Raw genomic sequence first — 57671 nt, forward strand, 5'->3', positions numbered from 1 at the left:
AAGAGTAGCCTTTTTAATTACCATGGGAACAATGGGTATTTGGCACGGTTTTGAACTACATTATATACTTTACGGTCTCTACCAAGGTATATTATTAGTAATAACCGACATTTACCTAAGTTCAAAAATATACAAGAATTTTAAAACAAAAAAATTATATACTCCAATAAGTATAATAGTATGTTTCCAATTTATAGCTTTTGGTATGCTATTATTCTCAGGGTACTTGTTTAAATAATTTAGGAGGAAAATATGGATTACGAAAAAATAGCTTTAGAAATTATGGAAGAAATAGCAGATACTGACGAAATAAAAGAAAATATGGACTTAGATCTCTTTGAAGCCGGTTTAATAGACTCTCTTTCAACTATAAGTATAATATTATTAATAGAAGAAAAAATAGGCTTAGTATTACAACCTACTGACTTTGAAAGAGATGATATTGCAACAGTTAATAATTTTATACAATATTTAAAAAATAAAAATGAAGATGAATAATTATATCATCTACCAACAATAATTTTTATTTAATATAAAATGTTTTTTATAATATTAAATATTCATATTGGAAAGGTTGGTTAAAAATTAATGAAAAAATGGCAAGATATTTTAAATAAATTAAACGAAAACACTTTTTTTATTATATTTAAAAATACCTTAATTATATTATTGATTTTTATAATATTAATAAATTTGAAAAACACAAAAATAGACTTTATATATGAAAACTTTTAAACCCTAAATATTAACCATCAATTGTAAAATATGCTACAATATATAGTTGATGGTTAATCTATATATAAAAACAAATAAAGGGCTTAATAATATGAAAAGAATGATTTATCATATCCCCTATTATGTAGATAAAAATAGGCATAGTGGTTCACATATAAGACCGTTTAAAATGCTAGATGCCTTTAAAAAAATAGGTTATGATGTTGATGTAATTATGGGATATGCTGCACAAAGAGAAGAAGCAATTGATAAAATAAAAGACAATATTTTAAACGGTGTTATTTATGATTTCTGTTACAGTGAAAGTTCAACAATGCCAACTTTGCTAACAGAAAAAAATCATCTACCAACACACCCCTTTTTGGATTTTGGGTTTTTTAAGTTTTTAAAAAATCATGGTGTAAAGATAGGGTTATTCTATAGGGATACTCACTGGCTTTTTGAGCAATATAAAAACACGGTATCAAAACCCAAACAGTTAATATCTACTTTTTTCTATAAATACGATTTAAAAAAATACAAAAAGTATATTGATATTATATATATGCCTGATAAAAAAATGAATGATTATCTACCAATTAGTTTGGGAAGTAATATACAAAATCTTCCTCCAGCCCTAGATGAAGAGAAGATATATAATTATTCTCCTAAAAATGAGTTTTTAAATATATTTTATGTTGGTGGCCTAGGTGATTTATATAATTTGGAGTTATTTTTTAAAGTAATATTCGATTTAGATTTTATACATTTTACATTATGCACAAGAGAAAGTGAATGGAATAATCAAAAGGAAATATATAAAAAATACATGACTGATAGAATTAATGTAATTAACGGTGGTCCTGGAGAATACGACGTTTTTTTAGAGGAATCTGATATAGCATTACTTTTTGCTGAGCCTAAAAAATATTGGAACTTTGCTATTCCTGTAAAACTATTTGAGTATATAAAGTTTAAAAAACCAATAATATCAGTAAAAAAAACTGCTACCTCTAGAATAATTGAAAAATATAAAATAGGCTTTACAGTAGACTATAATGAAGATTTATTAAAAGATAAATTAATTCATATATATAAAAATAAAAATAAATTAACAGATTTAATCCCCAACTTCAACATGGCTCTAGAGGAAAATACTTGGGAAGCTAGAGCTAGAAAAGTTGCTAAAGATTTAAGTTAGGAGAGAATATGAAAATACTATCTATAATTGGTGCTAGACCACAATTTGTAAAAGAAGCTATAATACAAAAGGAAATAAACAAATATGACGATATTGAAGAAATAGTTGTTCACACAGGACAACATTATGATGAAAATATGTCCGATATTTTCTTTCAAGTTTTAAACATGAAGAAACCTGATTACAATTTAGGTATTAACGGTTCCTCCCATGGTCAAATGACTGGTAATATGCTAATTGAAATTGAAAAGATTATGATAAAGGAAAAACCAGATGTAGTTATACTTTATGGTGATACAAATTCTACATTAGCTGGTGCCATAGCTGCATCAAAATTGAAAATAAAAGTTGCCCATATTGAAGCAGGACTTAGACAAGAGCCTAAGGATATGCCTGAAGAAATAAACAGGGTCATAACCGACAGAATCTCCGATTATTTATTTGTTCCTAGTGATTACGGACTAAAGAATTTAGAGGGAGAAGGCATTAAAAACAATGTGTTCTTTACCGGTGATGTAATGTACGATATCTATCTAGAAATGATACCTTATTTTGATAATTCTTTAATTGAAAAGCTAAACCTAGAAGCAAATAACTATATCGTTATGACACTACATAGGGACTTTAATGTAGACGACCCTAAAAAATTACAGACAATTTTAGAGCAAGTTGCTATGGTTAATAGTGAAACACCAGTAGTTTGGCCTATTCATCCAAGAACTGCTGCTAGAATAAAAACAAATAATTTAGAAAAATATATAAGGGATTTGAAAGTTTTAGATCCAATAGATTATTTGAATTTAATGGGACTTGTACAGAACTGTAAAAAAGCTTTAACAGATAGTGGTGGTTTCCAAAAGGAAAGTTACTTTGCAAATAAAGAAGGTGTTGTTGTAATGCCTGACACCTCTTGGAGGGAATTAACCGACAAGGGAATTAACCTACTTGCAGAACCTAATGAAATATACGAAAAAATAATGGAAAACAACAATACAAAATTCGAAAAGGGAATTTATGGTAATGGTGATTCTGCAAAACAAATAATAAAAATATTACATGACAACAATTAAGGAATGAGTTTCTCATTCCTTTTTAAGTCCAAGCTTTTTTCAGCCTTTCAATACAGTTTTCTATATCCTTGTATTTAATATGGGCAAGTCCAAGCAAGATTAATTTACTAGTATTATCTTCCTGATGCCAATTTCCTTTGGAAGTATAGACTTTAACTCCTTGCTTCTCGGCAGAATTCAAAATTTCTTCATAGCTTTTCTCCTTAGGAAATTCCAATAAAATCCATATTCCTGCTCCTGATTTACGTATTTTAATTTCACTGTTAAACTTACTTAATTCCTTTACAAATAAGTCGTGGTTTTTCTTAAAACTAACACATAATTTTCTAATATGTCTTTTATAATCACCGGATTCAATAAATCTTCCAACAATATACTGATCTATTAAAGAAACAGAACAAGTATATTTATTTATCCTATTTTCATATTTCTCAAGAATATATTTAGGTAAAATTATGTATCCCATCCTAATAGCCGGAGAAATGGATTTTGAAAAAGTTCCTAAATATATTACCCTACTATTTTCATCAATGGATTGTAACGATGGAATTGGTTTAGTATAGTAGGTAAATTCACTATCATAATCATCTTCAATAATATATGAATTATTATTTTCAGCCCATTTTAAAAGCTCGTAACGTCTTTTTATAGACATAACTATTCCAGTAGGAAATTGATGGGACGGTGTAGTATAAATTACTTTAATTTTTTAAAAGTAACTTCCCCTGGTATTTTTATCCCCTCTTTATCTATAGAAATTTTTTCTATATTGGAGTTTTCTGCAAAAATTGAATATGCATCATGGTAGCAGGGTTCTTCTACAGCTACAGTACTATTGTTTAGTTCTAGTAAATTAACAATTAACTGTAAAGAATCCTGTAGTCCGTTAGTAATAATAATCTGATTTTCATTACAGTTTACCCCTCTTGATTCATACAAATATTTTCTTAACTCATTTCTTAAAAAAATACTTCCCTTTTCATTTTTTGAATTACACACCTCTTCATAATTATTTAAAGCCTCTAAAGAATACTTTCTCCATTTTGCTTTTGGAAATAAATTATTTGAAAAATGTAAATCGAAAACTATATTATTGTTTTTTACTTTAGTTTTATTTTTATTTTTATCTTCTTTAAAATACTTTTTTGTAGCCTTGTTAATTTTGGGTATATTTAAAACTTCAAAATTAGCTCCTTTCTTAGACTCTATATAACCTTCTGCAGCCAATTGGGCATAGGCAGAATTTACAGTATTTCTACTTACTTCTAGCTTTTCTGAAAGAGTCCTACTGCCCATTAATTTAGTTCCAGATACAATTTTTCCCGATAATATATCATTTAATATATTATTATAAATCTGTAAATAATAGGGTTCTTTTGAATTTTTATCTATATAAATCATAATTACCTCCACTGGTACTATTAATTTTTCTTTTCTGGCTCTTGTTATGGTATCAGTATAACGTTATCATAAATATATTGTTATAACAATATAAATTAATTGGAGGTTAATAATGAATCAAAATTTAAAAACAGAATTTACTAATAGTTTAATTGGTGGAGTAATTATGGATGTTACAAGTCCTGAACAGGCAAAAATCGCTGAAGAAGCCGGTGCTTGTGCTGTAATGGCCTTAGAAAAAATTCCGGCTGATATTAGACTTGAAGGTGGAGTTGCTAGAATGAGTGACCCTAAAATGATAAAGGAAATTGTATCTGCAGTAAATATACCGGTAATGGCAAAGGTAAGAATTGGTCATTTTGTAGAAGCGGAAATTCTTGAAGCATTAAATATTAACTGTATTGACGAAAGTGAAGTACTTTCCCCTGCTGACAACGAAAATCATATAAATAAAAATAAATTTAAAACACCTTTTGTCTGTGGTGCTAAAAATTTAGGAGAAGCCTTAAGAAGAATAACAGAAGGTGCTTCAATGATAAGAACAAAAGGAGAGCCTGGAACTGGTGATATTGTCCAAGCAGTAACCCATATGCGTGAAATTAATAGACAGATAAAAATAGTATCTTTTATGAATGAGGACGAATTATTTACAGAAGCTAAAAATTTGCAAGTTTCTTATGAAGTCTTAAAGTATGTGCACGATAATAAAAAATTACCGGTAGTGAATTTTTCAGCCGGTGGAATAGCAACGCCTGCTGATGCAGTTTTAATGATGAAATTAGGGGCTCAAGGGATTTTTGTAGGTTCCGGTATATTTAAATCCGGAAATGCTGTAAAACGAGCAAAGGCTATTGTTGAAGCTGTGAAAAACTATAAAAACCCTGAGATAATTGCTGAATTGTCCGAAGATTTAGGAGAAGCTATGGTTGGAATTAATTCAAATGAAATTCAAGTAAAAATGTCTGAAAGAGGGATTTAAATAAAGCCATCTAAACTTTTTATAGTCCTAAAATAAAAACAAAACTATTTACAATCCCTAAAAAAATCATCTATAATTCCACAGCTTTCATTTTAGTTTTTTAACTATGCATAATTCTTTTCATACAAAAAGCACCTCTGATTGATTCTATTTTACAATAAAATTCAATACAAGGTGCTTTTTATTTATTCTCACTTATCTAGGTCACTTGGAAAAAGGCTGATTTTTTATTATTTATTATTTTTATTAATAACGCTATAATATGCTATTGATGAAAATTTATATACTACGATATAAAAGACTACATATACTACTACAGTTATTATTTCCGCTTTTATAAAAACTTCCTTATTGGCTACTAAAATAACATTCATTAAATTATATATTAAATTAGTTGCTCCAATTAGGTGAACTATGGAAATTATTAATGGTGTAAAGAAAATAGCTCTTGTTTGTTTTCCAATATTTCTTTTTATTTCCTTCTTACTCATTCCTATTTTATTTAAAATTCCTATATTTTTTGTATCTTCTAATCCTTCTGATATTTGTTTATAGTAAATTATCATAATCATAGCTACTATAAATACCAATGAAAGTAATATGGTCACTAAATATATACCGGTATGCATTCCCTTAAAGCTTTCTTCACCTTTAAATTTATTATCTAGGTTAAATACTCTAAAGCCATCTTCATCTAGGCCATATTTTTCATATAAATCCCTATCAATATTGGCTATAGCTGATTTTATTTCTTCCTTATCTCCTGAGATATTAAAATATATTGTTGATGTTCCCATAACCATTAGTTTTTCTTTTTCGTTATTTAAGTTTAAGTCCTTCCTTGTTTCTTCATAGACTTTTTCCTTATCCTTTACTATTATAGTTGCTATTGAAAAAGTTGACATTTCCCTTTTCTTAAAATGGTCATCAATTTCCCTTATATTTTCCTTTACCTTAAAATTAACATTGTCAATTTTAAAGTTGTCTAAGTCATTTTCCTTATTTTGATATAAAAGTATTTCATTATCCTTTAAATCTATTTTTTCTCCTGTTATTTTATTATAATCCTCTAAATCATATATGCTAAATAATTGTAAATTTCTTATATCACTAAAATTTCCATCATTTGTTTTTTTGAAATTTCCACTTCCTGTTTTTACAGTAGTAATATCATATTGGGAAATATTATAATAATCCTTTATTTCTACTTTTTTGTTTTCCGTATTCTTCTTAACTATTTCTTCTACAATTTTCTCTTTCTCTTCGTCTATTTCATCATATCTAATATCTACATCTGAAGGATAGAATGAATTTATTACATCTTCTCCTCCAATAAAAAGTGCGGTTGTTGTTACCAACATTACTAAAACCATTGTGCTAATTATACAAATATTGGCAAGACTTACTCCATTTTGTTTCATTCTAAACAACATAGACGAAATAAAGGTCATATTCTTAGATTTATAATATGTTTTTTTATTTCTTTTTAAAATTTTAAGTATTGCTATACTTACAGTTGTAAAAAGAAGGTAGGTTCCAATTATTACTAAAATTACAGCTATGAAAAAAAACACTATAGCATCCATTACGTTTTTTGTATTTTGAGCCAATACATAACCTGTTACCATGCAACCTATTCCAATAATTGTTAAAATTATGTTAGCCTTAGGCTCCTTCTCCCCTTTTTCCGATTCTTTTAATAATTCCAAGGGTTTAAGTTTTCTTACTCTGATAATATTTCCAATTAAAACTACTAAAAAAATTACTAGGTATACAAGAATGGTTTTTACAATACTTTCAAAATCAATATAGATATATTCTGTTATCTTCAAGGACATAAATCTTGATATTAACAAAAATATAGCTGTACTAAAAATTAGACTTGAAAATATTCCTATAACTAAGTTTATTATTGTTAAAATTACATTTTCGTATATCATTATTTTAGATATACCTTTTTTGTCCACTCCTAGCATATTTATAAGTCCCAGTTCTCTGTCCCTATTTCTTACAAGGAATTTATTTGTATATATTAGAAAGATTACAGAAAAAATTCCAATTATATAGGTTCCAAGATCCAATACCATTTTTATATAGGCTCCACCACGGGATTGTAAAATATCTTGATTATTTTGAATTGCAAGGAAAATATAGAACATAAATATAGTTATTGAAGAAGTAATTATATATGGAATATATAAGGTTTTATTATTCTTAATATTTTGTATTGCGAACTTCCTATAAATTCTATTCAATACTCTCACCACCTGCTAAAAGCATCATTTGTGTTTTAACTATTTTGTTATACATTTCCTCGTTGTTTAGGCTAGCTTTATAAATATCATAATAAATTACTCCATCTTTAATAAATAAAACCCTACTGGCTCTACTTGCTGCCATTGCTGAGTGAGTAACCATTAAAATAGTCTGACCTGTTTTATTTATTTGTTCAAATAAGTTTAATAACTCCATACTTGAATTAGAGTCTAAGGCTCCTGTTGGTTCATCTGCAAGAAGTAGTTTTGGCTTTGTTATTATAGCCCTGGCTACTGCTACTCTTTGCTTTTGTCCTCCCGATATTTCATAAGGGTATTTGTTTATTATATTTTCAATGTTTAAGGCTTTTGCTATTGGTTTTAATTTTTCTTCCATTACCTTTACTTTTTCATCTGCTAAAACCAATGGTAGTAAAATATTGTCCCTATTGTTTAGGGAATTTAAAAGATTAAACTCCTGGTAAACAAAGCCAAGATTTTCCCTTCTAAATATTGCCATTTCACTTTCTGTACTTAGGGAAATATTTTTTCCATCTAATACAATTTTCCCTGATGTAGGACTGTCTATAGTAGCTATTAAGTTTAATAAGGTAGATTTACCAGAACCGGATTCCCCCATTATTGCAATAAATTCACCTTTTTCTACAGAGAAATTTATGTCCTTCAAGGCTTCTACTGTTGTAGAGCTAAGTTTTGTTTTATATATTTTTCTTAAATTATTAATTTCCAATATTTTCATATTTTTTCCTCTTTTCTTAACTTATTAACTATATTTTAAATTATTTCCTATATCCTTGCCTTAGCTCTAGCTTACAGAATTTACTTTAATCTTACATTTTGTCACTTTGCTTATTAACAAAGAAAAAAACCTCAAATATAATTTGAGATTTTTACTAGTTTTTTATTATTTCCCTTCTCTTTAAATTAATAATGAAATCCGTTCCTTTACCTACTTCTGAATGGATTTTATAACTATACTTAAACTTATTTAATACTTTGTCAACTAAATAAAGTCCAATTCCTGTTGAATTTTTATCTAATCGACCATTTTCCCCTGTATAACCCCACTTAGTTATATTTTGTAAATCATTTTCAGGTATTCCTATACCTGTATCCTTTATATGAAGTATATAGGGATTATTTTCTTCATTATAAATTTTAATTCCACCCTTTTCAGTATATTTTATTCCATTAAAAATTATCTGTTGAATAACATAGGACAACCATTTTTCATCAGTTAAAATATCTACTTCGTCAATATTAACATCTACAAATAATTTCTTTTTAAAAAATAATAATTTATATTTTTTTATTGAATTGTTTATTATCTTTTTTAACGAAACGTTCCTAAATACATAGTCTTGACTTAAATTTTCAAATTTCATATAGTTAATCATCTGGTCAATGTATTCATTTATCCTTAACAACTCCATTTTTACCTCATTATTTTCTTCTCTTTCTGAAATTAAAGATATTGTCGAAATAGGAGTTTTAACTTGATGAACCCACATTGTTAAATATTCATTTTGCTCCTTGTATAATTTATTATTTCTTTCTTTTTCTTCTAATAACTGTTTATTTCTATTTAAATATAGATTATAGTAACTTCTTTCTAGCTGATTATTTTCAAATTTAATATTATTATAATCCTCTTCAAAGCTATTATCTTTTAAATTATTTAAGGTTTTTATAACTAAATTATATTTACTATACCTGTAGACAACTATTGGAAGGGAAATTGCATAATACAAGACAATTCCATAAATGGATATTACTAGGTCCAGCCTATATATAAAAAGTATTAACAAAAATACAAGAGTAAATACAATACTACTTAAAAAATATGATTTATTTGCCTCTATAAATTTTTTCATTGAATTATGTAACCCATTCCCTTTTTAGTTTTTATTAAATCCTTTATTCCTATTAATTCCAATTTTTTTCTAAGTCTATTAATATTCACTGTTAAGGTGTTATCATCTATAAAGCTATCTGTATTCCACAACTTATCCATAATTCTATTTCGTGAAATTACCTTATTTATATTTTCCATTAGAATTTCTAAAATTAAAAATTCATTCTTTGTTAAAGACTCTGTTTTATCCCTGTACTTTATAGTCATATTGTCTGTATCTAATATTACTCCCTTGTATTCTAATAGGGAATTACTTAATTCAAATTCATAAGTACGCCTTAATAATGCCTTAATTTTTGCAATTAAAACCTGTATTTCAAAAGGTTTAGAAATAAAATCGTCCCCTCCATGATTTATTGCAGTTATTAAATTTAAACTATCCGATGCAGATGTTAAAAATATAATTGGTGTTTTTGAAAACTCTCTAATTCTTTCACACCATATAAAACCATTTAAAAACGGTAACTTTATATCCATTAATACTAAGTCAGGATTATATTCTTTAAATTCTTCAATAACCTTTTCAAAATTTTCGACTTTTTTAGCATTATAACCCCAGTTTTTTAACTGTTCTTCAAGTTCAGTAGCTATGGCTAATTCGTCTTCTATTATAAATATTTTTTTCATATTTTCACCTTTTTTATAAATAGTTTTTTTAATGCTATGATAATTATATACTATTATAGGGTATTATCTATTTGAAGTCATTTAAAAGGAGGGAAGTTGATTTGATTTGGAATTATGTTCTAGGTGCATCTATTGCACTAATAATCTTAATTATCCTAGTTCTACTTGTCTATTCTATTTTTAATTACAGATCTGTAAAAAAAAGAAGAAAATATTTTGAAGACCTACATAAAAGTATTTCTGTTGGTTCAGAAGTAATTTTTTCCAATGGTATTTATGGCAAGGTGAAAAGAATACAAGATGATTATTTAGATATAGAAATAAAATCTGGTGCTATTCTTAAAGTCAGTAGATATGCAGTTTCAGAAATTATTAAGTAAAATTTAGATACCAGTTAGCCAATGTAAAAAATTTTAAAAAATCTTGAAAAACTAAAGCTCTAAAAACTCAACTTTTATATTCTAAAAAAAGTTTTTTTGTTACTTTTCGAAAAAGAACCGCTATTTTCCAATGTTTTTGGGGTATAATAGAAGTAAGAGATAAGCAATAATATTATTATAAGTTTATTTTAGGAGGAATTATTATGGCAAATATTGTATTAACTAGAATTGATAACAGACTTATTCATGGTCAAGTAGCAACACAATGGACAAACTCTATAGGAGCAAATTTATTATTAGTTGCAAACGATAAAGTTGCCGGAGATAAAATGAGACAAAGTCTTATGGACATGGCAGCACCAACAGGTGTAGCAACAAGATATTTTACAATCCAAAAGACAATCGATATCATTCACAAAGCAGCTGAAAGACAAAAAATATTTATTATAGCTGAAACACCACAAGATGTTTTAAAACTTGTTGAAGGTGGAGTTCCTATTAAGAAAGTAAATATAGGTAATATGCATATGGCTGAAGGAAAACGTCAAGTTGCTAAAGTTGTTGCTGTTGATGATGATGATGTTGAAGCCTTTAAAAAATTAAAAGATAAGGGAATAGAACTTGAAATAAGAAGAGTTCCTACTGAATCTTCCGAAGATGTGGACAAACTATTTAAATAATAGTTAAGTATAAATTTTTAAAAAGGAGGAAAGTATGATTCAAATTATATTGGTATTTATAGTTACTTTTATAGCAGCTATAGACCAATTCAGTTTCCTAGAATCACTATATCAACCTATTGTTATGGGACCAGTTATAGGTGCTATTTTAGGAGACATGAAGACAGGACTTGTTGTTGGTGGTTTTTACCAACTAATGACAATTGGTAATATGCCTATTGGTGGAGCACAACCACCTAACGCCGTTATTGGTGGTATTATGGCTACAATATTAGCAATTTCAGTTGGATTAGAACCAAAAGCTGCAGTAGCAGCAGCTATACCTTTTGCAATTCTAGGACAGTCAGCAGTTACATTAATATTTACTCTAATGTCACCAATGATGACTAAGGCTGATGAATATGCTCATAATGCAGATACAAAGGGCATTACAAAAATCAATGTTCTAGCAATGGCTCTTTTAGGAACCGCTTTTGGAATTATTGGTATTTTATTCTTAATTGGTGGTAATGCATTAGCTGCACAAATTCAAGCTCTTAGTGATAACGTGTGGTACAATGCAGTTCAAAATGGTTTAACAGCTGCTGGTGGAATGATGAAATTCGTCGGATTTGCAGTATTACTTAAAGTAATGATGTCAAAAGATTTATGGGGATTCTTCCTTGGAGGCTTTGCTTTAGCAATTATAGTAGTATCTATAGAATCTTTAGCTAGCCCTGCATTAATCCTATTAGCATTAATCGGCTTCATGCTTGCGTTTTGGGATTATCAAACTCAAACAAAATTTAAAAATATTACTGTAGATAGCTCAGGAGGTGACGAAGATGGCATATAATATTCCAGATAATTATAAAGATCAAACTCCTGCTGCACAGTTAGACAAAAAAACATTAAATAAAATGGCATGGAGATCACTATTTCTACAAGCTTCTTTCAACTATGAAAGAATGCAGGCCGGTGGATGGTTATGGGGAATACTTCCTGGCTTAGAGAAGATTCATACTAATAAAGATGACTTAGCAGCATCAATGTCACATAACTTGGAGTTCTTTAATACACATCCATTCTTAGTTACGTTAGTTATGGGTATTGTACTATCACTAGAGCAAAACAAAGCAGATATTCCAACTATTCGTGCCGTTAGAGTTGCAGCAATGGGACCTTTAGGAGGTATAGGAGATGCTTTATTCTGGCTAACCCTTGTTCCTATAACTGCAGGAATTACTTCTAACATGGCTATAGAGGGAAGTATTGCAGCACCAATACTCTTCCTGTTGATTTTTAATATTGCCCAATTTGCAATAAGGTATTTCTTAATGCATTGGTCCTATAAAATGGGTACAAGTGCAATTGACATTTTAACCCAAAATGCTAAGGAATTTACAAGAGCAGCTTCAATACTTGGAGTTTTCGTAGTAGGTTCATTAATAGCAGTCTATGGTGGTGCAAACCTTAATATTAAAGTACCTAATGGTACAACAAACGCTGCTATTCCTATAACAACAATTGTTGAAAATGCTGAAATACCTCAATATGAGGATTATCTATATGCAAAAGATGAAGATGGTAATATTACAGAAGATTTAGCAGATGGAGCTACTATAGTAGAACTAGATAATGATAGATCTGAAATTACTTTTAACAGATACGAAGAACAACCTGTTGAAGTTGATATTCAAGGAGTTTTAGATACTGTTTTACCACAACTATTACCATTACTTATAACTTTAGGAATCTACCTATTAATGGTTAAAAAACAATTTACACCTATTAAATCTATAGTATTATTATTAATATTAGGTTTAGCAGGAACTATAATTCCAACAGCTCTTGGCTTACCAATAATTTGGCAAGTATAGGAGATTAATAAACAAAATAAAAAAGGAGCCTTTAGCCACTTTTTTTAAATTACTTTAATTCCTAGTAAACTAATTAATTCTACTGCTTGAAAAGAATTTATTTTACTTCCCTTAAATTCACTTAAATCTTCAGAAATTCTTAACTGCTCAATATTTGAGTCGGAAAAGTCTAAGTTAGTTAACTTTGCCTTAAATATTTCTGCTCTTTTTAAATTGACCTCTTTTATTTTAGATTTTTTAAATTTACAGTTGGAAAAAATAGACTCTGAAAAATCTGTGTTTTCCAGTTTTGAGCCTTCAAATAAACTAGTTGAAAAATTAGAGAATTTGAAAACAGAGTCATCTATATAAAAATTTTTAAATATAGAATCATATAAATTTGTACCAACAGCCTTGGAACTTATGATTTTTACATTTTTAAAGTAAGAGTCCTTAAAGTCACTATTGGAAAGGTCACAATTATAAAATTCTGTTTGATAAAAATAAGCCTTATTAAATTTACAGTTATTAAAAATACAATTTCTAAATTCTATATTTTCAAATTCTATTTTAGAAAAATCATAGTTTCTAATTTCTAAATTATTAAAGTTTTCAAAGGATACTAATCCATCATCTATTAATTTTATTATTTCATTCATAACTACTCCTATAATTATTTGATTTATAATATAGTATACAGTAAATAGAAATTTAAATTTTAAATTAAGCTAGACTAATGACTAGTTTATTAACCCTTAGCTTCTAACCAATCCTCTTTTCTTAGTTCATAATATTTTAAGTCCTTATCTGTTTTTATGTATTTAAAGCCGACTTTTTCCAGTACATGTTGGCTTCTTGTATTTCGTAAAATTGTATCGGCATAGATTATATCTAAGCCTAATTTAGTAAAGCCGTATTCAATAATTAGTTTTTCTGCCTCTGTTCCATAGCCTAATCCTTTAACGGAGTCATTTATTAAGGCAATGGACAAGGTGGCAGATTTTTCTTTTTTATTGATGAATTTTAAAGAGATTTCCCCTATGGTTCTACCATTTAAATCGATGGCAAAATATTTTCTGCTTTTTAGTCCTACATGACTATTAAAAAAATCATCTACTTGGTAGGCTTTATATTCATAGGTTTTAAATTTTTCATCGGAAGTAAATATAGCAGGGTCTTGTATGTAATTTTTATAAAATTCATGGGCCTTTTCTCTTGTATAAGCTAGTAGTTTTATAGTCATATGTATTTCTCCTTATATAGATTATAGCAAATTTCAATTATAAGTATTAACTACTATGTTTGTAAGTATAGTAGTTAATACTTAATAAAATATGATATATATTAGTCCCCTGAATATGGTAATTCACAGCTAGTTAAGGAATTACATTTTCTATTTGACATAAACACAGGTATTGCAACTACTACTGCTCCACCAAGAACATTTCCTAGAAAGACAGCTAGGAAATTAGTTACAAAGTCTAAAACTGTTATTGTTGATTGACCGGAAAATATTGCTGCAGGTATTATAAAGGCATTGGCTACTGCATGTTGTAAGCCAATAACTATAAATATCATTACAGGAAACCATAGTCCAAATATTTTTCCGGCTAATGTTTTAGCTGATGTTGCAATCCAAACAGCAGTACAGACAAAGATATTTCCACCTAGGCCGGATACTAAAGCTGACATTGTAGAGGCTTCTATTTTAGACTTAGCTATATTAAGAGTTGTTTCTAAATAGGCTCCTTCTGTTAAACCAACAATATGACCAAAGAAATAAGCAACTAGTAGGGCTCCTAAAATATTACTTAGGGCTATTACCAACCAGTTATAAAGAACCTGGTATATTTTTACTTTTTTGTCTAAATATCCAAGTGTCATTGTTAATGTATTTCCTGTTGCCAGCTCTGCGTTCATTAAATATATGGCTATTAATCCAATAGGAAATATAGAGGCTCCTAAGAACAAGCCTAAGCCATTTAATTCCTTTGGCATTGCACCTAATATTCTCAAGTAGGCTAAATATCCTAGGGCAATAAAGGCTCCACCAAGTATGCCTAGTAAAAATAATCTAATAAAAGACATTTTATTTTTTTCTTCTGCTTTTTTAGATAATATATCAATTGTTTCATTTCCTTGATAGAAATTCATAACAAATTCTCCTTAATTATTTTCTTATATTTTATATAAAAATCTACTTCTTATAGATATACATATTTTACCCTAATTGAAACATATTATCAGTTAACTTGGTCACATTTGTTTTATTTTGCTGTAAAGGGCAAGTTTTAACATGGGCAACTGAAAGCAACCTATAGTTGCCTAATAGTTGGTAGCTTATTTTGGCTAAATATAATAGACTTATTATAAATAAAAAAGGGAGGTATAAGGTATGCAAAGTTCAATGGGTTTTTTAATTATTTCTATAGGAATTATAGTAGGAATTATTTTTTTAATTAAGAAATCTTTTAAGAAATTCTTTGAGAAATATATTAAACCGAAATATTTTCAAGATAATAGAGCAATAGATAAAAAGCCACTTAATGAGGTAATTAAAGAAAATCGTATTAAAAATAAAATGACTCAGGAATTTATTGCAGAAAAACTGGGAGTAAGTAGACAGGCAGTGTCAAAATGGGAAAATGGAAATTCTGAACCGACTATGAGTAATTTAATACTACTGGCAAATCTTTTTGATTTAACTTTAGAGGAGATGTTAAGGGAAGTAGATACGAGTATAGATGAAGGAGGTAAATAAAAAAGAATGAAATATTAAATTTCATTCTTTTTATAAGTCTATCCACAAGGTCATATAATTATCGTCTATGGAAAAGCCCTTTCTAACATATAAGTCTATTAAGGTACTATTTACAGGCTTTAGCATAGATAAATTTTTACTACCTGCTTTACAGCCTAAATAATTAGCAAAGTCTAGAATTTTATCTATATCTCCTTTTATAAAGGGAATATGAAAAGCTTTTTCAGGCTGAAATCTATATCCACCAATTAGAACATTTTCCTTATTATCGGTATAAACCCAGTTTTTGCTAGCTAAAAATTCTCCTAAACCCTTATCAACTGGATAAAATGTTCTATTTATTACTAGATAGTCATCCATATAATCATAGTATTGAGATAAAAATTCTTCACCATTTTCCTTTGATACCAATTTAAATTGTGTAGGATTTGTATCTATATTTCTAATTGGCTTTAGTATTTCTGTATATTCTGCTTTTACTTCAAATCCATTTTTTTCAGCTAGATGTTTACTGATTTTATTATACATTTCAGTGTACATACCAACAGATTTTAAATTTAATTTTGCTATATGTTCAAAATAGGCGTCATAAATTTTTTGTCCAATACCCATATTTTGAAAATCTGGATGTACTCTTAATGTTTCAAGCCATCCATAATCTTGATAAAGTCTAGTTAATTTTCCCATCCCCTGTAGTTTTCCATCTACAAAGGCACCAATTAAATCACCATCGGTTTCATATAGGAACATATTCCAAACGTCATTTATATAGCGATTATGAGGCATAGCACCTTTTTCAACATATATACATTCTTCTCTGTCTGAATCAGTAATTGTTCTAGTAATTATATCCATGATTTTCTCCTTATTTCAGTTCTATATTTATATTATACTAAAATTAATAAAGTTTTTAGTGTTTTTAAGAAATATCTTTAAATTCTAGTATATTTTGTAGTATGCTATAGGTATATATTTTATTTTACATAAGGGAGTTATAAGATGGAAATTGGATTTGACAACCAAAAATATTTAGACTTACAGTCATCTCATATTAGAGAGAGAATAAACCAATTTGATAATAAATTGTACTTGGAATTTGGTGGGAAATTATTTGACGACTACCATGCTTCAAGGGTTTTACCTGGATTTCAACCGGATAGTAAATTGAAATTGCTAAAGGAATTATCTGAAGAAATAGAAATTATTATTACTATTAATGCTAAGGATATAGAAAAAAATAAGGTTAGGGGGGATTTAGGAATAACATATGATACAGATGTTTTAAGGCTTATTGAAGCTTTTAAAAATAGTGGACTATATGTTGGCTCAGTTGTTATTACCCAATATACCGGTCAACAAAGTGCCGACTTATTTAAAAACCATTTAATTAATTTAGGAATAAAGGTTTACACCCACTATTTAATTGAAGGTTATCCTCAAAATATACCCTATATTGTTAGTGAAGATGGCTTTGGGAAAAATACATATATTGAAACAACTAAACCTTTAGTTGTTTTAACTGCACCAGGACCGGGAAGTGGGAAAATGGCAACTTGTCTTTCCCAACTTTATCATGAAAATAAAAGGGGTATAAGGGCAGGTTATGCTAAGTTTGAAACTTTTCCAATATGGAATATTCCTTTAAAACATCCTATTAATTTAGCCTATGAAGCAGCAACAGCAGATTTAAACGACATTAATATGATAGACCCCTTTCATCTAGAGGCCTATGGTGAAACAGCTGTTTCATACAATAGGGATGTGGAAATATTTCCTGTACTATCGGCTATGTTTGAAATGATTTACGGGGAAAGTATGTATAAATCCCCTACGGATATGGGTGTTAATATGGCCGGCAATTGTATTAGTAATGACAAGGTATGTCAGGAAGCTTCTAAGCAGGAGATTATTAGACGTTATTATAATACCTTAAACGAGCTAGCAAGAGGAAATTGCCTAGAGTCTGTTGTATATAAAATAGAGTTATTAATGAAACCTTTAAATATTAATGTAAATGATAGGCCTGTTGTTCCTGCAGCTTTAGAGAGAGCAGAGGAAACTGGCAAGGCTGCTGCAGCATTAGAACTTCCAGACGGTAGCATTATTACAGGAAAAACTTCGGACTTATTAGGTCCATCAGCAGCTTTAATTTTAAATGCCTTAAAGAAACTTGCGAATATTGATGATGATATTCATTTAATTTCACCGGAAGCAATAGAGCCTATTCAGAAGTTAAAAACTAAATATTTAGGTGGTAAAAATCCAAGACTTCATATAGATGAAACCCTAATTGCCCTGTCTATTTCAGCAGCAGATAACCCGGTAGCCCAACTGGCCTTAGACCAAATTCCAAAACTAAAGGGATGCCAAGCCCATATTTCTGTTATGTTAGCAGAGGTAGATATTAAATTGTTTAAAAAACTATCTATTGAAGCAACTTCTGAAGCTGTTTTTGAAAATAAACCAATTTACTATTAAAAAATAGAAAGCTTTTAAGCTTTCTATTTTTCTATTAGTTCTATTAATTTTTCTTCAATATAGTCGTCAAAATCTACGCCACCAATTGTAATTTTATCTTCGTCAAATATATCTACTATTACTTTAAAGAAGTTTATTATTAATTTATTTTCATCAATATAATATTCGTCAAAATGTCCTGGTAAAAATACTATTTCAATATTTTCATATTTACTACTATTTGGATTTTTATTAATTTTTTCTAAGAATTTATCTGAGTGTAATGTTTTAATTGGTTTTATCATTAAATTTGTAAAAACCAAATCTTCCATCATCCACATATTATTATTCCAATATCTCATTTCAGTTTTACTTCCGTTACTTATTAATTCTCTATTGGATATAGATGAAAGAACTTTTCTTGCAGATTCTTCGTTAAATTCATCGTTATACAAGTATTTCATATCTGGAAATTCCACAATGCTTTTTATATAAGACTCCCCTACTTTTTCTCCTTCACTACTAGCTTGCCAAAAATAGAGTAAGGATTCAATAATCTCTAAATTTGTTGTTATACTTTTTACCATTATGTAGCCTCCTTAAGCTTATGTATATTTATAAGTATAGACTATAGTCAGCAAGATTGTATATGATTTAAAACAAATAGGAGAAAGGAATACTTGAGAAGAGTTATTATTACAATAAAAAGTACTCCAATTTCTTGGAGTACTACTTTAGTTCACAGATCTTGTAGCTATTATATTAACATTTGTACCAGCTACATTTTCTATTATTATGTCACCCATTTTTACCGGTGCAGCTACTTCAACACTATTTATTTCCTTCATAACCTCAAATATTTTAGCTTTAGGTATATCTAATTCTGTTTTAACACTAACTCTTTCAACTTGACCGTTTTTTACTTTTACTGTTGAAGTTACAAATCTTGTAGGATTTGTTATTTCTTTTTCAGCATAAACTGCTCCTCTTTTACAAGTGTTTCCTTCAACTTTAGAAACTGTGTCCTTGTCTAAAGTTACTGTCATATGACAACCAATTGGACAACTTATACAAATTAAATTTTTTTCTTCCATTTTACTTCGCCTCTACTTTAAAGGTAATATTGTCTGTATTTTGATGTTCTAGAATATAATCTTTTTTCAATTTAATTTCTTGCATTTCACCTGGTGCAAGGATGGGTTTCTTTCTATGAATTGCTAATTCATCGTCAAAGTTTACATCTATATAAGCACCTTCATAAACATCAGTTACTCTAAATCTTACTGTTACATCATCAGTTAAGGTTGAAAGGTTTATATGGTCAGGTACTACATAGGAAACGCCTTTTTCTGCTAGTAATTGTATTTTCTTTCCAGATGTATCTACCTTGTCCATTTTTATATATTCAGCAGCTTTTTTACCTGCTATGTTTGACTCCATTGTTACATGGTCAACTAAGTCATGAACATGAAGTACATTACCACAGGCAAAAACACCTTCAATATTTGTCATTAAGTTTTCACCAACAATTGGTCCACTTGTTTTACGATTCATTTCAACGCCTAAATCACGGGATATTTCATTTTCCGGTATTAATCCAACAGATAGTAAAAGGGTGTCACAGGAAACAAATTCTTCTGTTCCAGGTATAGCTTGTTTTTTATCGTCTACTTTAGATAATACTACACCTTCCATTCGGTCCTTTCCAACTACTTTCGATACAGTATGTTGGTATAGTAAAGGAATGTCATAGTCGTCTAAGCATTGTACTATATTTCTTTGTAATCCACTGGAATATGGCTTTCTTTCAACTACGGCCTTAACTTTTGCCCCTTCTAAAGCCATTCTTCTTGCCATTATTAGTCCAATGTCCCCTGAACCGAATATTACTACTTCTTTTCCTGGTATATAGCCTTCCATATTCATAAGACGTTGAACCATTCCGGCAGAAAATACTCCTGATGGTCTGTAACCTGGAATATTAATTGCTCCACGGGTTCTTTCCCTACAGCCCATAGCTAAAATTACAGCCTTAGCTTGAATTTCAAATATACCATCTTCTTCGTTCATTACTGTTACTACTTTATTTTCATCAACTGATAAAACCATAGAATTTAAAATATATTCAATATTTTCTTCTTCTACTAAATCAGCATATTTTTCTGCATATTCTGGGCCTGTTAGTTCTTCCTTAAATACATGTAAGCCAAAACCATTATGGATACATTGGTTTAAGATTCCACCAAGAATATTATCTCTTTCTATTATTAAAATACTATCTATTCCATTTTCTTTTGCTGAGTAAGCCGCAGCTAAACCTGCTGGACCTCCACCAATTACTACAATATCGTATTCTTTCATTTTTATCACCTATTATTCCTTAGTTCTACCTAAAATAATTTTAGAGTTGGAATTATTTTTCATTACTTCTTCTTGTGGAATATTAAGTTCCCTAGATATTATTTCTATTACTTTAGGAGCACAAAAACCACCTTGACATCTACCGGCACCAGCCCTAACTCTTCTTTTTAGTCCATCTAGAGTTTTTCCACCTAGTGGTGAATGAATGGCTGCTACTATTTCCCCTTCAGTTATCATTTCACATCTACAAATGATTTTTGAAAATGATTTGTCCTTTTCTATTAAAGCCTTATGCTCTTCTGGTGTCATTCTATTAGTTAAAGGTAATCCTTCACGGGTTTCTTTGAAATTATCCTTTTTCTGTAAGTTTAATTTTTCCTTTACAAGATCTGCCATCATAAGTCCAATAGCAGGACTACTTGTTAAACCCGGTGATTCTATTCCTAGTGCATCGAAGAAATATTCAGCATCTTCAACTTCTTCTATAACAAAATCATCTTCATCATCATGAGCTCTTAAGCCAGAGAAAGAAGTAATAACAGAGCCATAAGGGAAGGATTTTAAAGTCATTTTAGATTTTTCAATAATTTCATCTAAACCTTCCTTAGTAGTATCTATTCCTTCCTTGTCTTCAATATCTTCTGCAGTTGGTCCAATTAGTAAATTACCGTCTATTGTAGGTGTTACTACTATTCCTTTTCCGTACTTTGTTGGTAATTGGAAGACAGTTCTTCTTACAGTGTCACCAACTTGTTTATCCATTAGGAAGTATTGTCCCCTTCTAGGTGTTATTGAATGTTTCTTATTGGAAACCATATTGTGTAATTCATCAGCATATACTCCAGCAGCGTTAACAACTGCCTTTGCTTCATAATCGCCATTATTAGTATGAACTATCCATCTATCTTCTTTTTTTGTAAATCCTTCTACAGCTGTATTGAAGAAGAATTCAACTCCATTTTCATATGCATTTTCAGCTAAAGCGAAATTTAATGTAAAAGTACATATTATTCCAGCACTTTCGCATAATAAAGCTGCTACAGCATCATCGGTAATATTTGGTTCTAACTTTCTTAACTCTTCCTGATTGATTATACTTAGTCCAGGAACTCCATTTGTTTCCCCTCTTTCCTTTAGTTCTTCTAATTTAGGAATATCTTTTTCATCAAAACAAAGAACTAAGGCTCCGTTTCTTTCAAAAGGAATATTTAAATCTTCTGTTAATTTGTCCATCATTTTATTTCCTTGAACATTTAGTTTTGCCTTTAATGTTCCAGGTTTTGCATCAAAACCACCATGAGCCAAAGCTGTATTAGCCTTTGAAGTTCCTTCACAAATATCTTCTGTTTTTTCCAAAACTGCAATTTTAGCATTATATTTTGATAATTCTCTTGCAATAGCAGAACCGGAAAATCCGCCCCCTATTATTAAAACATCATACATTATTTTTTCTCCTTAAAATTGAAAATATACATTAAATTTTTTTAAAAAATAGCACCATATAGTAAAACTGCTATAATAGCACCTATTATTGGTCCGACTATTGGAATCCAAGCATATCCAAAGTCAGGATCCTTCTTCACCTTAAAAGGTAGAACTGCATAAGCTAGTCTTGGTCCAAAATCCCTTGCAGGATTTATTGCATATCCAGTTAATCCACCTAGCGACATACCTATTGATACTATTATTCCAAATACCAAAAGTTTATCTACTCCTGGAGCAATATTGCTCACTTGTCCAATTCCCTTAATAGCGAATACCAATATAAAAGTTCCAACTATTTCACTTAATAGGTTATATATTGGATTTCTAATTGATGGTGCAGTACAAAAACATCCCTTAATTGTCGCATTGTCATCAGTTAAATCGAAATGAGGTTTATATAGTAGGTAAACTAAACAAGCACCTAAGAAAGCACCTATTAGTTGGCCAATTATATAGTAAGGAATAGTTGATGCAGGAATACTTCCATCTACTGCTAAGGCTAGGGTTAAAGCAGGATTAAAATGAGCTCCTGTTGCTTCACCAAATATAAAGGCAGGTATTAAAACCGCTAAACCCCATGCTATTGTAATTTGAATTGGTCCTGCACCGTTCATGCCGGTTTTTTTCAAATTATTATTTGCAACAACACCATCACCTAATAGAATTAAAAGTAAAGTTCCAATTAGTTCGCATATTAAAATTGTAGTATTATTCATATTAAACTCCTATTTTTCAGCCCAACTTAGAGAATAAGTAACTGCCTTTCTCCAACGCTTGATTTTATTTTGAATTTCTTCTTCTGATAAACTAGGTGTGAATTCTTTTGATAATTCCCAATTTTGTTTTATATCATCTAAATTTTTCCAGTAACCAACAGCTAGTCCTGCTAAATAAGCTGCTCCTAAAGCTGTAGTTTCAACAAACTTTGGTCTTTGAACCTGTACATTTAATAGGTCGGCTTGGAATTGCATTAAGAAGTCATTTTGACTAGCGCCACCATCAACCTTTAAAGTTTTCATTTTTGCGCCGGAATCTTTTTCCATAACTTCTAAAACATCATAGGATAAATAAGCCAAGGATTCTACAGTAGCTCTTATAATATGATATTTGTTAACTCCTCTAGTAATTCCTACAATAGCCCCTCTAGCGTATTGATCCCAGTAAGGAGCTCCTAGTCCTGTAAATGCCGGTACAACGTAACAGTCATTAGTATCTGGAACTCTTGTAGCCATATATTCACTATCTGCTGCAGAGTCTAAAATTCTTAATTCATCTCTTAGCCATTGTATAGCTGAGCCTGCAACGAAAATTGAACCTTCTAAAGCGTAGTTAACTTTACCATCTAATCCCCAAGCTATAGCTGTTACTAGGCCGTGAGTACTGTAAACAGGTTTTTCTCCTGTATTCATTAGTAAGAAGGCACCAGTACCATAAGTATTTTTAGCATCACCTTTTTGGAAACAGGTTTGTCCAAATAAAGAAGCTTGTTGGTCACCAGCTGCTCCAGATATAGGGATAGGTCCGCCTAAGTAGTTAGAGTCACTATAACCATAAATTTCACTTGAAGGTTTAACTTCAGGTAACATATTTGCTGGAATATCCAGTAACTCCAATATTTCCTTATCCCATTCTAAAGTGTTTATATTGTAAAGCATTGTTCTCGAAGCGTTGGAATAGTCAGTAACATGTACTTTTCCGTTAGTTAATCTCCATATTATCCAAGTGTCTATTGTACCGAAAAGTAATTCTCCTTTGTTGGCTTTTTCTCTAGCTCCTTCAACATTATCTAAAATCCATTTTAATTTTGTAGCTGAAAAATAAGCATCTATTAAAAGACCTGTTTTTTCTTTAACCATATCTTCGTAACCTGCTTGTTTTAATTCATCGCAGAATTTAGAAGTTCTTCTACACTGCCAAACGATTGCATTGTAAATTGGCTCTCCAGTGTTTTTGTCCCAAACTACTGTAGTTTCCCTTTGGTTTGTAATTCCTATTCCTGCTACATCGTCAGCTCCTATGTCAAGGTTTGACATTGATTCAACAGCTACCCCCATAATAGTTGACCAAATTTCCTTAGCATTGTGTTCAACCCAACCTGGTTTAGGAAATATTTGAGTAAATTCCTTTTGGGCTACTGAACAAATTTCCCCTTTTTTATTAAATAATATACATCTGTTACTAGTGGTACCAGCATCTAAAGCCATAATATACTTTGTCATGTTTAACTCCCCTCTCTACATTTTCCAAATTTTATGATCACTTGTTGATATTGCAAATGCTCCTGCATTTAATGCACTTATTACGTCGCTTTTTTCGTCTATCAAACCCCCTACAATAATTGGTACATCTACCATATTATTGATCTTCTTTATTATCTTAGGCATTAACCCAGGTAAAATTTCAATCATATCTGGAGTTACATGCTTTAAAGCTTTTGATATATTTTCAAAAGAAATAGTGTCAAAAATAAAGAAACGTAAAATAGCCCAAAGACCTAATTCTTTTGCTCTTTTAATAATCATCGGTTTAGTAGATATAATTCCATCGGCACGAGTGTGTTTTTTAATATAATCTACACTAATATCCTTTGAAGATAAACCGGATATTAAATCTATATGTACAATTGCAATTTTGTTAAATTCTTTTAATTTATTTACTATATCTGTAATATTACAAATGTCGCCATATAGTATAAATACAACATCGTTATCGTTTTCTAGAACGATTTTTAAGTCCTCATCATTTTTTATTGCAGCAACGGTTGGATTCGATTCCAATATATTAATTAGCCTATTCATAGCATTTCCTTTCGCTCTTAAATTTAGTTTGATAAAAAAGACACAAAAAAAGAACAAAGTGGTAGTGCTTACCAACCTTTACTCTCATCTCTTCGGTTATGTGATAGTATTATACCATGAAAAACAATGTGAATCAACATTTATAATGTCTATAAATAATAGAAAAATATGACAAAAATATGCACATTAATATATTAGTTAAAAACATTGCAACTGTTTAGTTTTAGTATATACCTATATATTTATTTTTCACCAGCCATTATTTTTTCTACTTCCTCTTCAGAAAGTTTATAGCCATATATTTCATCATAGAATTTTTTTGTTTCATCTTCTATTGAAAGCTCTTCAAATATTTCAGGATACATGATTTTTCCTAAAAATAGTGGCATTAATGCTCCCTCAGCAGATCTAACAGACCAAGGGTAAGTACCTGAAGGTTCAACAAAAACCTTTCCATTTTTTACAGCTTCTACATTTGCCAGTGCTGGATCATTTTTTATTGTTTCTCCGGACTCAGCACCCATAGTAAATATAACATCTGGATTCCATTCTAAAATTTGTTCTGTATTTACTGTCATTTCTCCGGAAACTCCTTCGTAACTGTCAGAAACGAAAATTCCTCCGGCAGCTTTTGCATATTCTGCTGAAATATCTTTACCATTTACTGTTGTGTAATTTCCACCACTAGTTCTTAAATTTAATACTTTAATTTTTTCTTCTTCTTTAAGATCCTTTGTTTTTTCTTTTACATAGGAAATATTGTTATCATAGTATTCATTAAATTCTTTTGCCTTTTCAGGAGCATCATCTCCTAGTATATCTCCAACTAAAGTTACAATATTCTTCATTTCTTCTACATTAGAGAAAGCATTGACTTTCAATGTAACAATATTGGCAGCTTCTAGTTGTTGCATTTGTTCCTCTGTATAATTTGGACCATAGGTTATTTGTGCACCGGAGGCTATAATATCCTCAATATTCGAAGTGTCATAACCATCTGGGTTTGTTTTTGGCCAAACGGCTTTAAATAAATCACTTAAATTAGGAATTGTAGCAACTAGTTTTTCACTTCCACCTAACATAGCCGTTATATGAGCGAAAGCGCCAATTGTAGGAGCTACACCTGTTATTTCTTCTGGAATTTCATATTCTGTTCCATCTACATTGGTAATTTTTCTGGTTTTTACTGTTGTTTCCTGTTTTTTTTCTACATCGGTGGTAGTTGTTTCTTTTTTTGATGGACTACTACAACTTGTTAGAATTAAAACCAAAGATAAAAATATACCTAATACTTTAAATTTTAAAATACCTTTTTTATTATTCACTTTTAACCCCTTTCTAAATAGTATTAATTATTGGATAGCAATATTTAATTCTTTCATCTTTTACAAAGTTTTCCAATAATTTTACTTCAACTCCATAAGCTTTTGATAATTTATTTTCCGTAATCACCTCCTCTGTTGTACCAAATAAATAATTACCATGTCCGTACAAAAGTACAACTTTTCCACTAAGAAGTATAGCGTGATCAGGTGTATGGGTTGTCATTACTATTCCAATATCATTTTTAGACAGTTTCAAAAGTTGCTCTAAAACCTTAACTTGATTACCGAAATCCAAACTGGAAGTAGGCTCATCTAACATAATAAATTTTGGTTCTTGTACTAAAGCCCTGGCAATCATAACCATTTGTCTTTCTCCACCGGATAATTCTGTAAATATTTTTTCAGATAAAAACGAAATTTGAAGTTGCTCTAATGCATTATATGCTTTTTCAATATCCGTTTTACTTGGATTTCCAAAAGCACCTAAATGAGCAGTACGTCCCATTAAAACCACATCTATAACTTGAAAAGCAAAGGGGGTGTTATGTATTTGGGGAACATAGGCTATTAGTTTTGCTAATTCTTGTTTTGAGATACTGCCTATATTTTTATTATCGTATTTTATTTCACCATCTATAATTGGTAGAATTCCAAGTAAAGACTTAAACAAAGTTGTTTTACCGGCACCATTAGGTCCTAACAAGGAAAGAACTTCTCCGGAATTTATTTCAAGGTTAAAGTTTTCCATTATAGCCTTATTATTATAGCCATAAGCTAAATTTTCTACAGTAATTTTAATTATGACCACGCCTTTCTTCCTTTAAATAACATATAGATAAATACTGGTGCACCAATAATTGATGTAAGTATGCCTAGAGGAATTTCGCCTGCTGTTAAATTTCTTGCTACAGTATCGACTAGAAGCATAAATACTCCACCCATTAGCATAGAGCAAGGTAATAGTTTTAAATAATTTGGGCCAACTAAAAATCTTGAAATATGAGGAACTACTAAACCTACCCAACCAATAACCCCACATGTTGCTACAGATGAAGCAGTTAAGAGGGTTGAACAGGCAATAATTATTATTCTTAATTTTCTTGTGTCTATTCCCATAGTTTGAGCTTCTTCTTCTCCAAAAGCCATAACATTTATTTTCCATCTTAAAAAATATAGGGGTACTGCACCAATTAAAAACATTATAAGTAGGATTATTACATTTTTCCAAGCTCCTGTTTTTGCTAAACTCCCCATAAGCCAAAAAGTTATTTCCGGTAATTTTGTTTCTGTATCTGCAATATATTTAATTAAGGATGTAACAGCTGTACACAAAGAGGAAATAACAGTTCCGGCTAAAACCAAGGTAAGTAGATTATTACTTCCAGTTTGTGAAACGGCAGAACTAATTAACATAACCAATAAAACAGCTAATAAACCGGAAATAAAGGCCAATATTTGAACTTCCACACTATTTAATGATAGTAGTAGTCCAATACAGGCACCAACAGATGCGCCAGCAGCTACTCCTAATAAATCAGGAGAAACCATTGGGTTTTTAAACATTCCCTGGTAGGCTGCACCAGCAACTGATAAAGATGCTCCTACTATTATTGCCATAATTATTCTTGGAATTCTAATTATAAATATTACTGATGCTTCCTTAGAATCTATTGCTAAATTGCCAAATAGGACATCTTTAATAGTTTCATATACAGTTTTAAAGGGAATGCCATATCTTCCAAGGGTAATGGAAAAAAGTGCTAGTATTATGAGCATAACTAGTAAAAATATTAAAATAATATTATCCTTATTAATTTTCTTTATTAAATTGTTAGTATCTTTAGTATTATTACTATTCATTGTCTTGTCCTTTAAATCCATTCAAATTTTATTAAATCTCCTTTTCTTAAATTAGAAGCAGCAGGAATTCTAGTTATAGCATTACAAAGGGACATATTCTCTCCATGGCGGTTTTTGTTAGAAAGAGGTGTTACTAGTAATTTATTTGGTAAAATTTCAATTTTTAAAAGAAGGTAAAGATCTATTTTTTCAGGAGTTTCTAAATCTAGACTAAGTTCCCCATAAGCTATATTATTTGAAGAATTTTCTATTTTTAAATAGTGATTAATTAAGTTTTTCACACACCAATGCATAGCTGCAAAAGTAGCCATAGGTGGACCTGGCAAGTTAATAACAGGCTTATTATTAATAATTCCTATTCCTATGGGAAAACCGGGGGCTACCTTAACCCTATGTTGAAAAAAACTACTTTTATTTTTTATAATTTTAGTGTTAAAGTCTTCACTACCTTTTGAAGATCCTCCATTTATAAGGACAATATCGGAAAAGTGTAAGGCTTCATCTAAAATGGAGTTTAAGTTCGCTTTAATGTCCTTACAAATAGGATATGTAATTAACTTAGCTCCCCATTGTTCAGTTAAGGACTTCACCATAATACCATTACTTTCAATATTTTCCCCTCTATTTGGAGGAACACTTGGATATATTAATTCACTTCCTGTTGGTATGTAGGAAACTATGGGTTTCTTATAAACTGGAAGTATATTATATCCACCACTTGCCAGTAAATTTAAATGAAAAAAAGTTAATTTGCTATCTTTTTTTATTAATAATTCCTGCTTTTTTAAAAGACTTCCACTTTTATTAACACCATTGTATTTATTTAAAATAAAATCCGAAGATATTTTTAAGCCTCCATCTTTTAGAAAAGTAATATTTTCAATAGGAATTACTGTGTCAAATTTTGAGTTAAAGTCATCTCCTGTATCTGCAAAACAATAGTCGATATCCTTTTCCCATATTTTTCTTTTAGGATAATTTTCTTGGAAATCTAAAAAGTTAACGGCAACTCCATCTAATTTTGAACTTCTTACTAGTGGTAAGGTGTTTTTACTTAGAATATCTTCAGCTAGTACACGGTTATAAGCTTGACTTAAGGGGATATACTCAGTTTTTCTTTGTAATTGTAAATTACTGTACAAATTCTTTAAAACCTCATTTATTGTAGGCAGATTATCTGGTTTCATAATATTTTGCTCCTTAAATAATAGTAAATAAGAATATCGGTAATAAAAAGATACTTTACAATCGTTTTACTACTATAGTTAGTAATATATTTAAAAGTATTATTAACTATAAGTAACTATTGTAGTTTATAGTAAAGGCAAATCTTTTTAATCCGATATATTTATATTAATACAACGAGCGACATAAAGCAAACTACTTTTAAAATTTTATATAATTATAAATTATAATTATTTCCCAGTTCCTTTCTTATTTTCCAGTCAGGCATAAGTTTTTCAAGTAAACTATAGAAGTTCCTTCCATGGTTTTGATGTATTAAATGTACCAATTCATGGACCATAACATAGTCAATAAAATCTAAAGGCGTTCTTATTAAATATTTGTTTAAAGTAATAATTCCTGAAGGCATTCTACAATTTCCCCAGGATGCAGTCATTTTTCTGTATTTTAATTTAGGTTTTATATTTGTGTAGGCTGTAATTAAGGGATAATTTCTTTTAAAAGAATCCTTAAAAACATAATCCATTTCATTTAAAAACCAATTATCTATAATTCTTTTTCTAGTAGTTAAACTATTATCTTCCTCTATATATAATAGTAAGTTATTATCTAGTATAAGCTTATTTTCATTTGATTTTATTACCTTAAGGGGATATTTTTCACCTAAATATAAAAATTCTTCCCCTGTAATATACTTGTGCTCTTCATTTTGTAAAAAAATATTCTCTTTTTTTTTAAGAGCTTTTATAATCCAGCTCCATTTAGATATAAGTATATCTTCAATATATTTTTCCGATACTGAATTATTTGCAGAAATATTTACCATATTGTTTCTTATTCTAATATTAATATTCTTAACATTTTTCCTTTTTATACTATATTTAATCTCTTGGTTTTTATATTTTAATATTTTCATCATTAAAGTATTTTATCTCCTATTTTAATATAGTCAGAAAATATAATATTTAATTCTAGAGACTTAATATCATATACTAATTTTGCTGCCTGAAGTTCGTTACCCTTTGGAAGTAGCCCATTAATAATAAGTAAATTATCTGAAAAGTCTAATATTTCATTCCTAAATATTTCGGTTTGGATATAGTCTGTTGGAAAATCTAAATTGAATTTATTTAAAATATTACCTTTTTCATCATAAATAATAAAATTATTATTTTCATTAAAAATATAGTATTCTTTATCTCCGTCGATTTTAAAGAAAACTATATTATTGGGAATTTCTAAAATCTCTTCTTTTGGACTGGATATTGTTCTTTTAATAATACGGGATTTATTATTTTTATTTTCTAATATAAATATCTTGTCATTTAAGACTTTCCAATAGGCATATGTTTTTGTATCCTTATTTTCATATAATTTAGCAGCTCTGATAAAATCTGTCTTTCCTATTAAAATATCGTCTATTTCTGCAAGGTATAAACTTTCGGTAGATAATCCCTCTAAATCCCTATTACTTAAACCAGGTGATGAAAAGGAAGCGGTCTTAGTTTTCTCATAAAGCATATAGTATTTATTGTTTTTTCTTATTATTTTAGGCATTTTAAAACCTTCGACTAAAATTTTCCAATTGGATATTTTTATAGGTTTTTGATTTTTCAAATCGAATATATAAAATTTTTCATCGTAATCCTCGTCTACAAAGGTCCTTACCATTAAATAATCCATATTCATGGAAATATGAGAAATAGATTCTCTACTATCTCTTATTGGAAATTTTGCTATAATTTCTTTTTTTGAATTTCTAATAAGTATATTTCCATCTTTTAGTGTACAAATATATAGATTTAGATTTTCTTTATCTACTACTAGGTTTTCTCCAAATTCTAAGGTATATAATTTTTCTAGTCCATCTTTAGAAAAAAGAAGAATGTCCTTATGGAATATATCTTCGCCAAAGTTTTCAATATAGGCAATATCTTTATTTTGATATATTATATCGGAATTGTTCAACTCCGTTAGCTCTCTTATATTTTTCATAATAACTCCTATTTTTTATTTTTAAATATATTTTAATTTGACTATGAAACTTAATTTATTCTTCCATAAGCTATATTAAATCATTTAAAATGATTTTAATGGAATTATGGATTTTAGTGAAATATTTTCTAGTATATCCTAGAGTATATATTCTATTTTTAAATGATTGTAGTCTAGTATTTTCATCATTATTTTAAATACCTACTTAATAATATTTAATTCTATTATATACATAGTAGAATATAAAATTAAAAATATACACTATTTTCTTATTAAAGGTTTGGAGAAATGTTTTCTAGCCTACTAACATTACTTTATTTATGCTTTACGTTATAGGCTGGCTAGTATAGGCGTATATATTGATATAAGGCATTTTTTATGAGATAATTATAGAGATTAATTCAAATTAATTCATAATGAATATAAATTGAAAACATTTTCAAAAATATGAGTTTTAGGAGGGGTGTTTATGTCTTTTACTTTTGATTATGAAGCTAATGCAGAAAAACTAGAAGAGTTTGAAAGTTTCATTGACAAAGAAAAAACAAAAAAGGGTTCCCTTATGGCAATTTTACACAAGGGACAAAAATTATTTGGCTATTTGCCAATAGAGATACAAGAAATTATATCAAAGAAAACTAAAATTCCAATTGCTGAAATATATGGAGTTGTTACTTTTTATTCCCAGTTTTCTTTAGTTCCAAAGGGAAAACATGAAATAGGGGTATGTTTAGGAACGGCTTGTTATGTTAGAGGAGCTCAGGATGTGTTAGATGAAGTTAAAGACCAACTTGGAATTGATGTTGGTGGAACTACACCTGATTTAAATTTTTCAATACAAGCAACACGTTGTATTGGTGCTTGTGGACTAGCTCCTGTTATGACTATTTCCGGCGATGTTTATGGTAAATTAAAAACGGAAGATATTAAGGGGATTTTAGATTCTTATAGAAACGAAGAGGTGAAAAAATAATGGACTTACAAATGCTTAAGGAAATAAAAAATAAAACTTTACCTCAAATGGCTTTAAGGGACAATCGTTTCGCCAGTATAAATAGCTTATATAACAAGCAGGTTTTAATTTGTGGAGATACAGGATGTAGATCATCTAAGTCTGACGAAATTGAAATGGAAATTAGAGACGCTTTAAAGGAAGCTAAGGCTGAGGAAAAAATAGATGTTGTAAGAGTTGGCTGTTTCGGTTTATGTGAAGCAGGACCTATTGCTGTTGTTTATCCTGGTGGTAAATTCTATGCTTATTTAAAGGAAGGCGATGGTAAGAGAATTGTTGAGGAAGATCTTTTAGGAGATAAAACTATTGATGAATTAATATACCCTGAAAGTCTTTCAGATGATATTTTAAAGTCAATTTATGATGTGTCTTTTTACACTAAGCAAAAGAAAATAGCCCACAAAAACTGTGGAGTTATAAATCCTGATTCTATTGAAGAATACATTGCTTTAGATGGATATTTAGGATTACATAAGGCTTTAAATGAAATGTCACCTCAAGATGTTATAGATGAAATTAAGGAAAGTGGATTAAGAGGCCGTGGTGGTGGAGGATTTCCAACAGGATTAAAATGGCAGTTTACTAAAGATGCAGAAGGCAGTCCTAAATATGTTTTATGTAATGCTGATGAAGGGGACCCTGGTGCCTTTATGGATAGATCCATTTTAGAAGGAGACCCTTATTCTGTTATTGAAGCTATGACTATAGCTGGTTATGCAATTGGTGCTAATTATGGTTTTATATACATTAGGGCAGAATATCCTTCAGCTGTAGAGAAATTAGAGTCCAGTATAGAAAAGGCAAAAGAGCTAGGTCTACTTGGTAACAATATTATGGGAACGGATTTTTCTTTTGATTTAGAGTTAAGATTAGGTGCCGGTGCCTTTGTATGTGGTGAGGAAATGGCCCTTATTGAATCTATAGAAGGAAAAAGAGGTATACCTAGAAACAAACCACCTTTCCCTGCAAATGAAGGATTATGGGGAAAACCTACTTTAATTAATAATGTTGAAACCTATGCAAATATTGCACAGATAATTTATAAAGGCTCAGATTGGTTTGCAAATATTGGTACTGAAAAATCCCATGGAACTAAAGTATTTACCCTTGGAGGAAATATTAAGAGAACCGGAATTATAGAAGTGCCTATGGGAACTACTTTAAGGGATATTATCTATGAAATAGGTGGAGGAATTATTGGAGACAAGGAATTTAAGGCAGTCCAAACAGGTGGTCCATCTGGTGGATGTATTACTAAGGACTACTTAGACACTCCAATTGATTATGATAATTTAACTGCACTAGGATCTATGATGGGTTCCGGTGGAATGATAGTTATGGATGACTCCACCTGTATGGTTGATATTGCAAGATTTTTCTTAGAGTTTACCGTTGATGAATCCTGTGGTAAATGTACACCATGTCGTGAAGGTACTAAGAGAATGCTTGAAATTCTTGAAAAAATTGTTGCAGGAAAAGGTACTTTAGAAGATATTGACACCCTTGAAAATCTAGGTAATATGATTAAAATCAGTTCACTTTGCGGTTTAGGTCAATCAGCACCTAATCCTGTATTATCAACACTTAGATATTTTAGAGATGAATATGAAGCCCATGTAGTAGACAAAAAATGTCCAGCAGGACATTGTAAAGCCTTACTTGAATATTATATAGATGATACTTGTATAGGATGTAGAATGTGTGCTAGAAATTGTCCAGTAAATTGTATTTCAGGAAAGCCTAAGGAAGTACATGTTATTGATACTGATGCTTGTATAAAATGTGGAAACTGTATGGAAGTGTGCCCTACTAATTCTGTTCACTTACGTTAGGAGGTAAAAATGGATTTAATAACCTTAACAATAGACGGAAAGAAAGTTACAGTTCCAAAAGGATTGAATTTAGTTGAAGCTGCTAAAAGAGCAGGTGTTGAAATTCCTACATTCTGCTACGATAAGGACCTACCTGTTGTTTCTTCTTGTAGAATTTGTGTAGTTGAAATAGAGGGTTTTAATAAACCTGTTACAGCTTGTTCAACGCCAGCTCAAGAGGGAATGGTAGTATATACCGAATCAGAAGAAGTTGTTAATATTAGGAAAACAATTTTAAGACTTATGTTAGACAACCATCCAAGTGACTGCTTAACATGTAGTAAAAACGGTAGTTGTAAACTACAGGACTATGCCTACAGATATGATGTACAGTTTAGAGTACATGACGGTGCAAGACGTGGCTCAGAAACAGCAGGTTTTACCGACACTTCCAGTCCTTATATATTAAGGGATGAAAGTAAATGTATACTTTGTGGTAAGTGTGTAAGAACTTGTGCAGTTGTACCTGATAGAAATATTTTAAACTTTGGTGGAAGAGGTTTCGATACAAAGGTTGTAGCAGATTCAGATACTTCCTTGGAAGCTTCAAACTGTGTTTCCTGTAATAGATGTGTTGTTGTTTGTCCAGTTGGTGCTTTAGTAGACAGAAGAGCCTACAGAGCAGGTAGGGTTTGGGAGTTAGAAACTAAACAAGTTAAATGTAAATCCTGTGATTATGGATGTAACATGGAAGTACAGAAAAAAGATGGAAAGGTTGTAGCTGTTAATGCCTTACATCCGGAAAATGGAAGACCTTTATGTTTAAAGGGACGTTTATTAACGGAATTGGAATATGTTGAAGAACCGGCTAAACCATTTAAAAAGGTTTATGAAGAAAATAAAAACGAGTTTGTAGAATCAAGTTGGGGAGAAGTTCTTGGACTTGATGGTGTTTTAGATAAATTAATAAAATTAGATGAATAGGAGAGCTTATGAATAGGTCAGAATTTAATGAGATTATTGATTACGCTATAAATGAAGAAGTAATGTCCTATGAATTTTATACAGATGCTGCTAACAAAATAAAAGATGAAACCTTAAAAGAAACTTTTACAGATTTAGCAAAGGAAGAGTTAGAACATAAGAAATTCTTAGAGGATTTTAAGGAATCTCATTGCGAAACTATAGACTTAGAGGAGTCAATAGACTATAAAATAGCAGACACTATAGATAAACCTGAGTTAACTACAGATATGGATTTTCAAGATGCAATAGCCTTGGCTATTAAAAGAGAGGATGAAGCTATGGATATGTACCAAGCCCTAGCAGATGCAGCAACTGAAAACGATAAAAAATCTGTATTTATAGGTTTAAGAAATATGGAGCAAATGCATAAAACAAGATTAGAGGATATTTATATAAATGTTGGATATAGAGAAGTTTGGTAAAGGTGATAATATGATTAATCTTAATATTGACGGAATAGATGTTTCCGTTAAAGAAGGAACACTTTTAGTAGATGCCTGTAAACAAGTAGGCATAAAAATACCAACACTTTGCCATGATGATAGTTTGAAACCATTTGGTGGTTGTAGGATTTGTGTAGTTGAAGTTGAAGGCTTTAGAAACTTAGTAGCCTCCTGTTCAACTAAAGTTCAAGAGGGAATGGTTGTTAGAACTAACACAGATACTGTAATAAATGCAAGAAAAATGGTTTTAGACCTTTTATTATCGAATCATCCCGTTGAGGATTGTTTAACATGTGATAAAACAGGAAGTTGTGATTTACAAAATCTTGCCTATGAATATGATGTTAGACCTAGCTTTCATGGAGCTAGAAAAGATTATGAAATAGAAGCAAGAAATCCTGTACTTATTAGGGACCAGTCGAAGTGTATACTATGTGGTAAGTGTGTTAGGGTATGTAAGGAAGTTCAAGTAACTACAGCTATAGATTTTGTAGGTAGGGGTTTTGAATCAAAAATAGCTGCAGGTTTTGATTTACCATTATCTGACGAGAATTGCCGTCTATGTGGACAGTGTATTTCCGTTTGTCCAACAGGGGCAATTATGAATAAACAGCTAGTTGGCGTTAGGCCTTGGGAAGTTAAAAAAGTTAGAACAACATGTCCTTTCTGTGGTACAGGTTGTAACTTTGATTTAAATGTTCACAAGGGCAAAGTTATTGGTGTAACTCCGGCAGAAGATGCTGTTGTTAATGGAAAATCATTATGTGTTAAGGGAAGAAGTCATACGGATTTAATTAACAGTCCAAATAGACTTAAGAAACCTTTAAAGAAGGTTGATGGGGAATTTGTTGAAATTTCTTGGGATGAGGCTATTAGCACAATAGCTGAAAAGTTCACGGAAATAAAAGATGAATTTGGACCAGATGCAATTGCAGGACTAAGTTCAGCAAGAACAACAAATGAAGACAACTATACCTTCCAAAAATTTATGAGAGTAGCTATTGGAACTAATAATGTTGACCATTGTGCTAGGACCTGACATGCTCCTACAGTTGCAGGTCTTGCAACTACACTAGGAAGTGGAGCTATGACTAACTCCATTGGAGAAATAGAAGGTGCAGATGTAATCTTCTTAATAGGCTCAAATGCTACAGAGGCTCATCCTATTATTGGAAATAAGATGAAGCGTACAGTTAAATACAATGGTACGAAATTAATTGTAGTAGATCCAAGAAAAACGGAATTAGCAAATATGGCAGATATATGGATGCCATTAAATCCTGGCTCTGATGTGGCTTTAATAAATGGTTTAATGAATATAATCATTGAAGAAGGCCTAACAGATGATGAATATATAGCAAAAAGAGTAGAAGGCTTTGAAGAATTAAAAGAAGTAGTTAAGAAATATACGCCAGATGTAGTTGAAGAAATTACAGGAATTGGAAAAGATATGTTATATGAAGCTGCTAAAATGTATTGTTCTTCTAAAAAAGCCGGCATATTCTATACTTTGGGAATAACAGAACATACAACAGGTACTGAAAATGTAATGTCCTTAGCTAATCTAGCTATGATTACTGGCCACCTAGGTCATGAATCAGCAGGTATTAACCCTATGAGGGGACAGAACAACGTACAAGGGGCTTGTGATATGGCTGCCTTACCAAATAATTTCCCAGGATATCAAAATGCTTATGATGAAAAGACAATTCAAAGATATGAAAAAATATGGAATACTAAATTAACAAGAAATAAGGGTTTAAGAATACCTGAAATGTTAGATGCAGCCCATGAGGGTAAAGTAAAAGCAATGTATGTAATGGGAGAAGACCCAGTTCTTTCAGACCCTAATGCAAATCATGTAAAGGCTTCTTTAGATAATTTAGATTTCTTTGTTGTACAGGATATATTTTTAACAGAAACAGCTAAATTTGCAGATATTATTCTTCCTGCAACCTGTTATGCTGAAAAAGAAGGTACTTTTACAAATACTGAAAGACGAGTTCAAAGGGTTAGAAAGGCAACAAATCCTCCAGGAGAGGCAAGACTTGACTGGGAGATTATCTCTTCAATTGCTAAGGCAATGGGAGTAGAAGGCTTTGACTTTAAAAATTCCAGAGAAGTATTTGAGGATATTAGAAAGTCTACAGCAAGCTATAAGGGTATAACATATGAAAGAATAGACAAAGTTGGAATCCAGTGGCCATGTCCAACAGAAACCCATCCGGGAACTAAATTCCTACATAAGGGAGTATTTGCTCGTGGAAAGGGACTGTTGAAACCGGCAGAATATAAACCACCAGCTGAATTAACTGACCAAGAGTATCCTATGTTACTTTCAACAGGTAGAATGTTATATCATTACAATATAATGACTAGACAATCTGAAGCCTTAAATAATATTAGACCTTGTGAATTAGCGGAAATCAATCCGGCTGATGCTGTAAAATTAGGCTTAAAAGAATACGATGCTATAGAAGTAAAATCTAGAAGAGGTAAAGTTAGTACAAGAGTTACTATAACAGACAGGGTTAAACCAGGTGTTATATTTATGACCTTACATTATTGGGAATCTCCAGTAAATGAATTAACAAATGACGCCCTTGACCCTATAACCTTAACTGCAGAATATAAAGTTTCAGCAGTAAGTATTAAAAAACTAGATGTAATTCCGGAAAATTTAGTTTTACCAACCTATTTAGATGATGTAGAAATGGCTAAATAAAATAAACCAGTAGGTACTTATGTACTTACTGGTTTTGTAATTTTAAAAAAGACTTCTAAATATAAGACTATTAAAAATCGTAAAATAATTTTAATAAAACCATCCAGTCATATAAAAGAAATTTTCCTAGAAACATTGCACCAATATAAATAGCTGGACTAGGTTTAGAGTTTATCATTTCCTTATTACTTCTAGATTTAATCTTACAATACATTTTAAAAATAATAAATCCTATTATACCGCCAAGGGTATTCATTAATAAATCATCTACATCTGTAGCCCTTGCATTTAGAAGTTGGCTTAATTCTATTACAAGAGAGAAGAAAAAACTATATATTGTAACAGACATTAAATTATTGGTATTTTCCCATAGATAAGGTAGAAGAAAACCAAAAGGAATAAACATTACTATATTTAAGCTATGTCCAATAATACTTCCTCCCTTGACTAAGGAGAAAACCACTCCTAAAAATAAAAGAAACAAATAGATAATTCCTAAACTCAAGTTAAATTTTTTCTTATTTGTTTTCATAAAGTGTAGGCATAAAAAACCAATAGGTATAGGTAATATAAGGCCTATAATACCTAAAAGGGAAACATTACTTTGTGAAAATAGAATTAAATTTATTTGGTCTGAAGAAATTTTGAAATTTCTTCGCATTCCTTCGTAAATTGCACCAGATCCAGTTACATTTAAAACCTTATAGATATATATTATAAAAATTAAATAGGGTATAAAGCCCTTTAAACTTTTCTTTCTATCTCTATTAAAAATAAAGTAGATTAATAAAAATGGTAAAGCTACAGTTACTATTTCATAAACCCTAATTACTAAATCAACCATATAACATCCCTCCTAATAAATATGTTAACAAGAAAGAGTTACATATTTATTAAGAAAGAGTTACATGTTTACTAAGATTAATAAGTAGATAATTATATTTTAAATCTTCTTCTTGTTAAATTTTCCATGATGAAGTCTATAGGCTTCTTTTTTGTCTCTTTTGGTAATGTATCTTGTAGCAATTTGTTCCTTACAATTAGGACAAAATAAGGCTCCATGGTATTTTGAAAAATCTATATTACCTTCAATAATTCTTTCATTATACATTTTAATTAAGCCGCTATTTCCTACTTTTTGGTATTTAGCAATAGGGTACTTACAGTAGCCACAAGAAACCAAAAGGGTATGTGCACCTCTAATTTTTTTCATATTGGGATTTTTATATTTCATAATATCACCTATTACTAGTATAGCTTAAATTAATTTATTGCCATAATGAAACTCGTTATGGATTAATTTATGTTAAAGTGTTATAAATTTTAGCTTTAATAGAGTGTATTTAAGATTTTTGTTTTATAAGTTAAATTATAGCAAAATTAATATAAAATATTAAAAAAATGTAAAATAAAATATTTATGTATTTAATTTTTTTATTTCAAATATTCGGTTTTCTAAACATTCAAGAGATTGTGAGAAAACTAAGGTTAAGCCTAGTTTACTTATTAAGAAATTCTATAGGTTTTTATAAAATAAAGGCTAGTTTATAATAAATATTCAGTAAATTAAATACATATAATATTATTATTTGTAAAACTACAATAAATATTTAATTAATTACTCTACTTTATGACTAGATGTTACAATTGACTTGAAAGTTATCTGTTTCTAGATAACAAAATAAAAACAAGGAGTTGACATTATGAAAACGTTGATTAGTCCAGACAATGTTTGGGCACTATGGACAATTTTAATTGTTGCTGCAGCTTTAGCTATAGTGTTAGAGCAAAAGTACAAATGGGCAAACAAAGTAACAGGTTGTATTTTAGCCCTAGTATTTGTCATGATTTTGGCGAATTTAAAGGTGATTCCTACAGACTCATCAGTATATGATAATGTATGGGATTATGTAGTACCACTTGCTGTACCTATGTTATTATTTAGAGCAAATATAAAGAAAATAGGTAAGGAAACAGGAAAATTTTTAATAATGTATCTTTTTAGTGCATTAGGAACAGTTTTAGGATCTTTTGCTGCCTTTGGTGTTTTTAAAAATCTTATACCAGAATTACATAAAATAATACCAATGTTTACAGGTACATACATAGGAGGCTCTGTTAACTTTGCAGCAATGTCCCATGAATATGGTGTTAGTAAGGAAATAAATTCAGCAGCCTTAGTTGCAGATAATTTATTAATGGCCTTATATTTCTTTGTGCTAATTATTATACCAACTATGAATTTCTTCTTAAAAAAATATAGACACCCTTATATTGATAAGTTGGAAAAAGAATCTAATCCTGAAGATGATACAGAAACACTATCTGCAAAGTATTGGGGTGGAAAGGAAATTTCATTAAAGGATATTGCACTAGTAATTGCTTCAGCTTTTGTAATTGTTACAGTCTCCAATTTAATTGCAGATTTCTTTGGTACTGTTATTCCTAAGCCAGCACCAGGAGAACAATTTTTCTTAACTTTAGCAAATGGTTTGTTAAGTAATTCTTATTTAATAATGACAACAATTACTATGATATTAGCTACAGTATTTGAAAATTTCTTTGGGAAATTACCAGGAAGTCAAGAAATAGGAACATTTTTAATTTACATATTCTTTGCTGTTATTGGAGCACCAGCATCTATTTCATTAATTTTAAAAGAAGCTCCATTGTTATTGTTAGTAGCAGCCTTAATTGTTGGAATTAACTTAATAGTTTCATTAATTTTAGGGAAATTATTTAAATTTTCCATAGAGGAAATAATGGTAGCATCAAATGCCAATGTAGGAGGACCAACTACATCTGCAGCTATGGCTATTGCTAAGGGATGGACAGCACTAGTTGGACCTGCTTTACTAGTCGGTACCCTAGGTTATGTATTAGGAAATTATTTCGGTATATTTGTAGGAACTATGTTAGGATAAGAGGTTAATATGAACGATTATAAGAACTTAAGGCCTTTAGAGGTTTTCAAATGGTTTAATGAAATATCTATGATACCAAGATGTTCAGGTGATGAAAAAAGAATATCCGATTTTTTAGTAGACTTTGCTAAGGAAAGAGGTTTAGAGTATTTTCAGGACAAGGAGAACAATGTTATTATAAAAAAATCCGCTACACCAGGTTTTGAAAATGCACCAACTGTTATTATTCAGGGCCATATGGATATGGTTTGCGAAAAGACAGAAAATAGTTTACATGATTTTACCTGTGATCCTATAAAATGGATTGTAGAAGGAGATAAGTTAAAAGCCTTAGATACAACCTTAGGAGGAGATGATGGAATAGCTATTGCATATGCTTTATCTATTTTAGATAGCAATAGTATAGAACACCCTAATGTAGAGGTATTAATTACAACTAATGAAGAAACGGGAATGGATGGTGCAAATGCAGTAGATGGGAAACTACTTTCTGGAAATATACTTTTAAATATTGATGCTGAAGAAGAAGGTGTATTTTTAGCTAGTTGTTCAGGTGGGGCTAATTCCTATGTTGAATTTAAAAAAGAATATGAGAAAATAAAGGACAGAGTTGGAATAGAAATAAGTATTTCAGGATTACTTGGTGGTCATTCAGGTATGGAAATCCACAAACAAAGAGGTAATTCAATTAAGTTAATGGGAAGAATTCTCTATGAATTAAAAAAGAAAATAGATTTTCGAATTGCCGAACTTATAGGAGGGTCTAAACACAATGCAATAGCTAATACTGGAAATGTAATAATAGCTATTAAAGAAGCTGATTTAGAAAAGGCAATGGAAATTATAGATAATTTCTCTGAAGTGTTAAGAAATGAATATAAATTTTCCGATAAGAACCTATTAATTGAAAGAAAATATATAGAAAGTATAGACTTAGCTTTTAGTAAGGATTTGACCAAAAGACTTATTTATTTCATGAATTTAATCTTATACGGAGTAAGGGATATGGATTTGAATATTAAGGATTTGGTTCAAAGTAGTTCTAATATTGGAGTTATAATTAATTCAGAAAAATCCATTACTTTTATGTCCTGTGTAAGGTCCAGTGTAGATAGTATCTTAAAAGACGAATTAAATGAAATAGAAATATTAGCGGACTTAGTAGATGCAAAATCATGGGTTGAAAAAGAATATCCTGCTTGGGAATTTAGTGACCAATCAAGAATTAGGGACTTGGCAATAAAAAGTTATAAAAAGCTATTTAATAAGGAGCCTTTAATTAGTGCCGCCCATTGTGGTTTAGAAACAGGTATAATAAAGGCAAAGAAAAAGGAATTAGATATTTTAAGCTATGGTCCAGATTTAAGAGATGTTCACACTTTTAATGAAAATTTGTCAATTTCATCTGTTGAAAGAACATGGGAATTTACTAAAGAACTTTTAAAAAACTTAAAGGATTATTAATTAATATAGGAGTACAATAAAACTGTACTCCTATATTTTAATTTATAGCCATAATTAAAACTTGGCAAGGATTCCAATTATCCCAAAGAGTTGGAAAAACTTCCAGTTCTTTAAAGCCTAATCTTTTGTAGAAAACATTAGTAGCATCATATTCCTTATAAAATCCTTTAGCTACTGTTTTTACCTGAATAAAATCATAATTCTTATTTTTAGCAAAGTTAAAAAATTCATTAAATAATTTTTTACCAATACCCTGCTTATGATATTTTTTTAAAATTCCCATAACATAGATTTCTGCAGTACTAGTGCTAGTTTCCTTAAGAGCTATAAAACCTACAGGGGAATTATTTATATAGTATGTCCAAAAATCCATTTTTGAACTTTTTTCAATATATTCCTTAGTGCTTTCAGCTAGGCCAAACCAATTAGATAAATCATTTAATATATAGCTTGATATTTTAATTTTTGTATCTATATTTTCAATTTTTTTTATCATAGTATCTCCAATAGTATTATTTTAAACTATAGTAAGCAGTAAAAAACTCCATTATAATAATACCAATAATTATAGTTTAATAAATTAAATATTCTACATTTTATTATAGCAATTTTAAATATTTGATATACTTTATTAGAATATATAATATATTTAGGAGAAAAATCATGAGAATAATTGGCTTAATACTATATATAATAATACTATCTACTATTTCTAAACTATTTATGGCTATATTTATATTAGCTCCTTTTGCTATTGGAAAATTATTAGACAGGAAAGTGGACTTTAACAATTACATGAGAAATTTCATAAGGGAAGAAAATTATTATAGGATTATTATTTTAGATTTCTTAGCATTAGTTGTAACAATACTTCTAAGTTATTTTATTTTTACAAATCTTTATAATAAATATAAACTTCCATTAACTATTTTTATTATTGTATTACTTATTGTTAAGTTTATTATTGCAAAAATATTAAAAAAGAGGAAAATTTTAGAAAAATTCTTTAAATAAAAAAGCTAAATCACAAATTGGATTTAGCTTGCTAGTTCTATTAAGTAGTCATAATCTTTTTGGGATATTTTAAAATTCATTTCAAAAGTATTTAAAATTTTCATACTTATGTAGGGACTGTCCTTGTATAAAATAACATTCATACCATTTAACATTTTATCGTTATTTTTACCTAAAACCGTTTCTATTTTACTTTGGTAAAATTTAAATTCTAAGTATTCTGTTGAACCATCCGGTATTTTTGAAGGAGAAAAAATATCCTTTATTGAATCTATATTTTCTTCTAAAGATTCATATTCCTCTTCATCAATAGCATCTTCAAATTTTTCGAAAAACGTAGTAATTTTTGAAAATTCCTCATCCTCTTCTCTGATTTTCTTTAAAACTTTATTATTTAAAAGATCGACTATTTCAATTTCGGATTCTTTTTTAGCCGGTTTTTCTGAGCTTACATTATTGTTTTTTGAATTACAACTAGAAAAAACAAATAAACCAATAGCTATAGTTAAAATTAAAAAAACTCTTTTTTTCATATATAACTTCTTTTAATTTCTTATATTATTCTAAGGTATAGGTGGTATTTTCATATAGAGTATTTTCAGCAATTGTATTTTCCAATCCAAATTCATTAAAATCTCCACTGTAAGCAATAATAACCAATGCAATTAAAATCATTGAAAACAATACAATAGTTTTTTTAAATTCTCTTATTTTTGTCATGTTTTACACCTCTCAACTATTAATGTACTAATAGAATAACACAATAGTTAAGTTTTGGCAAATTTACTAAAAAAGGCGTATATATAAATCAGTAAATTTATTTACATATACGCCTTTTATTATTAGATTTTTATTATTTATAAATTATTTTTTTAATACGGATATTCTTTCTTGAATATGGTTTCCCTTAACTGCTTCGTCAATCATTGCTATAGCATAGTCAGCATAGCTTATTACACTTTCATTATTAGCATTTGTAGTGTATTCTTCACCTGCTAGTAAGTATTCTCCGGTTCTTTTACCATCTGCCTGAAAATCAGCAGCAGGACTAATATATGTCCATTTAACATCATGTCTTTTTCTTAATTCATCTAGAGATTTTCCCATTGCAGTTGCTAAAGGCATAAAGGCATCAGGAAAATCAGGACTATCCATTAATCTTGTTTTATGCTCCTTATCTACATAAAGACTACCTGCACCACCAACGACTAATAGTCTATTTTCTTTTCCGCTTAAAAGATCTGCTAAGTGTTTTAAGCTTGTAGAGTGTATAGGAAAGGTTTCATTAGACCAGGTTCCAAAAGCATCGACTATTACATCAAAATCCTTTAAATCATCATAGGTTAAATCAAAAATGTCCTTTTTAATGACTTTATTTGCTTCTGTTTTATTTTCACCTCTAACTATTGCTGTTACATCAAGTCCTCTTTTTACTGCTTCTGCTGTTATAAGCTTTCCTGCTTTTCCATTAGCGGCTATTATTCCAATTTTCATAGGATTTCCTCCTTTTAGGCTCTTCTGCTTATTGAAATATGTTGTTTGTATCTTTATAATAATTGCTATAGTAGTATTTGTAAAGCAAGCACTTTTTTTATTGGAGGTAATTAAATGAAGAATATGCCAGATTGTCCAGTAGAAGTGACTTTAATATTAATTTCTAATAAATGGTCTGTTTTAATAATTAGGGATTTAATTGACGGAACTAAAAGGTTTGGAGAGTTGAAAAAATCCATAGGAACAATTTCTCAAAAGGTTTTAACTTAAAATTTAAAAAAAATGGAGGAAATGGGACTTTTAACAAGAAAAGACTACGCTGAAGTGCCTCCTAAAGTAGAATATACATTAACAGAAACAGGCTATAGTTTAAGCCTATTTTAGATCCTCTTCGTATTTGGGGAGAAAATTATAAAAATGAAACTACAGAAAAATAGCAGAGTAGAAAATAAATTCTATTCTGCTATTTTATTAATATACTTTTTCTAATGCCCTGTCTAAATATTTTAAGCATATTTTCAATTTCTCAGTTGCTACTGCTAAATTAATTCTTTCGTATCCACTTCCTTCTTCACCAAAAATATAGCCTTCGTCTGTAATAAAAAAGGCTTCCTTGTGCATAAAGTTTTCAAGTTGGTCTTTGTCCATATTAAGCGCTTTAAAATTAATCCATTGCAAATAGGTACCTTCCATATTGGTAACGGTTATTTTCGGATATTTTTCTTTAAAGAAATTTTCTACTAAATTTTTATTGGTAGATATTAAATCTAGTAGTTCTTCTAGCCAGTTCTCACATTTATTATAGGCTAGTTTACATCCCTCATAACCAAAGATATTTACCATTGTAGAGCCTGATTTACCCATTTCTTCTATAAATTTATTTCTCAAGTCTTCATTTTTAATTATTATATTTGAACAGGCAAGCCCTGCTAAATTAAAGGTTTTACTTGGTGCAGTACAGGTTATTGTTCTTTCTGCAATTTCATTTGATAATGTTTGAAAAACTGTATGTTTGTTTCCAGGTAGAATTAGGTCATGGTGTATTTCATCAGATATTACTATCATATTATTTTCTAATACGATTTTTTCTAATTTTTCCAGTTCTTCTCTCTTCCATACTCTACCAATAGGATTATGAGGAGAACAAAAGAGTATTACCTTATTTGATTCTTCCTTACATAATTTTTCTAAATTTTCAAAATCTATTTCATAATAACCATTTTTATTTAGTAATGGGTTTTTAATTAACTTTCTTTTAGATTTTTCTATAGAGCTATAAAAAGGATAATAGACAGGAGTCATAATAATTACCCCATCACCAATGTTGGTGTATGCCTTTACAGCGTTATAAAATGCTGTAACTACGCCAGGTGTTGTAACTATCCATTCCTTTTCTATATTAAAGTTATGCCTTCTTTTCATCCAAGATATTACTGCCTCATAATAGTCGTCGGTAGGTACTGTATAGCCGTAAACGGCTTCTAGTGCAAATTTAGACAAACCTTCTTTTATTTCAGGAGGATTATCCAGTTCCATATCTGCTACAGATAAGGGAACTATATCATTTGGAATATTAGGTGACCAGTTTAGCATTTGTTTCCATTTTGCAGAGCCCATGTTTCTTCTATTTGGACTTGTTGTAAAATCGTATTTCATAGACTATCTCCTTTCACTTATCCTATAAATAGATTATAGTACTAATTATAATTAAAAACTAATTTGTTTTATTAGCTTATATAAAAAAGAAAAGAAATAAATTATTATTTCTTTTCTATTAAATACTTCCAATATTTTTTTGGCATAAAGCTTACCTGTTGTTTTAAATTCTTACGCTCTTTTATACTAATGGCTTTAAAAAATATATTCCAAAGGTTTTGATATTTTATTTCATCTTTAGAATATTCAATGTTTAACTCTTCAACATCAAAAAATTCCAACTTGTTTTGTTCATAAATAGCTACATAATTTCTCTTTACATCATGAATTAAGAACTGTTGGTTTTGCAATCTGTTGACAAAGTGACTTATTAATAGTGGTAGTATATTGTTTTCTGGCTCAAAAGGTGCATACAAAAATCCATTTTGGATTTCTGAAAACCTTAGAAGTCCTTCAAATCTATGTTTTTCGAATAATACATTTCTTTCTATTTTATTAAATCTAAAAATATTATTATTGGGAAGACTTAAAACCCTGTTACCATATTTTCCTGCTAGGATAATAGTATTTAATATAGTCATTTCCTTTTCTACATTGTTAGAGAGAAACACGTTATAAATGGAGTTTATAAGAGCTTTATTAAAATTTGAGCTTAAATAGTTAATTATAATATTAGCCTTATCTTCTTCACTTTCAATATATTTATACTTAGAGAAAATATTCATTTGTATATTATTTTCTTGAATATTTTCTAAGTCCTTATAGTTTTTATAGCCATAGTATATGCAGGTTAGAAAACCTGTAAGGCTGTTATCGTATAAATATATCATCAGCTTATAAAACTCAATTGCTCTATATTACTTGTATCGGATATTGCTAACATTTCTTTAATTTTAAGGCTATTGTCCTTTCTTAAACCTCTATATTCTCCATTTACCGTTATAAAATATTTAGCCCTTTTTAATACTACACCTATTTTTTTTAAGTCATCATATTTTAATTTTCCTAATTTTCTGTAGGAGATTATTCTTTTAGCAGATGTTGGACCAAGTCCGGGTATACGCAGTAATTGGTAGTAGGAAGCCCTATTGATTTCCATTGGAAATAGATGTAGATTATTTAATGCCCAATTAGCCTTAGGGTCTAAATTCATATCAAAATTTGGATTATTTTTATTTAATATTTCATCGGACTTATAGTTATAAAATCTTAAAAGAAAATCAGCCTGATAAATCCTATGTTCCCTTCTTAAAGGTGGTTCGGTAATAGTTGATAGAAGTTTAGACGATGAAACGGGAACAAAGGCTGAATAATACACCCTTTTCATTTTCATAGTTCTATAAAGTTCTTCGGATTTTTTTATTATTTCATAATCTGTTTCCTTACTTGCACCTATAATCATTTGAGTAGTTTGTCCTGCATTAATAAAATTTGGAGCTTTTTTAAACTTTCTTTTATCAAATCTGTTTTCAAATATACTGTTTTTTATAATATTCATAGGAGTAAGTATTTTTTCATATTTTTTTTGGGGTGCATATATTTTAAGGCTTTTTTCTGAAGGAAGCTCTATATTTACACTAACCCTGTCTATATATTTTCCTAATTCCCTTATTAATTCTTCAGAAGAACCGGGAATTGCTTTCATATGTATATAACCGTTAAAATTTTCTTCTTCCCGTAATTTTCTTGCAATGGAAATTAGTAATTCCATAGTATAATCCGGACTTTTATAAACACCGGAACTTAAAAAAAGACCTTCAATATAATTTCTTTTATAGAAGTTAATTGTAAGTTCAACTATTTCATCAATGGAAAAAATCTCCCTAGGAATATCGTTACTTGCCCTATTAATACAATAATCACAATCATAGATACATTTATTTGTTAAGAGTATTTTTAAAAGAGAAATACATCTTCCATCTTCAGACCAGGAGTGACATATACCGGAAATATTAGCATTGCCTAGGCCATTTTTAGTATTCTTTCTATTACTGCCACTAGAAGAACAGGAAACATCGTATTTTGCAGCGTCTGTAAGTATTTGAATCTTTTTTGATAAATTGTCCATAAAATCACCTTTAAAGAATTTTATCATAAAAAAACCTGAAAAGCAAACATATGTTCGAGCATTAAGGTAGGAGGAACTAAAAAAATAGCCCTAGATTTATTCTAGGACTATTGAGATTATTTTTCTTTTAATTTTTCAGCCATTTCCTTAGCTAGTAGACGTAATTGTTCTTCTTCTTCTTTATGCATTGTTCCCCTGGCCTCTACAACTGTTTCCAGTACATCAAATTTTCCGGTTTCTGCAAAAGCCTTTAAATCTTTTACAGCTCCACCACTCCAACCGTAGGAGCCGAAAATTCCTAATACATGGTTTTTAATTTTATTATATTTTAAAACATTTAATAAATTATACATATTAGGATACACACTATTATCATAAGTAGCAGAACCTAGTATAAGACCTTTGTATTTCCATATTTCATTTAAAATATAGGAAGCATGAGTTTTAGAAACATCAAATACCTTTATGTTCTTTACTCCTTCTTTAGCAAGGAAAGTAGCTAAATGGTCAGCCATTCCTTCTGTATTACCATACATTGAGCCGTAAACTATTACAACACCGTCTTCTACTTCATAATTAGCCCATTTTTCGTAATCATCAATAATTGTTTGTGGATTTTCCCTCCAAACAAAACCATGTACCGGGCAAATTATATTTATGTCTAATTGTTTTACTTTTTCAATTGCCTTAACAGCCATCATTGAGTATTTACCAACAATATTAGAATAATATCTTCTTGTTTCAGATCTAAATATATTGTAATCTGCTTGATCATCAAATATAGCACCATCTACAGTACCAAAACCACCAAATATGTCCTGTGAGAATAATACTTTGTCATTTGGCTCGTAACTTACCATAGATTCAGGCCAATGAACCATTGGTGTCATTACAAATTGTAATTGTCTTTTTCCTAAGTCCAATACATCTCCATCTTTAACTTCTATGAATTTATCATCATCAGGAGTTAATTCTAAAAAGTCATAAAGCATGGATTTTGTTTTTTTATTTCCAACGAAAATTAGATCAGGAAATAGTTTTAAAATATCGGTTATACATCCTGAATGATCAGGTTCCATATGGTGAATAACTAAATAATCCAGTTTTCTTCCATCTAAAACCTCTAAAACCTTATTAACAAAACCATCAACCTTATTAATTCTAACAGTATCAAGTAAGGCGGTTTTTTCATCCCTTATTAAATATGCATTATAGGACACACCTTCAGGAAGTGGCCACATATTCTCAAACAAGGTTGTTTGTCTATCATTGGCACCAATGTAGTATAAATCGTCTAAAATTTTTGCATATAAGCAATTCATATAATACCTCCAAAATATTTTTAATAGTCATCTAAAAAATTATGATATTCTCCATTCTTAGAATAACCTAAAACTCGGTCTAATTCAACATTTTGAGCAGATCTAAAAATATTGATATCTACATTTGTAAAACCATTTTTTTCCATATCTTCAATTAGTTGTTTAATTTTTACCCTAGTAGAACCAATTTTTTTTGCTGCTACCATACAAGCACAATTTAATGGCATTAAGCCGGTGTAATTCATCCATCTAATAATATAGTTTTCCTTTATTAAGTACAAAGGTCTAATTATTTCCATATTTTCAAAGTTTTGGGCCTTAAGTTTAGGCATCATTGTCTTAAAATTACCGGCACATAAAATATTTAACAAATTAGTTTCAATAACATCATTAAAATGATGGCCTAAAGCTAACTTATTACATCCTAACTCTTGAGCTTTTGCATATAGAGAACCTCTTCTCATTCTTGCACACATATAACATGGATATTTGCCAGCAATTTTATCGGCTACTTCGAAAATATCGGCATCATAAATATTAACAGGAATATTTAAATACTTACAATTATTTTCCAGTAATTTCCTAATATCCTTATGATAACCTGGATCCATGGCTATAAATTCTACTTCAAAATTGTTTTTTCCATTCTTTTTAAGTTCTTGAAATAATTTTGCAAGTAATAAACTATCTTTTCCTCCGGAAATAGCAACGGCTATTTTATCGCCATCTTGTATTAAATCATATTCCTTAATAGCTTTGATGAATTTGGACCAAATGTTTTTTCTGTATCTTTTTATAATTGATTTTTCAATAGTTGGTAAATCTTTTAACTCTTCAGTAATGTTAAAGGCCTCACAACTATTGTTGGCTAAATTATTTGTCAAAACATACCTCTTAAATTAATAATTACTTTATTACATAACTATGTTGATTATATCATAGAGAATATTCAAATAATAGGACATAGGACCTATTTGAATAAATTTTAAAATAATAAAGAAATTGATAAATACACCTTAATTCATTTATGGAGACAAAGAATTAACAATCTAGAGCCTTAAACGTTGGTATTTAAACATTTGGCTTTAAAATGCCTTTTAAGGCCTTTTAAATTAACATTAATAGTAAACTATAGCTATGTAAAATGGGAATTTATTAGAATTTTATAAAAAATGTTTCACGTGAAACAATTTAAAAAACACTGAAGAATGTTTCACGTGAAACATTCTTAGAATTCTAATATAACCTTTAAATTAATAAATATGATAGAAATAAATATAAAAATCATTAAGAAGAAAAAACCTTGCTAATATCACTTAGGATATGAACAAGGTTTTATAAACAAGTTATGTTAAGTTATTTATGTTTAAGTTTATGATTTAGTAGTTTAGTAGAGATTAAGTAAGAGCCAATTAAAATAGAAAAGTAAGTAATTATTCCACCTAAAATATAAGAATAGTTAGGTAAATCTTTTAACGATAATAATATATTCTTAACTTGAAAATTACTTAAAAACAAATACAAAATAAAAACAAAGGCAAGCACTATATATAAGTTAATTACTTGTGTTTTATTGGAAAAGTTTCCAATTAATCCCAATGATAGTATGAGAATTCCAACAAATATACTAATTATATATGGATAGAAGTAAACTTTAAAAGAACCATTTACAATAATTGCTCCAACTATACCTATACCAAATAGTAGAGAGTAAATACCTAAGTATAGTAATGCTGTAAAATATCTACTAAGGACTATTTGCTTTATACTAAGTGGAAAGGTTAAAGTACGTAAGAAGCTTCCGGATTCTGTATTATTTTCAAAAAAAGCCATAGGTATATAGGAAATTAAACTAAGCATATATCCATTAATCAGTAAAGTAGCTAAAGGTTCTTGAAGAATAAATATTCCCAAGAATAAGCTAAAAGAAACAGAAATTAATATGGACTTATTTAATAGCTTTTTAAACACCGACAAATAATCATATATTATTAAACCTTTCATAAAACATTCCCCTTTCCAATTATTTTAATGATATCTTCAAAGCAGGTTTTCTCAATTTTTATATTTGGGAAATCTACAAGTAATTTTTCTTTTTTCTTTATAAGTAGTTGAAAACCAAATTCATTCTTTATATAGGCCAGACAATAAGGAAGATAGGTATTTAGTTCGTTAATATCGCAATAAATCATGCCATACTGGCTGTCGATATTATAGGTATATTCATCTAAAAAAATCTTTCCCTTGTGTAAAAAAATCAATTTATCGGCAACTTTGTCTAAATCTGAAGTAATATGAGAAGAAATTAAAACCGTATTACTATCATCTTGGACAAATTCCAATAGTAGATTTAAAATGTCATCTCTTACTAAAGGATCTAAACCGGAGGTTGCTTCATCAAGTAAAAGTATTTTTGGTCTTGTAGCTAAGGCTAAAGCGAAATTAACTTTTACTTTCATACCTTTGGAAAATGTACTAATAGCCTTGTCTTTAGGTAAATTTAAATAAGCTATTAAATATTCATAATAGTCCTTATCCCAATTATCATATAGGTTTTCATATATTTTTCCATACTGTTTACTTGTTAATCTTTCATTTAAATTAATACTATCGTATATAATATATATTGAATTATATAATTCATAATTTCTAGTTTTAATAATTTTTTCATCAATATAGACTTCGCCATTGTCGTAACTTATAAGCTGCATTATTATTTTTAATAATGTTGTTTTCCCAGCACCATTTTCTCCAACTAAACCTGTAATATATCCTTTTGGTATGTTAAAAGAAATAGAGTTTAAAGAGAAGTCTTCATAGTTCTTACTAATATTTTTTAATTGGATTGCATTATCCATTAATATTTTCTCCTTTATAAAATTCTTTAATAAGCTTAATTAAATATTCCTCTTCTATTTTATATTGTTTTGCAATTCTAACAATCTCGTCGACTTTATCTTCTAATTCCTTATATTGTTCATCTAGAATAAAAGATGTATTGCTTTTTTTGACAAAGGTTCCTTTACCTACTATTGTTTCAATATGACCATCTTCTAATAGTTCCTCATATGCTTTTTGTGTAGTTATTACACTAACCTGCAATATTTTAGCTAATTCACGCATTGAAGGTAATTTATCTCCTGGTTTTAATTTATTATTAAGTATTAAATTTTTTATTTGTGAGGAAATTTGTTCATATATAGGCTTAGGTGAATGTTTACTAATATGTATATTCATTTTATCTCCTAGGTAAATAATAAGTGTACTTAAGTGTATATGCTAGTATATACATTATAGCATATTTTAAATTTTGTCAATATTTTTATAGAAACTATTTATTGCTGGAAAATATAGACAATAAAAAATCCGAAGTAAAATAAAAATATTTCTATTTTACTTCGGATTTAATTATTATTTTAATATACATTAAATAACAGGTTACAATATGCCTAATTTATCTATTCAAAATCTATATATTCACCTAATAAATCTTTAATATATGGATTTTGTTGATTTTCTTTAATATTTTCAGGAGTATCGTATTGAACAATATCTCCTTCTTGTAATATCATAATTTTAGTTCCTAAGCTTAAAGCTTCTCTTATATCATGTGTAACAAATACAATAGTAATACCTGTTTCTTTATGAATTCTTTTTATTTCATCCTGTAGCTGTCTTCTAGTTATTTCATCAACAGCACCAAAGGGTTCATCCATTAGTAAAATTTCAGGATTTGCTGCTAAGGCCCTAGCAATTCCAACTCTTTGTTGTTGTCCTCCTGAAAGTTCATTAGGGTATCTAGAAAGCATTTCTTCTTCTAGTCCTACAATATCCATCCATTTTTTTACTGTTTTCTTAGTCCTTTCCTTATCTCTTTTATTTAATAAGTTAGGAACATAAGATATATTTTTTTCAACTGTCATATGTGGGAAAAGTGCAGAGCCTTGAATAGCGTAGCCAATATTTCTCCTTAACATTATCATATTTTCATTAGCAATATTTTTATTGTTTATGAAAATTTCACCGGAGTTTATAGGTATTAAACCATTTATCATTTTTAAAATAGTTGTTTTACCTGAGCCTGAACTACCTATTAAGGTTACAAATTCACCTTTTTCGATACAAAAGTTTAAATCCTGTATAAGTTTGTTTTCACCATAGAATTTATCTACATGTTTAAATTGAATATGGCAATTTTGTTCCATTATATTAACCTTCCTATTTTCTATTTAAGTAATCCTTTTTCTTCCAAAAATGTTTTAGCTACAACTTTTGGATCTTGACCTTCACCTTCAACAAGATAATTTAAATTTGCCATTTCAGCTTCACTTATTAAATTATCGGTTTTAGATATAATATCTTTAAGTTCAGGATATTTTTCTAAAATTTCATTTCTGACAACATTGCCACATACATACGAAGGATAGAAGTTTTTATCGTCTTCAAGAACTACTACATTAGCCTTACTTAGCTGTCCGTCTGTAGTGAATATATTCATTACATTAATTTCCTTTTGCTCCATAGCTTTGTGTTTTAATCCAATGTCAATATCAACTACCTTTTTAAAGTTAAATCCATATAGTTCACTTAAAGCATCAAATCCATCTTCTCTTTCGAAGAAGTCATACTCTGCTCCAAATATCAGATCTGGTGCATATTTTGCTAAATCGGAATAGGTTTTAATATTATGTTCTTCAGCAATATCTTTATCTACTACTAGTCCAAAGGTATTGTTAAATCCATAGATGCCTAACCATTGCATATTGAATTTATCATTATATTCCTTTTGCATTTCATTAAACATGCTTTCATCGTAAATTCCATCTTGTTTTAGTACAACATTCCATCCAGTTCCTGTATATTCCGGATATATATCAAATTCTCCGGTTTCCATAGCTGGTTGAATATTTGAAGTTCCACCTCCAACTCCATGGGTAATATCTACTTTTAAATTAGAGCCATCTTCAATTAAATATTTTAACATTTCGCCCATAATCTGTTGCTCGGTCATTGGTTTTGTAGCAACATGAATTTTATCTTTTTTCATAGGGAAAGCCACTAAAGCAACTAAGGTTATAGCACCTATAGCCAAAGCTGCCAAAATAGGTATAAGTTTTTTATTGCTTTTATTGCTACTTTTATTATTTACATATTTTTCTAATCTACCAAGTATAAAATCTAAAACAAAAGCCAATATGGCAATTAATAAACTTCCAGCTATAGTCATAGCTATATTATTTGTTGTTATACCCCTGTAAATAGCAACTCCCAATCCGCCTGCTCCAATGAAGGAAGCAATACCGGTTAAGGCTATGGTCATTATAACCATATTTCTTAGTCCTGACATTATAACAGGGAAGGCGAGAGGTAATTGTATTTTATAAAGTATTTGAAAGTCCGTACTTCCCATACCTCGTGCAGCTTCTATTATCTTATCATCTATATTGGTAATTCCCGTATGGGTACTTCTAACCATAGGCAGTAAGGCGTATACTATTAAAGCAATAATAGCGGTCTTGTTGCCTATTCCTGAAAAAGGAATCAATAATCCCAATAGGGATATTGACGGAATTGTGTAAATAATATTAATAAACATTAAAACAAATTCAGATGCTCCCTTGTATTCGCTAATTAAAATTCCTATTATTAGCCCAATAATACCGGCTATTAATATAGCAATAATAGAAATTGTTAAATGTTCTAATATTAATTCTATATAAAAATCTGAGCGAGTCATTAGAGACTCCCACACTTGAGAAATCAATACAACCTCCTTTTACATATATTATGTTATAATTAATGTATATTAATAATACATATAAATAAAAATTATATATATTATTACTATATATACCATAAAATAATATAATAAATCAATGAGGTGATTTTATGAAGTTACAAAAATATAGTGAGTGGAGAGACACTAACATTACTATGCACATGATTCTTCAAATGATGGGCAAAACTAAACTAAACAAAATGTCTCCACAACCGGAATGGAATCAATCGTTACTTAACATAACTGCAGAAGGTTTTACTACAGGTCTTATTAATGATCATGGCTATAGTTTTGAAGTTCAATTAAACTTACATGAAGCTAGTGTAAAAGCAATTTGTACAAGTGGAAAAACAGCTAAGTTCCTATTAAGAGACAATGCTTCAGTTGCAGATTATTATAAAGATTATTTACAAATTTTAGAAAGTATAGGACATCCTGTTAAAATTTATCCTGTACCACAAGAAGTATTCTTCACAACACCTTTTAATGAGCAAACAAATAAAGTAGATTTTGATAAACGTAGTGCATTAAATTATTTTGAAATATGCGTATTAGTCAGAAATGCACTTTTAGACTTTGCTTCTGCTTATAAGGGTAAAAAAATATTACCTTCAATGTTCTGGGGAACATTTGATATGACAACAGTATTATTTGCAGGAGAAGAAAGACCATTTACAGGAGAAGGAATAATAGAAAAAGTAGCCTTTAATGAGCAATTTGTTGAATTTGGTTTTTGGCCAGGAGATGAAAATGTAGATGATCCTAGTCTATTTATTCTTGCCTATCCATTCTTAGAAAAGGATATAAGCAACTTACCAATAGAACCAAAAGAAGCTTATTACAGTCCTGAAAAAGCTGAGTATTTCTTATCATTAGAAGATATATTAAAATATGATGACCCATCAAAAGTAATAGTGGAGTTTTGTATAAAAGCCTTACAAAATATAGCAGAAGTTGAAAATTGGCCAAATAAAGAATGGCTTCTAACACCTTTTGATATAGAAAAATTCAAATAGAAGATTAATTAGTAATAAAAATCATCTAAGAGTTATTGTTAGTAACCTTTAGATGATTTTTTTATTAAATTTCAAAATATTTTTTAATACTACTATATTAATTGTAAAAAATTAAAGCTTTAATTCCTTTAAAAAACTAGTACCATTTTCTAATTTAGTACCATAGAATTCAGCACCGGTAGCACCTACATCGGCCATTGTTTTTCGAAGTCCAATATAGTTTGGTTTTTGAATATTAGAAATTTTACTATTATATATTAGTATTGGAACATTTTCCCTACTATGTTTGCTACTACCATTTGTTGGATCATTGCCATGGTCAGCCATAACTATTAATAAATCATCTTTTCCTAATAATTTTATTAGGCCACCAATATATACATCTGATTTATTTACAATATTAATATATTTTTCAGGATTTTGGTCATGTCCCGATAAGTCGGTTTCCTGTATATTTACAAAATGGAATCCCTTTTTATTGGATTTTAAATTATGGATTAAATCCATAAAGACTAAATCGGTATCAACATTAGGATAGAAGAGGTCATTGGGATTATAGCAAATATCAGCAACTTTACCATAAAGATATGTTTTAATGTCTATTTTATT

59 protein-coding genes and 2 pseudogenes (1 of these 61 running past the window's edge) are annotated in these 57671 nt (G+C 29.4%); 21 read left to right on the top strand and 40 right to left on the bottom strand.

Going from position 1 to position 57671, the window contains the following annotated elements; all coding sequences use genetic code 11:
* The 4 genes and pseudogenes from WAO56_RS03840 to wecB form a co-directional block, all read left to right on the top strand.
* A pseudogene (locus tag WAO56_RS03840) lies at positions 1–238 on the top strand (D-alanyl-lipoteichoic acid biosynthesis protein DltB); the annotation flags it as partial.
* A gap of 14 nt (positions 239–252) precedes the next feature.
* A complete protein-coding gene (dltC, locus tag WAO56_RS03845; RefSeq protein WP_422143541.1) occupies positions 253–498 on the top strand; it encodes a D-alanine--poly(phosphoribitol) ligase subunit DltC in 246 nt (81 codons plus the stop codon).
* Positions 499–826: 328 nt separating this feature from the next.
* A complete protein-coding gene (locus WAO56_RS03850) occupies positions 827–1915 on the top strand; it encodes a glycosyltransferase family 1 protein (RefSeq protein ID WP_422143542.1) in 1089 nt (362 codons plus the stop codon).
* Between the two features lie 8 nt (positions 1916–1923).
* A complete protein-coding gene (gene wecB / locus WAO56_RS03855; protein ID WP_422143543.1) occupies positions 1924–2985 on the top strand; it encodes a non-hydrolyzing UDP-N-acetylglucosamine 2-epimerase in 1062 nt (353 codons plus the stop codon).
* A 22-nt stretch (positions 2986–3007) separates the two neighbouring features.
* Here wecB and WAO56_RS03860 read toward each other — a convergent pair whose 3' ends face one another.
* Positions 3008–3691 carry a PLP-dependent aminotransferase family protein gene (locus WAO56_RS03860; protein WP_422143588.1) on the bottom strand — a complete coding sequence of 228 codons (684 nt, stop codon included), beginning with the start codon at positions 3689–3691 and terminating at the stop codon, positions 3008–3010.
* Positions 3682–4386, bottom strand: coding sequence for a GntR family transcriptional regulator (locus tag WAO56_RS03865; protein WP_422143544.1), 705 nt, complete (start codon positions 4384–4386; stop codon positions 3682–3684). The genes WAO56_RS03860 and WAO56_RS03865 overlap by 10 nt, the downstream gene beginning before the upstream one ends.
* 112 nt (positions 4387–4498) lie before the next feature.
* Here WAO56_RS03865 and pdxS point away from each other — a divergent pair, with 112 nt between their 5' ends.
* A complete protein-coding gene (gene pdxS / locus WAO56_RS03870) occupies positions 4499–5365 on the top strand; it encodes a pyridoxal 5'-phosphate synthase lyase subunit PdxS (protein ID WP_422143546.1) in 867 nt (288 codons plus the stop codon).
* A gap of 230 nt (positions 5366–5595) precedes the next feature.
* Here the strand turns inward: pdxS and WAO56_RS03875 are convergent, their stop codons facing one another.
* The 4 genes from WAO56_RS03875 to WAO56_RS03890 form a co-directional block, all read right to left on the bottom strand.
* Complete coding sequence (locus WAO56_RS03875) at positions 5596–7620, bottom strand: FtsX-like permease family protein (RefSeq protein WP_422143547.1); 2025 nt, start codon at positions 7618–7620, stop codon at positions 5596–5598.
* Complete coding sequence (locus tag WAO56_RS03880) at positions 7613–8380, bottom strand: ABC transporter ATP-binding protein (protein WP_422143548.1); 768 nt, start codon at positions 8378–8380, stop codon at positions 7613–7615. Before WAO56_RS03880 ends, WAO56_RS03875 begins: the two co-directional genes overlap by 8 nt.
* Positions 8381–8534: 154 nt before the next feature.
* Positions 8535–9515: a sensor histidine kinase gene (locus tag WAO56_RS03885; protein ID WP_422143549.1), complete on the bottom strand. Its 981-nt coding sequence runs from the start codon at positions 9513–9515 to the stop codon at positions 8535–8537.
* Positions 9512–10183 carry a response regulator transcription factor gene (locus WAO56_RS03890; protein WP_422143550.1) on the bottom strand — a complete coding sequence of 224 codons (672 nt, stop codon included), beginning with the start codon at positions 10181–10183 and terminating at the stop codon, positions 9512–9514. Before WAO56_RS03890 ends, WAO56_RS03885 begins: the two co-directional genes overlap by 4 nt.
* Before the next feature lie 101 nt (positions 10184–10284).
* On the opposite strand from WAO56_RS03890, the gene yajC reads away from it, so the two are divergent.
* The 4 genes from yajC to WAO56_RS03910 all read left to right on the top strand — a co-directional run bounded on the left by yajC (position 10285) and on the right by WAO56_RS03910 (position 13102).
* Positions 10285–10563: a preprotein translocase subunit YajC gene (gene yajC, locus WAO56_RS03895; protein ID WP_422143551.1), complete on the top strand. Its 279-nt coding sequence runs from the start codon at positions 10285–10287 to the stop codon at positions 10561–10563.
* 203 nt (positions 10564–10766) lie between these two features.
* Entirely contained in the window at positions 10767–11243 is a 477-nt protein-coding gene (gene agaV / locus WAO56_RS03900; protein ID WP_422143552.1) for a PTS N-acetylgalactosamine transporter subunit IIB, read from the top strand.
* Between the two features lie 34 nt (positions 11244–11277).
* The gene (locus WAO56_RS03905) at positions 11278–12078 is read left to right on the top strand and encodes a PTS mannose/fructose/sorbose/N-acetylgalactosamine transporter subunit IIC (RefSeq protein WP_422143553.1); all 801 of its coding nucleotides are present in this window, start codon (positions 11278–11280) and stop codon (positions 12076–12078) included.
* Positions 12068–13102 carry a PTS system mannose/fructose/sorbose family transporter subunit IID gene (locus WAO56_RS03910; RefSeq protein ID WP_422143554.1) on the top strand — a complete coding sequence of 345 codons (1035 nt, stop codon included), beginning with the start codon at positions 12068–12070 and terminating at the stop codon, positions 13100–13102. Before WAO56_RS03905 ends, WAO56_RS03910 begins: the two co-directional genes overlap by 11 nt.
* A 44-nt stretch (positions 13103–13146) precedes the next feature.
* On the opposite strand, the gene WAO56_RS03915 is transcribed toward WAO56_RS03910, so the two are convergent.
* The 3 genes from WAO56_RS03915 to WAO56_RS03925 form a co-directional block, all read right to left on the bottom strand.
* Positions 13147–13740 carry a pentapeptide repeat-containing protein gene (locus WAO56_RS03915; RefSeq protein WP_422143207.1) on the bottom strand — a complete coding sequence of 198 codons (594 nt, stop codon included), beginning with the start codon at positions 13738–13740 and terminating at the stop codon, positions 13147–13149.
* Between the two features lie 89 nt (positions 13741–13829).
* Entirely contained in the window at positions 13830–14324 is a 495-nt protein-coding gene (locus tag WAO56_RS03920) for a GNAT family N-acetyltransferase (protein ID WP_422143205.1), read from the bottom strand.
* 101 nt (positions 14325–14425) lie between these two features.
* Complete coding sequence (locus WAO56_RS03925) at positions 14426–15235, bottom strand: formate/nitrite transporter family protein (RefSeq protein ID WP_422143204.1); 810 nt, start codon at positions 15233–15235, stop codon at positions 14426–14428.
* Positions 15236–15476: 241 nt separating this feature from the next.
* Between WAO56_RS03925 and WAO56_RS03930 the strand changes: the two genes are divergently transcribed.
* Positions 15477–15842 carry a helix-turn-helix domain-containing protein gene (locus tag WAO56_RS03930; protein WP_422143203.1) on the top strand — a complete coding sequence of 122 codons (366 nt, stop codon included), beginning with the start codon at positions 15477–15479 and terminating at the stop codon, positions 15840–15842.
* Positions 15843–15872: 30 nt separating this feature from the next.
* Here WAO56_RS03930 and WAO56_RS03935 read toward each other — a convergent pair whose 3' ends face one another.
* Positions 15873–16697, bottom strand: a complete 825-nt coding sequence (locus tag WAO56_RS03935; RefSeq protein ID WP_422143202.1) for a GNAT family N-acetyltransferase — start codon at positions 16695–16697, stop codon at positions 15873–15875.
* A gap of 144 nt (positions 16698–16841) precedes the next feature.
* Between WAO56_RS03935 and WAO56_RS03940 the strand changes: the two genes are divergently transcribed.
* Positions 16842–18320: a DUF1846 domain-containing protein gene (locus WAO56_RS03940; protein WP_422143201.1), complete on the top strand. Its 1479-nt coding sequence runs from the start codon at positions 16842–16844 to the stop codon at positions 18318–18320.
* A gap of 23 nt (positions 18321–18343) precedes the next feature.
* Here WAO56_RS03940 and WAO56_RS03945 read toward each other — a convergent pair whose 3' ends face one another.
* The 13 genes from WAO56_RS03945 to WAO56_RS04005 all read right to left on the bottom strand — a co-directional run bounded on the left by WAO56_RS03945 (position 18344) and on the right by WAO56_RS04005 (position 31308).
* Positions 18344–18886 (bottom strand): hypothetical protein, encoded by a 543-nt coding sequence (locus WAO56_RS03945; RefSeq protein WP_422143200.1) that lies wholly within the window; start codon positions 18884–18886, stop codon positions 18344–18346.
* A gap of 147 nt (positions 18887–19033) precedes the next feature.
* Positions 19034–19393, bottom strand: coding sequence for a DUF1667 domain-containing protein (locus WAO56_RS03950; RefSeq protein ID WP_422143199.1), 360 nt, complete (start codon positions 19391–19393; stop codon positions 19034–19036).
* Between the two features lies 1 nt (position 19394).
* Complete coding sequence (locus WAO56_RS03955; RefSeq protein WP_422146284.1) at positions 19395–20660, bottom strand: NAD(P)/FAD-dependent oxidoreductase; 1266 nt, start codon at positions 20658–20660, stop codon at positions 19395–19397.
* A 12-nt stretch (positions 20661–20672) separates the two neighbouring features.
* The gene (locus WAO56_RS03960) at positions 20673–22103 is read right to left on the bottom strand and encodes an NAD(P)/FAD-dependent oxidoreductase (RefSeq protein ID WP_422146285.1); all 1431 of its coding nucleotides are present in this window, start codon (positions 22101–22103) and stop codon (positions 20673–20675) included.
* 41 nt (positions 22104–22144) lie between these two features.
* Complete coding sequence (locus WAO56_RS03965) at positions 22145–22861, bottom strand: MIP/aquaporin family protein (RefSeq protein ID WP_422143196.1); 717 nt, start codon at positions 22859–22861, stop codon at positions 22145–22147.
* Between the two features lie 9 nt (positions 22862–22870).
* Positions 22871–24364 carry a glycerol kinase GlpK gene (gene glpK / locus WAO56_RS03970; protein ID WP_422143195.1) on the bottom strand — a complete coding sequence of 498 codons (1494 nt, stop codon included), beginning with the start codon at positions 24362–24364 and terminating at the stop codon, positions 22871–22873.
* Between the two features lie 15 nt (positions 24365–24379).
* The gene (locus WAO56_RS03975; protein WP_422143194.1) at positions 24380–24943 is read right to left on the bottom strand and encodes a glycerol-3-phosphate responsive antiterminator; all 564 of its coding nucleotides are present in this window, start codon (positions 24941–24943) and stop codon (positions 24380–24382) included.
* Between the two features lie 242 nt (positions 24944–25185).
* Positions 25186–26268 (bottom strand): ABC transporter substrate-binding protein, encoded by a 1083-nt coding sequence (locus WAO56_RS03980; protein ID WP_422143193.1) that lies wholly within the window; start codon positions 26266–26268, stop codon positions 25186–25188.
* A gap of 13 nt (positions 26269–26281) precedes the next feature.
* Positions 26282–27076 (bottom strand): ABC transporter ATP-binding protein, encoded by a 795-nt coding sequence (locus WAO56_RS03985; RefSeq protein WP_422143192.1) that lies wholly within the window; start codon positions 27074–27076, stop codon positions 26282–26284.
* On the bottom strand, positions 27067–28128 hold the full coding sequence (locus WAO56_RS03990) for a FecCD family ABC transporter permease (RefSeq protein WP_422143191.1): 1062 nt from the start codon (positions 28126–28128) through the stop codon (positions 27067–27069). The genes WAO56_RS03985 and WAO56_RS03990 overlap by 10 nt, the downstream gene beginning before the upstream one ends.
* Positions 28129–28139: 11 nt before the next feature.
* A complete protein-coding gene (locus WAO56_RS03995) occupies positions 28140–29315 on the bottom strand; it encodes a molybdopterin molybdotransferase MoeA (protein ID WP_422143190.1) in 1176 nt (391 codons plus the stop codon).
* A 215-nt stretch (positions 29316–29530) separates the two neighbouring features.
* Entirely contained in the window at positions 29531–30232 is a 702-nt protein-coding gene (locus WAO56_RS04000; protein WP_422143189.1) for a M48 family metallopeptidase, read from the bottom strand.
* The gene (locus tag WAO56_RS04005; protein WP_422143188.1) at positions 30232–31308 is read right to left on the bottom strand and encodes a hypothetical protein; all 1077 of its coding nucleotides are present in this window, start codon (positions 31306–31308) and stop codon (positions 30232–30234) included. Before WAO56_RS04005 ends, WAO56_RS04000 begins: the two co-directional genes overlap by 1 nt.
* 469 nt (positions 31309–31777) lie before the next feature.
* Between WAO56_RS04005 and WAO56_RS04010 the strand changes: the two genes are divergently transcribed.
* The 5 genes from WAO56_RS04010 to fdhF are packed head-to-tail and all read left to right on the top strand — an operon-like array spanning position 31778 to position 38325.
* The gene (locus WAO56_RS04010; protein WP_422143187.1) at positions 31778–32281 is read left to right on the top strand and encodes an NAD(P)H-dependent oxidoreductase subunit E; all 504 of its coding nucleotides are present in this window, start codon (positions 31778–31780) and stop codon (positions 32279–32281) included.
* A gap of 47 nt (positions 32282–32328) precedes the next feature.
* Positions 32329–34152 (top strand): NADH-quinone oxidoreductase subunit NuoF, encoded by a 1824-nt coding sequence (nuoF, locus tag WAO56_RS04015; protein WP_422143384.1) that lies wholly within the window; start codon positions 32329–32331, stop codon positions 34150–34152.
* A 9-nt stretch (positions 34153–34161) separates the two neighbouring features.
* A complete protein-coding gene (locus WAO56_RS04020) occupies positions 34162–35115 on the top strand; it encodes a 2Fe-2S iron-sulfur cluster-binding protein (RefSeq protein ID WP_422143186.1) in 954 nt (317 codons plus the stop codon).
* Positions 35116–35123: 8 nt separating this feature from the next.
* Complete coding sequence (locus tag WAO56_RS04025; protein ID WP_422143185.1) at positions 35124–35579, top strand: ferritin-like domain-containing protein; 456 nt, start codon at positions 35124–35126, stop codon at positions 35577–35579.
* Between the two features lie 10 nt (positions 35580–35589).
* A complete protein-coding gene (gene fdhF / locus WAO56_RS04030) occupies positions 35590–38325 on the top strand; it encodes a formate dehydrogenase subunit alpha (protein WP_422143184.1) in 2736 nt (911 codons plus the stop codon).
* Between the two features lie 70 nt (positions 38326–38395).
* Here the strand turns inward: fdhF and WAO56_RS04035 are convergent, their stop codons facing one another.
* Positions 38396–39169: a VanZ family protein gene (locus WAO56_RS04035; protein WP_422143183.1), complete on the bottom strand. Its 774-nt coding sequence runs from the start codon at positions 39167–39169 to the stop codon at positions 38396–38398.
* 99 nt (positions 39170–39268) lie between these two features.
* Positions 39269–39559, bottom strand: a complete 291-nt coding sequence (locus WAO56_RS04040; RefSeq protein ID WP_422143182.1) for a hypothetical protein — start codon at positions 39557–39559, stop codon at positions 39269–39271.
* A 469-nt stretch (positions 39560–40028) separates the two neighbouring features.
* Between WAO56_RS04040 and WAO56_RS04045 the strand changes: the two genes are divergently transcribed.
* A complete protein-coding gene (locus WAO56_RS04045; RefSeq protein ID WP_422143181.1) occupies positions 40029–41249 on the top strand; it encodes a DUF819 domain-containing protein in 1221 nt (406 codons plus the stop codon).
* 9 nt (positions 41250–41258) lie between these two features.
* Entirely contained in the window at positions 41259–42713 is a 1455-nt protein-coding gene (locus tag WAO56_RS04050; RefSeq protein WP_422143180.1) for an aminoacyl-histidine dipeptidase, read from the top strand.
* 37 nt (positions 42714–42750) lie between these two features.
* On the opposite strand, the gene WAO56_RS04055 is transcribed toward WAO56_RS04050, so the two are convergent.
* Complete coding sequence (locus WAO56_RS04055; protein ID WP_422143179.1) at positions 42751–43209, bottom strand: GNAT family N-acetyltransferase; 459 nt, start codon at positions 43207–43209, stop codon at positions 42751–42753.
* A gap of 167 nt (positions 43210–43376) precedes the next feature.
* Between WAO56_RS04055 and WAO56_RS04060 the strand changes: the two genes are divergently transcribed.
* Complete coding sequence (locus WAO56_RS04060) at positions 43377–43727, top strand: hypothetical protein (RefSeq protein WP_422143178.1); 351 nt, start codon at positions 43377–43379, stop codon at positions 43725–43727.
* A gap of 23 nt (positions 43728–43750) precedes the next feature.
* Here WAO56_RS04060 and WAO56_RS04065 read toward each other — a convergent pair whose 3' ends face one another.
* The 3 genes from WAO56_RS04065 to WAO56_RS04075 form a co-directional block, all read right to left on the bottom strand.
* On the bottom strand, positions 43751–44260 hold the full coding sequence (locus tag WAO56_RS04065) for a hypothetical protein (protein ID WP_422143177.1): 510 nt from the start codon (positions 44258–44260) through the stop codon (positions 43751–43753).
* Between the two features lie 25 nt (positions 44261–44285).
* Entirely contained in the window at positions 44286–44447 is a 162-nt protein-coding gene (locus WAO56_RS04070; protein WP_422143176.1) for a hypothetical protein, read from the bottom strand.
* A 144-nt stretch (positions 44448–44591) separates the two neighbouring features.
* On the bottom strand, positions 44592–45221 hold the full coding sequence (locus tag WAO56_RS04075; protein WP_422143175.1) for an SDR family oxidoreductase: 630 nt from the start codon (positions 45219–45221) through the stop codon (positions 44592–44594).
* Between the two features lie 123 nt (positions 45222–45344).
* Here WAO56_RS04075 and WAO56_RS04080 point away from each other — a divergent pair.
* A pseudogene (locus WAO56_RS04080) lies at positions 45345–45605 on the top strand (winged helix-turn-helix transcriptional regulator).
* A gap of 87 nt (positions 45606–45692) precedes the next feature.
* On the opposite strand, the gene WAO56_RS04085 reads toward WAO56_RS04080, so the two are convergent.
* The 10 genes from WAO56_RS04085 to WAO56_RS04130 all read right to left on the bottom strand — a co-directional run bounded on the left by WAO56_RS04085 (position 45693) and on the right by WAO56_RS04130 (position 56004).
* Entirely contained in the window at positions 45693–46877 is a 1185-nt protein-coding gene (locus tag WAO56_RS04085; protein WP_422143174.1) for a MalY/PatB family protein, read from the bottom strand.
* A gap of 104 nt (positions 46878–46981) precedes the next feature.
* Positions 46982–47707: a TIGR03915 family putative DNA repair protein gene (locus WAO56_RS04090; protein WP_422143173.1), complete on the bottom strand. Its 726-nt coding sequence runs from the start codon at positions 47705–47707 to the stop codon at positions 46982–46984.
* Positions 47707–48945: a putative DNA modification/repair radical SAM protein gene (locus WAO56_RS04095; protein ID WP_422143172.1), complete on the bottom strand. Its 1239-nt coding sequence runs from the start codon at positions 48943–48945 to the stop codon at positions 47707–47709. The genes WAO56_RS04090 and WAO56_RS04095 overlap by 1 nt, the downstream gene beginning before the upstream one ends.
* Before the next feature lie 116 nt (positions 48946–49061).
* Positions 49062–50267 (bottom strand): FprA family A-type flavoprotein, encoded by a 1206-nt coding sequence (locus WAO56_RS04100; protein WP_422143171.1) that lies wholly within the window; start codon positions 50265–50267, stop codon positions 49062–49064.
* Positions 50268–50287: 20 nt separating this feature from the next.
* Positions 50288–51151, bottom strand: coding sequence for a tRNA 2-thiocytidine biosynthesis TtcA family protein (locus WAO56_RS04105; RefSeq protein ID WP_422143170.1), 864 nt, complete (start codon positions 51149–51151; stop codon positions 50288–50290).
* Positions 51152–51623: 472 nt separating this feature from the next.
* Positions 51624–52271 (bottom strand): ABC-2 transporter permease, encoded by a 648-nt coding sequence (locus tag WAO56_RS04110; protein ID WP_422143169.1) that lies wholly within the window; start codon positions 52269–52271, stop codon positions 51624–51626.
* The gene (locus WAO56_RS04115; protein ID WP_422143168.1) at positions 52268–53125 is read right to left on the bottom strand and encodes an ABC transporter ATP-binding protein; all 858 of its coding nucleotides are present in this window, start codon (positions 53123–53125) and stop codon (positions 52268–52270) included. Before WAO56_RS04115 ends, WAO56_RS04110 begins: the two co-directional genes overlap by 4 nt.
* Positions 53118–53504 carry a GntR family transcriptional regulator gene (locus WAO56_RS04120; protein WP_422143167.1) on the bottom strand — a complete coding sequence of 129 codons (387 nt, stop codon included), beginning with the start codon at positions 53502–53504 and terminating at the stop codon, positions 53118–53120. The genes WAO56_RS04115 and WAO56_RS04120 overlap by 8 nt, the downstream gene beginning before the upstream one ends.
* A gap of 221 nt (positions 53505–53725) precedes the next feature.
* A complete protein-coding gene (locus WAO56_RS04125) occupies positions 53726–54472 on the bottom strand; it encodes an ABC transporter ATP-binding protein (RefSeq protein WP_422143166.1) in 747 nt (248 codons plus the stop codon).
* 20 nt (positions 54473–54492) lie between these two features.
* A complete protein-coding gene (locus WAO56_RS04130; protein ID WP_422143165.1) occupies positions 54493–56004 on the bottom strand; it encodes a glycine betaine ABC transporter substrate-binding protein in 1512 nt (503 codons plus the stop codon).
* A 152-nt stretch (positions 56005–56156) separates the two neighbouring features.
* Between WAO56_RS04130 and WAO56_RS04135 the strand changes: the two genes are divergently transcribed.
* Entirely contained in the window at positions 56157–57062 is a 906-nt protein-coding gene (locus tag WAO56_RS04135) for a DUF5996 family protein (RefSeq protein ID WP_422143164.1), read from the top strand.
* Between the two features lie 111 nt (positions 57063–57173).
* Here the strand turns inward: WAO56_RS04135 and WAO56_RS04140 are convergent, their stop codons facing one another.
* Positions 57174–57671, bottom strand: the 3' portion of a protein-coding gene (locus tag WAO56_RS04140; RefSeq protein WP_422143163.1) for a phosphopentomutase. Its footprint extends 726 nt past the window's final position; the window shows 498 of its 1224 coding nt (coding positions 727–1224); its start codon lies off the right edge, out of view — the gene reads right to left on this strand; the stop codon is at positions 57174–57176.

Origin of the sequence: Miniphocaeibacter sp., from assembly GCF_049276255.1 — a bacterium.
Classification (GTDB): Bacteria; Bacillota; Clostridia; order Tissierellales; family Peptoniphilaceae; genus Miniphocaeibacter.

Bases quoted from the DNA above. Each gene is read 5' to 3' on its own strand.
- dltC (WP_422143541.1), top strand. From the start codon at position 253: ATGGATTACGAAAAAATAGCTTTAGAAATTATGGAAGAAATAGCAGAT.
- WAO56_RS03850 (WP_422143542.1), top strand. From the start codon at position 827: ATGAAAAGAATGATTTATCATATCCCCTATTATGTAGATAAAAATAGG.
- wecB (WP_422143543.1), top strand. From the start codon at position 1,924: ATGAAAATACTATCTATAATTGGTGCTAGACCACAATTTGTAAAAGAA.
- WAO56_RS03865 (WP_422143544.1), bottom strand. From the start codon at position 4,386: ATGATTTATATAGATAAAAATTCAAAAGAACCCTATTATTTACAGATT.
- pdxS (WP_422143546.1), top strand. From the start codon at position 4,499: ATGAATCAAAATTTAAAAACAGAATTTACTAATAGTTTAATTGGTGGA.
- WAO56_RS03880 (WP_422143548.1), bottom strand. From the start codon at position 8,380: ATGAAAATATTGGAAATTAATAATTTAAGAAAAATATATAAAACAAAA.
- WAO56_RS03885 (WP_422143549.1), bottom strand. From the start codon at position 9,515: ATGAAAAAATTTATAGAGGCAAATAAATCATATTTTTTAAGTAGTATT.
- WAO56_RS03890 (WP_422143550.1), bottom strand. From the start codon at position 10,183: ATGAAAAAAATATTTATAATAGAAGACGAATTAGCCATAGCTACTGAA.
- agaV (WP_422143552.1), top strand. From the start codon at position 10,767: ATGGCAAATATTGTATTAACTAGAATTGATAACAGACTTATTCATGGT.
- WAO56_RS03905 (WP_422143553.1), top strand. From the start codon at position 11,278: ATGATTCAAATTATATTGGTATTTATAGTTACTTTTATAGCAGCTATA.
- WAO56_RS03910 (WP_422143554.1), top strand. From the start codon at position 12,068: ATGGCATATAATATTCCAGATAATTATAAAGATCAAACTCCTGCTGCA.
- WAO56_RS03915 (WP_422143207.1), bottom strand. From the start codon at position 13,740: ATGAATGAAATAATAAAATTAATAGATGATGGATTAGTATCCTTTGAA.
- WAO56_RS03920 (WP_422143205.1), bottom strand. From the start codon at position 14,324: ATGACTATAAAACTACTAGCTTATACAAGAGAAAAGGCCCATGAATTT.
- WAO56_RS03925 (WP_422143204.1), bottom strand. From the start codon at position 15,235: ATGAATTTCTATCAAGGAAATGAAACAATTGATATATTATCTAAAAAA.
- WAO56_RS03930 (WP_422143203.1), top strand. From the start codon at position 15,477: ATGCAAAGTTCAATGGGTTTTTTAATTATTTCTATAGGAATTATAGTA.
- WAO56_RS03935 (WP_422143202.1), bottom strand. From the start codon at position 16,697: ATGGATATAATTACTAGAACAATTACTGATTCAGACAGAGAAGAATGT.
- WAO56_RS03940 (WP_422143201.1), top strand. From the start codon at position 16,842: ATGGAAATTGGATTTGACAACCAAAAATATTTAGACTTACAGTCATCT.
- WAO56_RS03945 (WP_422143200.1), bottom strand. From the start codon at position 18,886: ATGGTAAAAAGTATAACAACAAATTTAGAGATTATTGAATCCTTACTC.
- WAO56_RS03950 (WP_422143199.1), bottom strand. From the start codon at position 19,393: ATGGAAGAAAAAAATTTAATTTGTATAAGTTGTCCAATTGGTTGTCAT.
- WAO56_RS03955 (WP_422146284.1), bottom strand. From the start codon at position 20,660: ATGAAAGAATACGATATTGTAGTAATTGGTGGAGGTCCAGCAGGTTTA.
- WAO56_RS03960 (WP_422146285.1), bottom strand. From the start codon at position 22,103: ATGTATGATGTTTTAATAATAGGGGGCGGATTTTCCGGTTCTGCTATT.
- WAO56_RS03965 (WP_422143196.1), bottom strand. From the start codon at position 22,861: ATGAATAATACTACAATTTTAATATGCGAACTAATTGGAACTTTACTT.
- glpK (WP_422143195.1), bottom strand. From the start codon at position 24,364: ATGACAAAGTATATTATGGCTTTAGATGCTGGTACCACTAGTAACAGA.
- WAO56_RS03975 (WP_422143194.1), bottom strand. From the start codon at position 24,943: ATGAATAGGCTAATTAATATATTGGAATCGAATCCAACCGTTGCTGCA.
- WAO56_RS03990 (WP_422143191.1), bottom strand. From the start codon at position 28,128: ATGAATAGTAATAATACTAAAGATACTAACAATTTAATAAAGAAAATT.
- WAO56_RS03995 (WP_422143190.1), bottom strand. From the start codon at position 29,315: ATGAAACCAGATAATCTGCCTACAATAAATGAGGTTTTAAAGAATTTG.
- WAO56_RS04000 (WP_422143189.1), bottom strand. From the start codon at position 30,232: ATGATGAAAATATTAAAATATAAAAACCAAGAGATTAAATATAGTATA.
- WAO56_RS04005 (WP_422143188.1), bottom strand. From the start codon at position 31,308: ATGAAAAATATAAGAGAGCTAACGGAGTTGAACAATTCCGATATAATA.
- WAO56_RS04010 (WP_422143187.1), top strand. From the start codon at position 31,778: ATGTCTTTTACTTTTGATTATGAAGCTAATGCAGAAAAACTAGAAGAG.
- nuoF (WP_422143384.1), top strand. From the start codon at position 32,329: ATGGCTTTAAGGGACAATCGTTTCGCCAGTATAAATAGCTTATATAAC.
- WAO56_RS04020 (WP_422143186.1), top strand. From the start codon at position 34,162: ATGGATTTAATAACCTTAACAATAGACGGAAAGAAAGTTACAGTTCCA.
- WAO56_RS04025 (WP_422143185.1), top strand. From the start codon at position 35,124: ATGAATAGGTCAGAATTTAATGAGATTATTGATTACGCTATAAATGAA.
- WAO56_RS04035 (WP_422143183.1), bottom strand. From the start codon at position 39,169: ATGGTTGATTTAGTAATTAGGGTTTATGAAATAGTAACTGTAGCTTTA.
- WAO56_RS04040 (WP_422143182.1), bottom strand. From the start codon at position 39,559: ATGAAATATAAAAATCCCAATATGAAAAAAATTAGAGGTGCACATACC.
- WAO56_RS04045 (WP_422143181.1), top strand. From the start codon at position 40,029: ATGAAAACGTTGATTAGTCCAGACAATGTTTGGGCACTATGGACAATT.
- WAO56_RS04050 (WP_422143180.1), top strand. From the start codon at position 41,259: ATGAACGATTATAAGAACTTAAGGCCTTTAGAGGTTTTCAAATGGTTT.
- WAO56_RS04055 (WP_422143179.1), bottom strand. From the start codon at position 43,209: ATGATAAAAAAAATTGAAAATATAGATACAAAAATTAAAATATCAAGC.
- WAO56_RS04060 (WP_422143178.1), top strand. From the start codon at position 43,377: ATGAGAATAATTGGCTTAATACTATATATAATAATACTATCTACTATT.
- WAO56_RS04065 (WP_422143177.1), bottom strand. From the start codon at position 44,260: ATGAAAAAAAGAGTTTTTTTAATTTTAACTATAGCTATTGGTTTATTT.
- WAO56_RS04070 (WP_422143176.1), bottom strand. From the start codon at position 44,447: ATGACAAAAATAAGAGAATTTAAAAAAACTATTGTATTGTTTTCAATG.
- WAO56_RS04075 (WP_422143175.1), bottom strand. From the start codon at position 45,221: ATGAAAATTGGAATAATAGCCGCTAATGGAAAAGCAGGAAAGCTTATA.
- WAO56_RS04085 (WP_422143174.1), bottom strand. From the start codon at position 46,877: ATGAAATACGATTTTACAACAAGTCCAAATAGAAGAAACATGGGCTCT.
- WAO56_RS04090 (WP_422143173.1), bottom strand. From the start codon at position 47,707: ATGATATATTTATACGATAACAGCCTTACAGGTTTTCTAACCTGCATA.
- WAO56_RS04095 (WP_422143172.1), bottom strand. From the start codon at position 48,945: ATGGACAATTTATCAAAAAAGATTCAAATACTTACAGACGCTGCAAAA.
- WAO56_RS04100 (WP_422143171.1), bottom strand. From the start codon at position 50,267: ATGAATTGCTTATATGCAAAAATTTTAGACGATTTATACTACATTGGT.
- WAO56_RS04110 (WP_422143169.1), bottom strand. From the start codon at position 52,271: ATGAAAGGTTTAATAATATATGATTATTTGTCGGTGTTTAAAAAGCTA.
- WAO56_RS04115 (WP_422143168.1), bottom strand. From the start codon at position 53,125: ATGGATAATGCAATCCAATTAAAAAATATTAGTAAGAACTATGAAGAC.
- WAO56_RS04120 (WP_422143167.1), bottom strand. From the start codon at position 53,504: ATGAATATACATATTAGTAAACATTCACCTAAGCCTATATATGAACAA.
- WAO56_RS04125 (WP_422143166.1), bottom strand. From the start codon at position 54,472: ATGGAACAAAATTGCCATATTCAATTTAAACATGTAGATAAATTCTAT.
- WAO56_RS04130 (WP_422143165.1), bottom strand. From the start codon at position 56,004: ATGACTCGCTCAGATTTTTATATAGAATTAATATTAGAACATTTAACA.
- WAO56_RS04135 (WP_422143164.1), top strand. From the start codon at position 56,157: ATGAAGTTACAAAAATATAGTGAGTGGAGAGACACTAACATTACTATG.